The organism is Pseudomonas sp. NFX1 (genome assembly GCF_051123555.1).
GTDB lineage: Bacteria > Pseudomonadota > Gammaproteobacteria > Pseudomonadales > Pseudomonadaceae > Aquipseudomonas > Aquipseudomonas capeferrum.
In genome coordinates, this window is record NZ_CP169366.1 from 4270344 (window position 1) to 4328014 (window position 57671).

Sequence of the window (57671 nt, forward strand, 5' to 3'; positions counted from 1 at the left end):
CATCCTGGCCAAGACCATCAAGGGTTACGGCACCGGTGCAGGCGAAGCCAAGAACACCGCGCACAACACCAAGAAGGTCGACGTCGACAGCCTGCGTCACTTCCGTGACCGCTTCGACATCCCGGTCAAGGATGCCGACCTCGAGAACCTGCCGTTCTTCAAGCCAGAAGAAGGTTCAGCCGAAGCCAAGTACCTGGCCGAGCGCCGCGCTGCCCTGGGTGGCTTCGTGCCGCAACGTCGCGCCAAGAGCTTCAGCGTACCGACCCCATCCCTGGAAACGCTGAAAGCGATCCTGGACGGCTCGGGCGACCGTGAAATCTCCACCACCATGGCTTTCGTGCGCATCTTGGCGCAGCTGGTCAAGGACAAGGAAATCGGCCAGCGCATCGTCCCGATCATCCCGGACGAAGCCCGTACCTTCGGTATGGAAGGCATGTTCCGCCAGTTGGGCATCTACTCGTCGGTCGGCCAGCTCTACGAGCCAGTCGATAAAGACCAGGTGATGTTCTACCGCGAAGACAAGAAGGGCCAGATCCTCGAGGAAGGCATCAACGAAGCCGGCGCCATGTCGTCGTTCATCGCTGCCGGTACCTCTTACAGCTGCCACAACCAGCCGATGCTGCCGTTCTACATCTTCTACTCGATGTTCGGCTTCCAGCGTATCGGCGACCTGGCCTGGGCCGCTGGCGACAGCCGCACCCGTGGTTTCCTGATCGGCGGTACCGCCGGCCGTACCACCCTCAACGGTGAAGGCCTGCAGCACGAAGACGGTCACAGCCACATGATGGCGGGCACCATCCCGAACTGCCGCACCTATGATCCGACCTACGGCTACGAGCTGGCGGTGATCATCCAGGACGGCATGAAGAAGATGACCGAAGAGCAACAGGACATCTTCTACTACATCACCGTGATGAACGAATCCTACCAGCAGCCAGCCATGCCGGCCGGTGTCGAGGAAGGCATCATCAAGGGCATGTACCTGCTCGAAGAAGACACCCGCGAAGCCGCGCACCACGTTCAGCTGATGGGCTCCGGCACCATCCTGCGCGAAGTCCGCGAAGCGGCGAAGATCCTGCGTGAAGAGTTCAACGTCGGTGCCGACGTGTGGAGCGTCACCAGCTTCAACGAACTGCGTCGTGACGGCCTGGCCGTGGAACGCGCCAACCGCCTCAAGCCTGGCCAGAAGCCTCAGCTGACTTACGTCGAAGAGTGCCTGAACGGTCGCAAAGGCCCGGTCATCGCCTCCACCGACTACATGAAGCTGTTCGCCGAACAGATTCGCCAGTGGGTGCCGAGCAAAGAGTTCAAAGTCCTGGGTACCGATGGTTACGGTCGCAGCGACAGCCGCAAGAAGCTGCGTCACTTCTTCGAAGTCGACCGTCACTTCGTGGTGCTGGCTGCCCTGGAAGCCTTGGCTGACCGTGGCGAGATCGAACCGAAAGTGGTGGCTGACGCTATCGTCAAGTTCGGTATCGATCCGGACAAGCGCAACCCACTGGACTGCTGAGGAGTATTTTTAAGTGAGCGAACTCATTCGCGTACCTGACATCGGCAGCGGTGAAGGTGAAATCATCGAGCTGTTCGTCAAGGTCGGTGACCGTATCGAGGCTGACCAGAGCCTGCTGACCCTGGAGTCCGACAAGGCCTCCATGGAGATCCCGGCCCCCAAGGCCGGCATCGTCAAAGAGCTGAAGGTCAAGCTGGGCGATCGCCTGAAAGAGGGCGACGAGTTGCTGGTTCTGGAAGCCGAGGGCGCTGCTGCGTCCGAGGCCCCAGCCGCCGCACCTGCCCCTGCCGCTGCACCGGCTGCCGCTGAAAAGCCGGCTGCCGAAGCGGCCCCTGCGCCGGCTGCAGCCCCTGCTGCTGCCAGCGTGCAGGACATCCACGTGCCGGACATCGGCTCGTCGGGCAAGGCCAAGATCATCGAAGTGCTGGTCAAGGTCGGCGACACCGTCGAAGCCGACCAGTCGCTGATTACCCTAGAGTCCGACAAGGCCTCCATGGAAATCCCTTCGCCCGCCGCTGGCGTGGTCAAGGAAGTGATCGCCAAGCTGGACGACGAAGTCGGCACCGGTGACCTGATCATCAAACTGGAAGTCGCGGGCGCCGCCCCGGCTGCTGCGCCAGCGCCTGCCGCTGCTGCACCGGCCAAGGCTGAGGCGGCTCCGGCCGCCGCACCGGCTGCCGCTGCCCCCGCTGCTGCCCCTGCACCGGTCGCTACCGCACCGGCTGCCGGCAACAACGCCAAGGTTCACGCAGGCCCCGCTGTTCGCCAGCTGGCCCGTGAGTTCGGTGTCGAGCTGGGCGCGGTTGCCGCGACCGGCCCGCACGGCCGTATCCTGAAAGAAGACGTGCAGGTTTACGTCAAGGCGATGATGCAGAAGGCCAAAGAAGCACCGGCAGCTGCCGGCGCGACTGGCGGCGCTGGCATCCCGCCGATCCCTGCCGTGGACTTCAGCAAGTTCGGTGAAGTGGAAGAAGTGGCCCTGACCCGCCTGATGCAGGTCGGTGCCGCCAACCTGCACCGCAGCTGGCTGAACGTGCCGCACGTGACCCAGTTCGACTCTGCCGACATCACCGAGCTGGAAGCCTTCCGCGTTGCGCAGAAGGCCGTGGCCGAGAAGGCTGGCGTCAAGCTGACCGTGCTGCCGCTGCTGCTCAAGGCCTGCGCCTTCCTGCTCAAGGAACTGCCGGACTTCAACAGCTCGCTGGCACCAAGCGGCAAGGCCATCATCCGCAAGAAGTACGTGAACATCGGCTTTGCCGTGGACACCCCGGACGGCCTGCTGGTCCCTGTGATCAAGAACGTCGACCAGAAAAACCTGCTGCAACTGGCTGCCGAAGCCGCTGCACTGGCCGAGAAGGCGCGCACCAAAAAGCTGTCGGCCGACGACATGCAAGGCGCCTGCTTCACCATCTCCAGCCTCGGCCACATTGGCGGCACCGGCTTCACGCCGATCGTCAATGCGCCAGAGGTGGCGATCCTCGGTGTGTCCAAGGCAACCATGCAGCCGGTGTGGGATGGCAAAGCCTTCCAGCCGAAGCTGATGCTGCCGCTGTCGCTGTCCTACGATCACCGTGTGATCAACGGCGCTGCCGCCGCGCGCTTCACCAAGCGCCTGGGCGACGTGCTGGCGGATATCCGCACCCTGCTGCTGTAAGGCGGCAAGCTGCCCCTCGCAAGAGGGGCAGTACCCTTTTCGAGCTGCCACGCTCGTACCTCAACCCCGTCATTTGGCGGGGCTTTTTTTTGTCTGGATATCCTGGGAGGGCTTCGCCCTCCATCGCGACACAAGGCTCCTACAAGGCGATCGCGGTTCCCTGTAGGAGCGGCCTTGTGTCGCGATGGGCCGCAACGCGGCCCCAAAATCTCCAGCCAAACTACAGAATCGGCCACATCAGCCGATAACCCTTCCACAGCATCACGCATGGCCGCTTGCCAGCCCTCGGGACATGATGCAACCTTGCCAGATCCACCGTCGCCGCCAGGCTGCGTTCCCTCTTCAAGCGAGTCTTCGATGAAAAGCCAACCCGATGCCGCCAGCCGTGTGGCGGCCGAGGTCGTCACGCAGCTACCCGTGCCCTCGCGGCTCGGGATGCTGCGTTTCGAAAGGCTCAACGAAGCCACCTGGGCGATGCTCTACCTCGACCCTGCCTGCGAGCGCCAGTTCGGCCTTCAGGCCGGCGAACTCTGTGCCATGGTCGATGCGCCCTATGCCAGCCTGATGGAGCCCGAGGCCCGCTACAGATTGCACGATGAAATCCAGTCGCAGCTGGCCCGGCGCGGTTATTACCGGGTGCGCTACACCCTGCATGGCCCGGGTGCATCGCTGCGTCTGGTCGAGGCCGGGGAGGCCTACAGGCAGCACAATCGCCAACTGCTGCGCGGCTACCTGAGCGTGCTCGACGATCCGCCCGACGACGCCAACGACGCAGACCCCAGCGAGCTGGAGTCACGCAACACTCGCCTGCAACTGGCCCTGCAACTCAACCAGCGCGCCCAGCAAGAACAGCTCGAACACCTGGAGCGGGTGCGTGGTCAGCAAGACCTGATCCTGCGCCTGGCCCGCCAGCGCTACAGCGCCGAAAATTCGCTGCTCGAAGCCGCCGAGCTGATCACCCAGAGCGCCTGCGAAATCTACAAGGTCGACAGCGCCAGCATCTGGCACCTGGAAGACCAGCGCCTGGAGCCGATCAGCGCCTGGTATCGCCACGAGCAGCAACACCGCCTGCCCGAAGCCATCGATGCCAGCCGCTTTCCCGACTACCTCGACGCCCTGCACGCCAGCCGCGCCATCGATGCCCACAACGCCAGCCACGACCCGCGTACCCGCGCCCTGACGCAAAGCCTGCGCCCCGACAACAAAGCCATGCTCGATGCCAGCGTGCGCGTCGATGGCCAGGTCATCGGCGTGTTGTGCCTGGAGCAAAGCGGCCAGCCGCGGGCCTGGCAGTCGGACGAAATCGCCTTTGCCGGTGAGCTGGCCGACCAGTTCGCCCAGGTCATCACCAACCACAACCGGCGCACGGCAGCCAGTGCCCTGCACCTGTTCCAGCGCGCCGTAGAGCAAAGCGCCAGCGCCTTTTTGCTGGTCAACCGCGATGGCGTGGTGGAGTACGTCAACCCAAGCTTCACGGCGATCACCCAATACAGCACCGACGAAGTCCAGGGCCGCCAACTGGCCGAACTGCCCGCCCTGGAAAACCTCAGCGAGCTGCTGTTCGATTCGCCGTCGAGCCTGGCCATGGGCAACAGCTGGCAGGGCGAATTCAAGAGCCGACGCAAAAACCTCGAGCCCTACTGGGGCCAGCTGTCGATTTCCAAGGTGTATGGCGACAACCGCGAGCTGACCCACTACATCGGCATCTACGAAGATGTCACCCAGACCAAGCTGGCCCAGCAACGCATCGAACGCCTGGCCTACACCGACAACCTGACCAACCTGGGCAACCGCCCGGCCTTCATCCGCAGCCTCGACGAGCGCTTTGCCCGCAACGACGAGCATTCCATGTGCCTGCTGCTGGTGGACATCGACAACTTCAAGCGCATCAACGACAGCCTCGGCCACCAGACCGGCGACAAGCTGCTGGTCAGCCTCGCCCGACGGTTGCGCAACAGCCTCAGCGCCGGCGGCATCCTGGCGCGCTTTGCCAGCAACGAGTTTGCCGTGCTGCTCGACGACACCCACCTGGAAGATGGCCAGGGCGTCGCCCAGCAATTGCTACGCACCCTCGACAAACCGATGTTCGTCGACAACCAGCTGATCAACGTCACCGCCTCGGTGGGCCTGGCCTGCGCGCCGCTGCATGGCATCGACCCGGCGAGCCTGATGAAAAACGCAGGCCTGGCCCTGCACAAGGCCAAGGCCAACGGCAAGCACCAGGTGCAGGTGTTTACCGAAGTGCTCAATGCCGAGGCCAGTTACAAGCTGTTCGTCGAGAACAACCTGCGCCGCGCCCTGACCCAGAACGAGCTGGAGGTGTTCTACCAGCCCAAGCTGTGCCTGCGCAGCGGCCGCCTGCTGGGGCTGGAGGCACTGCTGCGCTGGAACCACCCCGAGCGGGGCATGATCCGCCCGGACCAGTTCATCAGCGTGGCCGAGGAAACCGGCCTGATCATCCCCATCGGCAAGTGGGTGGTGCGCCAGGCGTGCCGCATGAGCCAACAGCTGCGCGAGGCCGGCATGGGCAACCTGCACGTGGCCATCAACCTGTCGCCCAAGCAGTTTTCCGACCCTGACCTGGTGGCATCAATCAGCTCGATCATCAAGGAGGAGGCCCTGCCCCCGCACCTGCTGGAGCTGGAGCTGACCGAAGGCCTGCTGCTGGAAGCGACCGAAGACACCCACCGCCAGCTCGACGAGCTCAAGGCCCTGGGCCTGACTTTGGCCATGGACGACTTCGGCACGGGCTATTCGTCGTTGAGCTACCTGAAGAAGTTTCCGATCGACATCATCAAGATCGACCGCAGCTTCATCAACGAAATCCCCGACAACCAGGACGACATGGAGATCACCTCGGCGGTGGTGGCCATGGCCCATAACCTCAAGCTCAAGGTGGTGGCCGAGGGCATCGAGACCCCGGCGCAATTGGCGTTTCTGCGCCGGCACCGCTGCGATGTGGGCCAGGGCTATCTGTTCGATCGGCCGATTCCGGGGCGTGAGCTGGCCGAAAAACTCAAGCGTTATCCGCGCGGCCCGGTGGCCTGACAGCGGCGCCAACCTCGTGCACTATAGAGGCCATTCCGGCCCTTTCGCGGCCAACACTTATCTATCTGACAAACAGATATCTGAAAAAAGAGGAGCGGCCATGGTCCTGCGTTCGGAAATCCTGGTGAACAAAAACGTCATGCCAACTGCGGAGCAGGCGCTGCCTGGCCGCGAAACCCCAATGTCCCTGCCCGAGTTCCACTATGTGTTCGAGGGCACGCCCCTGCTCGGCCCGTTCTTCGAAGGCGACATCGACTTCGCCATCTTCGGCCTGGGCTGCTTCTGGGGCGCCGAGCGCCGCTTCTGGCAGCGTGAAGGCGTGGTCAGCACCGTGGTCGGCTATGCCGGCGGCTTCACCCCCAACCCCACCTACGAAGAGGTCTGCTCGGGCCTGACCGGCCACACCGAAGTGGTGCTGGTGGTGTTCGACAAGAACAAGCTCAGCTACCGCGAGCTGCTGGCGATGTTCTGGGAACTGCACAACCCGACCCAGGGCATGCGCCAGGGCAACGATGTCGGCACCCAGTACCGCTCGGCCATCTACTGCACCTCGCCGCAGCAGCTCGACGAAGCCAACGCCAGCCGCGACGCCTTCCAGGCCGAGCTGAACAAGGCCGGTTTCGGCGCGATTACCACCGAGATCGACCAAGCGCCAACCGTGTACTTCGCCGAGGCCTACCACCAGCAGTACCTGGCCAAGAACCCGGGCGGCTACTGCGGCATCGGCGGTACCGGCGTGTGCCTGCCGCCCAGCCTGCAAGGCAATTGAACCATGGCCACGATGACGCTGTTCCACTCGCCGCTGTCGCCCTTCGTGCGCAAGGTCATGGTGGTGCTGCACGAGACTGGCCAGCTTGACCGCGTCACCCTGCAACCGGTGAATATCAGCCCGGTAAGCGGCGACGCGCAGCTCAACCTGGGCAACCCGATCGGCAAGATCCCGGCCCTGCGCCTGGACGACGGCACGGTGCTGCACGACAGCCGGGTGATCTGCGAATACCTGGACCTGCAGCATGTCGGCCTGCCGTTGCTGCCGCGTGAAGGCTCGGCGCGCTGGCGGCGCATGACGCTGGTGTCGCAGGCCGATGCGATCATGGATGCGGCGGTGTCGTCGCGCTATGAGAGCTTCCTGCGGCCTGAAGGCAAGCGCTGGGACGGCTGGCTTGAGGCGCAGGGCGACAAGATCCGCCGTAGCCTGGCCAACCTGGAGCAGGAGCACCTCGCGGAACTGATCTCAGGCTTTGACCTGGCCGCGATTGGTGTGGCGTGTGCGCTGGGGTATCTGGACTTGCGTCAGCCTGAGTTTGGCTGGCGCGAGCGCCAGCCTGGGTTGGCGGCGTGGTATGCCGAGGTGGCCAAGCGGCCTTCGATGGTCGCCACAGCACCGACAGCCTGACAGGGCCATTCGCGGGGCTGCAAAGCAGCCCCAATCCTTACTTGGGTATCACAGGAAACAACTGCCCGATCCTGCGGGCCAACCAGCGCCCGATTTCTCTATCCTCCCTCATGCCGCCCTCCCCACCCGTGCCCAGTCCAACCGCCGGGTCAGCACCATGAACACACCCAGCAAGCCAAAGCACAGCAGCGAGCCCATCAGCAGCGCATAGTCCTCGGCGCTGAGCAGCCCATAAAGCATCGCGTACAGCGCTGCCAACCCTGCCGCAAACCCCACCCCACGCCCGAGGCTGTGCAGCACGTGGCTCAGGTAGAAGCCAATCAGCAACACACAGGCCGAAGCCGACAGCCCATACGCCGGGCCGAAGCCAATGTGCTCGGACAACGACAGCAATAGCAGGTAGAAGAACGCCAGCGCCACCCCCACCAGGATGTACTGCACCGGGTGCACGCTGAGGTTTTTCAACACCTCGAACAGGAAGAAGCCAGCAAAGGTCAGGGCGATGAACAACAGCGCATATTTGATCGCCCGCTCGCTCTTCAAGTACTGGTCCACCGGGTCGACGAAGCTCACGCCGAAGGTCCGCTCGCTGAAGTCCGTGCACTCCCCCACGCTGGCGCACTGGCGCAGGGCGTCTTCGAGGTTGGTGGCGAAGAACGACGTCTGCCAATGGGCACTAAAGCCCTGGGCATCGATGTCGCGACGGCTGGGCAGGTAGCTGCCGATGAAGCTTGGGTGCGGCCAGTTGGCGCGCAGGTCGACACTGCTGGTGCGGCCCACCGGCAATACCTGCAGCTGGCCAGTGCCCTGCAACGCCAGGTCGAAGCCATAGCTGAACTCGCGCGCCTGCAGGCCATCCAGCCCTGGCAGACTGGCATGCACGCCCGCGCGCATCCAGCTGAGCCCGGTGCCGGCTTCGAACGGCAACTTGCGTTCGTCGAAGGTCAGCTCCAGGCCGTTCTCGATGCCGCGGATGTCGCTGATGCCCACCACCAGGAAGGGTTTGTCGAACTGGTAGTCGTCAAAGTCCTTGTCGATGCCCCAGCGCTCGGGGAGTTTGAAGCGGCCACTGATACGGCCCTTGGCGTGAAACAGCCGTGCCTGGTAGATACCACGTGCGCGCAGCTCGGTCTCCACGCCCAGGTCGGCATCGAAGGTTTCCGGAAGGAAGTACAGGTGACCGGCGATGGTGCTGGTTTCCTGGGTACGCTCGCCGTCCTTGTCGATCCAGCGCCGTTGGTACTTGCGGTAGGGCACCACCAGCAGCGGGCCACTGAGCTGCTGGTCGAAACTGGCGCTCTGGGCGATGTCCCGCACCACACTGTCACGCAGGCTCTGGCGCTCGTCGATAAGGCCGTTGATCAGCAGCAGGGGGATCAGCAACAGCAACATCAGCAGGGCAATCATGCCGAGCTTGAAACTCAAGGTCTTGTTCATGGGGCCTCCTATGGCAGTGGGCGCAGTGTCTGCGCCTTGCATGGAGGCTTTGGGGAGACTGTATGGAGATTGCGTGTTTTTGCGCGTAGCCCCAGCAACCTCAGCTGATACGCCGCCCCGGCAGCCACAACCGCACCCGCACCCCGCCGTCAACGTTATCCACCGCCAACGTGCCGCCATGCAACTGCATCACCTCAGCCACAAAATTCAGCCCCAGCCCGGTACTCTTGCGCCCGCTGCCCGGCCGCGGCAACGAGTAGAACCGCTCGCTGACCCGCCCGATGGCATACGCCGGGATCGCCTGCCCCTGGTTGAACAGGCTCAATGCCACGCGCCCGCCCTCGCGCTCCAGCTCGAACAACAGCGCCCCGCCCGCCGGGGTAAAATCCAGCGCGTTATCGAGCAGGTTGGCCAGCGCCTGGCGCATCAGAAACGGATCACACAACAACCGCAGCCCCACCGGCACCCGCTGGCGCACCTGCAGGCCAGCCCCTTCGATACGTGCCGCATGGGCCAGCAGCAGTTCGTCGACCAGCGACGCCAACGCCACCTGCTGCTCGTCTTCCAGCGCCTGCATCTGCTCGACCCGTGCCAGGTTGAGCAGGCGCTCGATCATCTGCTGCAAGCGCTCGCTCTCGCGTTCGATGTTGCCGACAAAGCGCGCCCGCTGTTCGGCTGGCATATCGCCCTGCAGCAACTCCGAGGCACCGCGAATGGCCGCCAGCGGGCTTTTCAGTTCGTGGGTCAGGGTATGTACGTAGCGCTCGACATAGGCTTTGCCTTCCAGCTGCGTGCGCATGCGCTCCACCGCATTGGCCAGGTGCGCCAGCTCGCCGCCCTTGTAGTGCGGCAGCGCCGCCCGTTCGCCTTCGCTGACGGCCTGGGCGTAGCGGGCCAGCCTGCGCAGCGAGCGCGCCAGCCACCACGACAGCGCAGCACCGATCAACAGGCCCAGGCCGATCAAGCCCAGGCCCAACGTCAGCAAGCGCTGCTCGGAGCGGTCGATGTAGGGTTGCAGCGAGCTGTTGGGCTTGGCCACGGTCACCACGCCGATGATCCGGCCGTCATCGATGATCGGCGCGGCCACGTGCATCACCGAGGTGCTTTCGTCATCAGCCACGCTGCGCGTGGAGCGGGCGCCGTATTCGCCGCGCAGGGTGAGGTAGACATCGTTCCACTTCGAATAGTCCTTGCCCAGGCCTTCACCGCTGGAGTCGAGCAGGACGATGCCTTTGGCGTCAGTCACGTAGATGCGGTGGCTGACCTGATTCTTCGCCAACCCCCAGATCTGCGCGCCCGGGCTACGCGACCCGTAGGCCTTGAGCACTTCGGGCAGGCGGCTCTGGCCGAGGGTGCCGGCCTTGACGTCATCGTGCAGGATCTCCGCCAGCAGGTTGGCGGTGTCTACCAGGGTTTCCTCGGACGACTGGCGCACCACCGGGCGGATCTGCTCGCGCACTGTGTTGAGCAGAAAGTAGCCCGCCAGCCCGACGAACAGGAAGTACACCAGGAAGATCCGGATGCCCAGGCGCATCAGGCGTGATCCGGGCTGTAGCTGTAGCCCAGGCCGCGGTGGGTCTGGATCGGCTCTGCCGCGCTGGCCACCAGGCGCAACTTGGCGCGCAGGCTCTTGATATGGCTGTCGATGGTGCGCTCGTAGCCCACGTCGGAGGCCACCCCCAGGGCATCGAGCAATTGCTCGCGGCTGAATACCCGCTGGGGCTGCTCCAGCAGGCATTGCAGCAGGCGGAACTCATGGCGGGTCAGGGCCAGCGGCTGGTTGCGGTAGCTGATCTGCATGCGCAGGGTGTCGAGCTGGAACAGCGTTGCCGCAGCAGCAGGCTCGGCCCTTGGCGCCATGCGCTTGAGGATCGCCCGCACGCGCGCGGCCACCTCGCGCGGGCTGAAGGGTTTGACCACATAATCGTCGGCACCGATTTCCAGGCCCACGACTCGGTCGATTTCGCCATCGCGGGCGCTGAGGAACATCACCGGCACTTCGCTGAAGCGGCGCAGCTGGCGGCAGGTTTCGAAGCCACTGATATCGGGCAGGCCGATGTCGAGGATGATCAGGTCGGCCGGGCGCTGGCGTTGCTGGTCGAGGGCCGCGCTGCCCAGGGTCACCCATTCGGTGCTGTGGCCATCGGCCTGCAGGGCGTAGACCAGGGTGTCGGCGATGGCGGCTTCGTCTTCGACGATGAGGATATGGGGCATGGTGCGCGGCCTGTGCAAATGTCGATGGCGACGCACTATTGTGTAGGAGCGGCCTTGCGTCGCGATAGGGCTGCGTAGCGGCCCCAGGTTTTCTGTAGTGGCATAAATCGCCGGGGCCGCTACGCAGCCCTATCGCGACGCAAGGCCGCTCCTACAATGGGCCAGTCAGGTTCCAGGTCAGCAGTCCGGTTTGCCGGCGGTGAACTTCTTGGCCGGGTTGACCGCCGCCTTGAACTCACGCAACGCCTTCGACCCGATCAACAGCGGGTAGTTGAAGCTGCTGCGGTCTACCAGGTTCACCTCAACGGTGCGCTTCACATCACCCAGGCACAGCTCCAGGTCCACCACCGGGCGCTTGGAGATTTCCGGCGCATCGCCTTCTTCCTCTTCGTCGGCACGGCCCTTGATCTTGCTGATGCGCGAGACCTTGTGCTCGTAGACCTTGCCGTCGGACTCCTTGGTCGCCAGGCGGAAGCGCACCCACTCATCGCCATCGCGGGTGAACAGCTCGATGTCCTTGGCCGACAGCGATGCAGTGAAGGCGCCAGTGTCCATCTTGGCCTTCAGCGTTTCGCCGATTTCCGGCAGGGCAATGTTTTCGTAACGGCCATAAATCGTCGGCTCAGCGGCCATGACCGGCAAGGCAAACAACGACAACAGGGCAAGCAGTGATTTCACGGGTTACGCTTCCTTGATTGCAGACAGTGCTTAGACTGCACGCGTTGAATAGGTTCGTCGTTACAGGGTAATCAACACAATGTGAAACATTTGTACCCGCCGACGGGCACTGGAAATTTGGCGTGGGGCGCATCGCTGCTTATCATTGCCGACCGCGTTTATCTCACAACAAGAGTTTCTTTATGCGTCGCCTGCTGACCGGCATTCTCACAACCCTTCTGTTGCTGCTCAACACCGTGGTGTTGATCTGCCCGCTGCTGGTGTTTGCCCTGCTCAAACTGGTGCTGCCGGGCCGTGGCCGCGACTACGCATCCGCCGCGGTGATGTGGGTGGCCGAAACCTGGTCAGAGATCGACAAAGCGATCTTTGCCCTGTGCATCCCCACCCAGTGGGACATCCGCGGCGTCGAGCGCCTGCGCAAGGACACCTCGTACCTGGCCGTGAGCAACCACCAGACCTGGGTCGACATCCCCGCGCTGATCGAAAGCCTCAACCGCCGCACGCCGTTCTTCAAGTTCTTCCTCAAGAAGGAGCTGATCTGGGTCCCGCTGCTGGGCCTGGCGTGGTGGGGGCTGGATTACCCGTTCATGAAGCGCTACAGCAAGGCGTTTCTGGACAAGCACCCCGAGCTCAAGGGCAAGGACCTGGAAATCACCAAAGCCGCCTGCGAGCTGTTCAAGCGCCAGCCGGTGACCGTGGTCAACTACCTCGAAGGCACGCGTTTCACCGAGGCCAAGCGCCAGGAGCAGCAATCGCCTTACCGTTACCTGCTCAAGCCCAAGGCCGGGGGCGTGGCCTTTGTGCTGGCGGCGTTGGGCGAGCAGCTGGACGCGCTGCTGGACGTGACCATCGTTTACCCCGGCGACAAGGCGCCCGGCTTCTGGGACTTGCTCAATGGCAGCATTAGCCGGGTGATTATCGACATTCAAGTGCGTGAGCTGGACCCGGCATTGTGGGATGGGGATTATGAAAATGACCCGGCCTTCCGGCAGACCGTGCAGGCATGGGTGAACCAGCTGTGGCTGGAGAAGGATCAGCGGATCGAGCAGTTGCGTGGGGAATTGGCTAAGTAGTAAGCCTGGGCCGGCCTCTTCGCGGGGCAAGCCCGCTCCCACGGATAGTGGTGGGCCTGTGGGAGCGGGCTTGCCCCGCGAAGAGGCCGGCCCAGATAAACTCGATTAAAAGCCTGGCTAATAATCAGCATAAGGATTACTTCTTTGTCATCATCCCCATAAGTGGATAAAAATCGATCAAAGCACAATTACAAAAAATGCCTGGATCGATCAATGGCCAACCAACCTAGCTCCGCCCCCGCCCAGCTCCGCCGTGTCCTCGGCCTGCCCGCCCTGGTGTTTTTCGGCCTTGTCTACATGGTCCCGCTGACCATCTTCACCACCTACGGCATCGTCACCGAGCTCACCGGTGGCCGCACCGCTGGCGCCTACCTGGTCACGTTGCTGGCCATGTCGTTCACCGCCACGTCCTACAGCTTCATGGTCAAGCGCTTTCCGGTCGCGGGTTCGGCGTACTCCTACACCAACATGGCCTTTGGCCCTAATGTGGGCTTTCTCGCCGGCTGGTCGCTGCTCCTCGATTACCTGTTCATCCCGATGATCAACTACCTGCTCATCGGCCTGTTCCTCAATATCGCCTTCCCCGCCATCCCAGCCTGGTCCCTGATCCTTGCCTCGATCGCGCTGGTGACCGTGCTCAACGTGATCGGCATCCACTCGGTGGCCAAGGCCAGCAACCTGATCGTCGGCGCGCAGATCGTGTTCATCGGGGTGTTCGTGGCGCTGTCTTGCCAGACCCTGGCCGGCCAACCGGTGGACCTGCTCTCGCCGCTGATGGGTGACGGTACCCAGCCTGGTTTTGGCCCGTTGATGGCCGGTGCTGCGGTACTGTGCCTGTCGTTCCTCGGTTTCGATGCTGTCTCGACCCTGGCCGAAGAATGCCGCGACGCCCGCCGCGACGTGCCACGGGCGATCATCCTGACCACGCTGTTTGCCGGCGTGCTGTTCACCGTACTGGCCTACGTCAGCCAACTGGTGTTCCCCGGCAGCACCTTCGCCAATGCCGATGCGGCGGCGAACGAGGTGATGTTCAAGGCGGGCGGGCAGTTCCTGGCCAACTTCTTCACGGCTGCGTTCGTTGCCGGCAGCCTGGGTTCGGCGCTGGCCTCGCAGGCGGCGGTGTCGCGCATCCTGTTCACCATGGGGCGTGACAAAGTGCTGCCACAGCGCACATTCGGGTATCTGTCGCCACGCTTCGGCACGCCGGTGTTCGCCATCCTGCTGGTGTCGGCGTTTTCGCTGCTGGCGCTGGTGATCGACCTAGCCACGCTCGCCTCGTTGATCAGCTTTGGCGCGCTGGTGGCGTTTTCGGCGGTGAACCTGGCGGTGGTGAAGACGCACCTGATGAACGACAGCGCGCAGCGCAACCTCAAAGGCTTGCTGTGCTATGGCGCGGTGCCGTTGGTGGGGTTGAGCTTGACCTTGTGGCTGTGGACCAGCTTGTCGGCGCTGACGTTGGTGATTGGGCTGTGCTGGTTTGCGTTAGGGCTGGCGTATCTGGCGGTGCTGACGGCTGGCTTCCGCCGCCCGGTGCGGTTGGTGGATTTTTCAGAAGCAGGGGAATCAGAAAGAATGACCTGGTAATTCTGCCAGTTGCTCGATCGCCGACACGACCGCAGGCTATTAGCACCTCAGGAGTGCCAAAGGCCACGAGCATGAATACCGCCGCCTCGGATACCCGCGCCTACACCGTCTATGGATGGACGAACTGCGATCTCACGGAGGTGCTGCTGGGCTTCAACGGAGAGTACATCGATCCTCTTACTCACCATTACCTTTTGGGCAAGGGCCACCGTGCATTTTCTCCCCGGTTGATGCGGTTCCACTCACCGGACGTGCTTAGTCCCTTTGATAACGGCGGTCTTAATGCCTATGCCTATTGCGCAGGGGACCCAGCGAATCTTGTAGACCCTACAGGGGGGGCACCGATGCCATACAGGTTTCCGGGCATACACTCCGTCCCACCTCGTCAGCGTCCTCCGCTAACCGCAAAGATCACGGCTGGCCATAGACGACCCGCGCCAGGCATGGCTGAAAGAAGGCCGCCTGATTACACCTGGGCTACAGCAAAAAAAATTCAACTAGATGAGCTCCCTCCTCCCTACAGCAAGACACCTACGGAAAATCAGCGCACATTGAATCTGAACCTAGGACATCGTGATACGACTACGCCGCTCAGCACAGCTGAGGTCAAAGAACTTCGCCTCAAGCTTACGAAACAGGCGATGGTTGCTGATGAAGCACAGGCCGCTGGTCCGCGTGGTAATGATTACGCTGCATTCGGTGAAACTCTCGTAGCCGTTGAGGCTGTTATCAACCACGTGGAGTTGAGCCGAGTCGCACTAAACCATCGGCTGCACAATACAGCCTCACAGCTCCGATCCATCAGACGCTAAACGTTTAGGCTACATGAGGGCCACTCGGCGCCTTCTACTCATACCGACGGCTGGGCCAGGGGGGTTGGGTTAGTCCACAGGCTACCCAGATTCTGCAGCAGCGACCCGGCAATCCCCTGCTGCCCCAGGTACTGCAGAATCAACGGCGCAAACTGCCCGATCATGCCGGTATCCATCCCCAGCGCCTTGAACGCACTGTCCAGGTCGCTGCGGTTCTCGACGTTGTTACCCAACGCATTGCTCAGCGCCGAATGGCTTTCGCTGTTCTTGCCCAGCATTTCACCCAGCCCACTCAACCCGCCCAGCGCATTGGCGCCCGACAGCAGGTCAAGCCCAGGCACCGCTTTGGTCAATTGGCCGTAATCGTCCGCGCTGAGGTTATTGCGCGCCAGCCCCAGCATCGCCCCTGCCCCGCCCACGGCTTGCTCCGGGGTGATGTTCAGTTCGCTGCCCAAGGTGTTGAGCAAGTTGGCCTGGGCCTCGGGCGCCTGCACTTGGCCCTGCTGTTTCTGGCTCTGCATGGCCGACACGGCGTTGGCGGCGTCGCTGAGGTTGAAGGCGAACACCGGGCTTGCAGCCAGGGTCATCAGGGTTGCCAGGGTGAGAGCTTTCATCGGGAGGGACCTCGTAGGCCGGGATGGCCTGGGAAACGAGGCATTCGACTAAGCGATTGGAGGTTTGTTCCGGGCCGCAGATCGGGATGCTGTGGGAGCGGGCTTGCCCCGCGAAGGGCCGCACAGCGGCCCCCGCTAACAGACTGGCCCAGTCAGTGCCTTTTGTTCCGAGCAAGCTCGATGTCATCCATGATCGCCTTGGCAAACGCACTCAGGTAATCGGCAGCACCGAGCAGTTTATGGTCATCCTCCATATCCCCTTCGCGCACCAAATGCTTGATGTACCCCAGCAGTACCGAAACCTGCTCATAGGCATGCTCGAACGGCACACGAGGCATCACCCGGAACAGATGGCTGGGCTGTTCGCCAGCCTCGCAGAAGGTCTTGGCGCCAACCGTTACGTTTGCTTGTCTATCGTCGCTCATCGCCCTACACCCTCCTTCACATACGCGCCAGCGCGTGCTCGATCAACGCGTGTGCGGTATCGGCGGAATGGACCACATTGGCAAGCATGTGCAGGCCCGGCTCACCGGTATGGATGCGGCGGTACTCGTCGACGGTTTCCGAGATACCCAGCAGCATCTCGCTGGCGACAGACAAGGCGTCGAGCGGAATCAAATCGGGGTGGATTGAGGAATAGAGGGTGTTGAACAGTTTAAGGCGGGGTGGATCGGGGACGATTTTGTTCATGATTCAACTCGATAGTGATGGGAACGCCACCAACCTCGTTTCCACACGAATGGAGGCAGCTGAACGCGGGGTGGAAAACCGGTCATCGAGCAACCCGGTAGGCCAAACGGCCTCCCGCGCACAGCCGCCATAACGGCATGTCGATCGATGACTACCAGGGTTTCCACACCCCCATCGCTGAACCTTTCAGCGACCCAACGAAGCCTACGGACCGGGGTTCACAGGGGCAATCAGACGCGATTCGACAGACTGCGTAGGGTATTTCCTGCTGATTCAGGGAGTAAGTAGGAAGTGACCCATAGCCGCGTAGGCAATTTCCGCATACCTATCATTTTTGCCAGTAGCCGTCCGTGCCACTCTTGACCAATATTCCGTTGTCGAATCGATCATCAGTAGTGAGCGCCAAAAGGGAAGCCTCATGAATACTCAGGCGAACATCACTAAATTTTTCTATCAAAACGGCAAGCTCGTAACCCTGAACGTGCGCGAACAGTGCAGCACGGTTCTGCGTAACCGGAGTCAGCCGCTTGCAGTAATAAAAGGTGCTGATAACACGGGTCATGCAGACCTGCTGGTTACCGACGAGAAAAATACTGTATTCCATATCGTAAATACTGCCGGTGATGCCCCTCTCTCCTATCTACCCTACGGGTACACGTCACCCCTATCTTCACTACTCCCGCTCGTTGGTTTCAATGGCGAGCCGCTTGAAGTGCTCACGAAAAGCTATCCTCTGGGTAACGGTTATCGCATCTACAACCCTATCCTGATGCGCTTCTATGCGCCTGACGAACTCAGCCCCTTCGCTGCCGGGGGTTTAAACCCTTATATGTATTGTCAAGGTGACCCTGTAGGGAAAATTGATCCTTCTGGCCAGGTACCTATTGTTCTCAAACCGTTCAACAGTTTCTATAAAGGCATCAAAAATCTGTTCTTTGGGCGCGTTCCCAAATCGAAGCGTCCTCAGCCTACACCGCAGCAGTCACGAAAAAAATCGCTAACGGAAACAGCAAGAGATCAGCAGGGAAACTCGACAAATCCGTTAATACAAAATATAGCTCGCAACGAACGACGACAGCTGTTAGAACAGCAAGCAAGCGACCTCAATGACTTTAAAAATTACGATCTTAAATCCGTTCCCGCTGAGATATTCGAAAGCAGACTTAATATCTTCAATCGTCGAAAAGACCGGATCAAAGACTTGACGACAAAGTACGGGCTCGAACCCGTACGACGTCCTCCTTTGAATTCATACACTGACCGCTTATCGCCCACCCCGACGGCACGTGACATCCGTCATCAATGGTAATGAGTGCCGCCAACAAGTACCTGTTTAATCACACCTGCAACTGTTCTAAACGGCTGCCCTCATCAGAGCAACAGGTTAACCGGATTGATACGCGATTCAGACCGCCAGCAGCCCGTCCAGGACGGTAGCAAGACGCCTCGAGCGTGAACTGAGACAGGGGCGGCATTAGGCCGAGCGTTAGATAACGTATGCGCTAAAAAAGAAAGGGCCGCAAAGCGGCCCCCGATTACCTTGCCTAAGAAGGCTGAGTGGAGACTCAGGCCGCACTAAACGTCTTGTGCGGATCAATCACAAACTTCTTCGGCACACCCGCATCAAACTCGCCATACCCTTCCGGCGCCTGATCCAGGCTGATCACCTGCACGCCCACCACTTCAGCAATGTTGATGCGGTCCCACATGATCGCCTGCATCAGCTGGCGGTTGTACTTCATGGTCGGGGTCTGGCCGGTGTGGAAGCTGTGCGATTTCGCCCAGCCCAGGCCAAAGCGGATGCTCAGCGCGCCGATCTTGGCGGCGGCATCTACCGCGCCCGGGTCTTCGGTCACGTACAGCCCTGGGATACCGATGTTGCCGGCAACGCGGGTCACTTGCATCAGCGAGTTCAGCACAGTAGCCGGAGCTTCGTGCTTGGCACCTTCGTGGCCATGGCCGCGTGCCTCGAAGCCGACGGCGTCAACGGCGCAGTCCACTTCCGGCTCACCGAGGATGTCGACGATCTGCTCGTGCAGCGGGGTGTCCTTGGACAGGTCGACCACTTCGAAGCCCTGGGACTTGGCGTGTGCCAGGCGCAATGGGTTGAGGTCGCCGACGATGACGCAGGCAGCGCCCAGCAGGCGGGCCGAGGCAGCAGCAGCCAGGCCGACCGGGCCGGCACCGGCAACGTAAACGGTGCTGCCTGGGCCAACGCCGGCCGTCACGGCACCGTGGTAGCCAGTCGGCAGAATGTCAGAGAGGCAGGTCAGGTCACGGATCTTTTCCATGGCCTTGTCGCGATCCGGCAGTTTCAGCAGGTTGAAGTCAGCGTACGGCACCAGCACGTATTCAGCCTGCCCGCCGGTCCAGTCGCCCATGTCGACATAGCCGTAGGCGCCACCGGCGCGGGCCGGGTTGACGGTGAGGCAGACGCCGGTGTGCATCTCTTTGCACGAGCGGCAGCGGCCGCAGGCGACGTTGAACGGTACCGACACCAGGTCGCCCTTTTTCAGGCGTTCGACGTCACGGCCCAGCTCGACGATTTCACCGGTAATTTCGTGGCCCAGGACCAGGCCGACCTGGGCAGTGGTACGGCCGCGGACCATGTGCTGGTCGGAGCCGCAGATGTTGGTGGAGACCACCTTGAGGATCACCCCGTGCTCGATCTTCTTGCCACGCGGGTCCTGCATTTTCGGGTAGTCGATATTGCGTACTTCGACCTTGCCGGCGCCGAGATATACCACTCCACGATTGCCAGACATGCTCTTACCTCGCTTGGTTTTTATTTATGCAGCGTTGGTTGAAGCGCCGCCATCCATGGGCGGCATGTGTTACTGGAATGAGGGGAATTGTGGGCCTGATAGGGCGAGATGCACTGACTGAAAACGACAGGGGGATGCCTTTTTACGGCAGACCAAAAGCTGGGGCCGCTTTGCGGCCCTATCGCGACACAAGGCCGCTCCTACAGGGGAACGCGATCGCCTGTAGGAGCGGCCTTGTGTCGCGTTAGGGCTGCGCAGCAGCCCCAGCATTGTTCAGAGAACGACCGTCCTGTTGGCGTTCAGGAACACCCGCCGTTCAATGTGATACCCCACCGCCCGCGCCAGCGTCAGGCATTCGATATCCCGCCCCTTGGCAATCAGGTCCTCGGGGTAATGGCTGTGGTCCACCACTTCAACGCCCTGGGCAATGATCGGCCCTTCGTCGAGGTCGTTGTTGATGTAGTGCGCTGTGGCGCCGACCATCTTCACGCCTTTGTTGTACGCCTGGTGGTAAGGCTTGGCGCCCTTGAACCCTGGCAACAGCGAGTGGTGAATATTGATCGCCCAGCCATCCAGGCGTCGGCACAGCTCGGGCGACAGCACCTGCATGTAGCGGGCAAGGATGACCAGCTCAGCGCCAGACTCCTCGATCACCTGCAACACCTTGCGCTCTTGCCCAGCCTTGTCGTTGGGGTCGAGTGCAAAGTGGTAATAGGGGATCTTGTGCCAGTGCGCCAATGGCTCCAGGTCGGGGTGGTTGGACACCACCGCGACCACGTCCATGCTCAGTTGACCAATGCGCTGGCGATACAGCAAGTCGTTCAGGCAGTGGTCGGCCTTGGACACCATGATCACCACCTTGGGGCGGTGGTTGGGCGCGGTCAGCTCGAAGGCCATGCCGAACGCTTCACTGCGCTCGGCGAGGCCGGCACGAAAGCCGACCTCGTCAAAATCGTCCGGCTGGCGGAATTCGACGCGAATGAAGAAGCGCCCCGACTGCCGGTCATCGAAGGAGTGGTGCTCCGTCACGTAGCAGCGCTGCTCGAAGAGGTAACGCGTCACCACGTCGACGGTACCGAGCATGCTCGGGCAGTCGGCGGTGAGAATCCAGGTATCCGGTGCCCGACTCATGTCTTTCTCCTTAGGCTTCGATGCTCAGGCCGTATTCGGCCGAAGCGTCCTGCAGCCACAGCCACCAGTAATCGGCGAAGCTGCGGCGAATCACCAGTTCCCAGGTGTCTTCGGCGGTGCGGCGGATCACCAGTTGCGACTTGGCGAATACGGTGCCGACAGCCTTGCCCACCGGGAAGTTGTTCGGGTGCACATCATAGCTGGTGGACTTCATCAGCACTTCGCGCACATTCGGGCCGCGCAGTTCCAGCAGGCTCTGCCCGCCGCTGACGTTGACCACCTGGATGTGCAGGCCTTCGAGGGCCGCGCGCAGTGTTTGCTCGACGGCGAACTCCTGGCCGCCCGGGACGATCAGCAGCCACTCGTCGGGACCCATCCACTGCAGCGACATCTCGTTGTTGGCGACCACGGTCAGGGCCACCGGCAGCTCCAGGCCCAGGGCCTTGTGCACGCCTGCCGCAAAGGCCGGGTCATGGCCGTCGCCGCGCAGGGTCAGGTGGCCGAGGAATTTCTTTTCACGCAGGGTCACACCTGCGTTCTTGCGGCCCTTGCCAACCAGGCTGGCCAGGTCGGCGTGGTGCAGCGGCGACTGGGCCTTGGCTTCGGCGCCGGGGTTTTGCTGGAAGACGTTGATAGCGCTCATTTCTTACCTGCCTTGAATTCTGTTGTCCGTAAGACCAGAGGTCAGATGCAATGCCCGAATGCTAATGGGGGCCCAGTGGGAGCGGGCTTGTCCCGCGAAGAGGGCGGTGAGGCCCCCAGCGCATTCGCGGGGCAAGCCCGCTCCCACAAGGTTTGCATTCCAATTCAGATCTACCGGTGGGCCTTAAACGTTCTGCCGCTCACCCTTCGGATCGAAGAACACCGAAGACACGATTTCCGCCTCGATCACGCTGCCGTCGGCCTGCGGCGAGAACACGCGCTCGCCCATGCGCTTGAGGCCGCCCTTGACCACACCCATGGCGAACGAATAGCCCAGGGAGTTGGCTGCGTAGCTGGAAGTAACGTGGCCGACCATGTCCATCGGGATCGGTTGCTTGGGGTCGAACACCAGCTGAGCACCTTCCGGCAGCCACTGGGTCGGGTCCACAGGCTTGAGGCCGACCAGCTGCTTGCGGTTGTCGCGCAGGCAGTCTTCGCGGTTCATGCCACGCAGGCCGATCCACGAGAACGGCTTGTTGCGGCCCACGCACCAGCTCATGTTGAGGTCGTCCGGGTTCATCGAGCCATCCGTGTCCTGGCCAACGATGATGAAGCCCTTTTCGGCACGCAGTACGTGCATGGTCTCGGTGCCATACGGGGTCAGGTTGTATTGCTTGCCGGCCTCGATGATCTTTTCCAGTACGCCCATGGCGTAGTTGGCCTGCACGTTGACTTCGTACGACAGCTCGCCGGTGAACGAGATACGGAACACCCGGGCCGGTACGCCGCCGACAGTGCCTTCCTTCCAGGTCATGAACGGGAAGGCGTCCTTGTCCAGGTCGATGTCGTCGGTCAGCGCGCTCAGCAGCTTGCGGCTGTTGGGGCCGGACAGGGTCATGGTCGCCCAGTGGTCGGTGACCGAGGTGAAGTACACCTTCATCTCTGGCCATTCGGTCTGGTGGTACAGCTCCAGCCACTGCAGCACACGGGCGGCGCCGCCGGTGGTGGTGGTCATGTAGAAGTGGTTGTCGCCGACGCAGGCGGTGACGCCGTCGTCGAAGACCATACCGTCTTCCTTGCACATCAGGCCGTAACGGGCCTTGCCCACGTCGAGCTTGGTCCAGGCGTTGCTGTAGATGCGGTTGAGGAACTCGCGTGCATCCGGGCCCTGGATGTCGATCTTGCCCAGGGTCGAGGCGTCGAGCAGGCCCACGCTGTCGCGCACGGCCTTGCACTCGCGGGCCACGGCGGCATGGATGTCTTCACCGGCTTTGGGGAAGTACCACGGGCGCTTCCACTGGCCGACGTCCTCGAACTCGGCGCCGTTCTTCACGTGCCAGCCATGCAGGGCGGTGAAGCGCACAGGCTCGAACAGGTGGCCACAGTGCCGGCCCGCTACCGCACCGAAGGTCACCGGCGTGTAGTTGGGGCGGAACATGGTGGTGCCCATTTCCGGAATGGTGATGCCGATCGAACGGGCGGCGATGGCCAGGCCGTTGATGTTGCCCAGTTTGCCCTGGTCGGTGCCGAAGCCCAGCGCGGTGTAGCGCTTGACGTGCTCGACCGACTCGAAGCCTTCGCGGGTGGCCAGTTCGATACCGGCGGCAGTCACGTCGTTCTGCTGGTCGACGAACTGCTTCGGCCCCTTGGTGCCCTTGTCGTGCGGCACCTGGAACAGCGCCACGGTGGCCTCTTCCTTGCGTGCCACGGTTTTCGGCAGGGTGCCGGCAGTGGCCTTGAAGCCAGCTTCGGTGGCTGCGCGCACGCCGCCTTCGAAGCCGTCGGCAATCACGTCACCGAGGGCGTAGATGCCGTGAATACCACCGACGCAAACACGTTTCTGCGGTGCATCACCCGGCACGAAGCCGAGGATGTCTTCACGCCAAACCGGGCGACCGCCCAGGTGCGAAGCCAGGTGGACGATCGGGCTGTAGCCGCCGGAGGTAGCGATCAGGTCGCACTCAAGGGTTTCGCCAGGGCTGGTGACTTTATGTGCCTGCACGTCGATGGCGGCCACGCGGGCGCCGGTCACGTGCTTGCTGCCCTTGGCCTCGACCACGGCGCTGGAGGTGAGGATGCGGATGCCTTTCGCACGTGCTTCCTCGACCAGCGAACCGCGCGGGTTGTGGCGGGCGTCGGCGATGGCGACCACCTGCAGGCCAGCGTCGTGCCAGTCCAGCGCGGCGCGGTAGGCGTGGTCGTTGTTGGTCGACAGCACCAGCTTGCGGCCCGGGGCCACGCCGTAGCGGCGCACATAGGTAGAGACTGCACCGGCCAGCATGTTGCCCGGCACGTCGTTGTTGCCGTACACCAGCGGGCGCTCGTGGGCGCCAGCGGCCAGTACCACACGGCCGGCACGCACACGGTGCACGCGGTGACGCACCTGGCCGATCGGGGCGCGGTCACCGAGGTGGTCGGTGAGGCGCTCGTGGATGGTCAGGAAGTTGTGGTCGTGGTAGCCGTTGACCGTGGCGCGTGGCAGCAGGGTCACTTCCGGCAGGCTTTCCAGCTCTTTGACGATGCTGCTCACCCACTCGGCAGCAGGCTTGCCGTCGAGGGTCTCGCGGCTGTCGAGCAGGCTGCCACCGAACTCTTCCTGTTCGTCCGCGAGGATCACCCGCGCACCGCTGCGGGCAGCGGCCAGGGCGGCGGCCAGGCCAGCAGGGCCGGCACCGACGATCAGCACGTCGCAGTGCTGGTTCATGTAGTCGTAGCTGTCCGGGTCGTTCTGCAGCGGCGCACGGCCAAGGCCTGCCGCCTTGCGGATGTACTTCTCGTACGTCATCCAGAACGATTTCGGGTACATGAAGGTTTTGTAGTAGAAGCCCGGCGGCATCATGCTGCCGCCGACCTTGCCGAGGATGCCCATGACGTCGTTGTTGACGTTCGGCCAGCCGTTGGTGCTGGTGGCGACCAGGCCGGCGTACAGCGCCTGCTGGGTGGCACGCACGTTAGGGATCTGGGTGGCTTCGCTGGAGCCGATCTGCAGGATGGCGTTCGGCTCTTCGGTACCGGCGGCGATGATGCCGCGCGGGCGCGAGTACTTGAAGCTGCGGCCGACGATGTCGACGCCGTTGGCCAGCAGCGCGGCGGCCAGGCTGTCACCGGCATAACCCTGGTAGGTCTTGCCGTTGAAGGTGAAGTTCAGGACCTTGCTGCGGTCGATACGGCCGCCGCTGGCGAGGCGATAGGTCTGGCTCATACTTTTTCCCCTTGGCCTTTGACGGTCGACGGTGCGCTGTTCTGCTTGCCGTTGGCGGTCACCTGCGGCTTCTCGCCAATCTTGTAGGTTTCCAGAATCTCGTAGGTCACGGTGTCGCGGGTGACGTTGAAGTACTGACGGCAGCCGGCAACGTGGTCCCACAGTTCATGGTGGATACCGCGCGGGTTGTCGCGGAAGAACATGTAGGTGCCCCACTCTTCGTCGGAGCAGGCGGCAGGGTCCAGCGGGCGGGCGATGTGCGCCTGGCCAGAGGCATGGAACTCTTCTTCGGAGCGCAGCTCGCCGCAGTGGGGACAGAAAATATGCAACATGACGGTGTCTCCGGTTAGTGGGCGACGGCGGCGGCGCCGTGTTCGTCGATCAGTGCGCCGTTGTAGAAACGGTCCATGGAGAACGGCGCAGCCAGCGGGTGCATCTCGCCTTTGGCCAGGCTTGCGGCAAAGACGTTGCCCGAACCCGGGGTCGCCTTGAAGCCGCCGGTGCCCCAGCCGCAGTTGAAGAACATGTTCTTGACCGGGGTCTTGGAGATGATCGGGCAGGCGTCCGGCGAGGTGTCGACGATGCCGCCCCACTGGCGGTTCATGCGTACGCGCGAGAGGTTGGGGAACATCTCGACGATCGCCTGCAGGGTGTGCTCGATCACCGGGTACGAACCGCGCTGGCCGTAGCCGACCCAGCCGTCGATACCGGCGCCGATCACCAGGTCGCCCTTGTCGGACTGGCTGATGTAGCCGTGCACCGCGTTGGACATGATCACACTGTCGATAATCGGTTTGATCGGCTCGGACACCAGTGCTTGCAGCGGGTGCGATTCCAGCGGCAGGCGGAAGCCGGCCAGCTTGGCCATGTGCCCGGAGTTACCGGCAGTGACCACGCCGACGCGCTTGGCGCCGATGAAGCCTTTGTTGGTTTCCACGCCGATGACCGCGCCGTTTTCCTTGCGGAAACCGATCACTTCGGTCTGCTGGATCAGGTCGACGCCCAGGGCGTCGGCGGCACGGGCATAACCCCAGGCCACGGCATCGTGACGGGCGACGCCACCACGGCGCTGAACGGTAGCGCCGAGGATCGGGTAGCGGGTGTTCTTGGAGCAGTCCAGGTACGGGATTTCGGCTGCGACCTGGGCGGTGTTCAGCAGTTCGCCATCGACGCCATTGAGGCGGTTGGCGCTGACGCGGCGCTCGGAGTCACGAATGTCCTGCAGGGTGTGGCACAGGTTGTAGACGCCGCGCTGAGAGAACATCACGTTGTAGTTGATGTCCTGGGACAGGCCTTCCCACAGTTTCATGGCGTGCTCGTACAGCTGCGCCGACTCGTCCCACAGGTAGTTGGACCGCACGATGGTGGTGTTACGGGCGGTGTTGCCGCCGCCCAGGTAACCTTTCTCGATCACCGCGACGTTGGTGATGCCGTGTTCCTTGGCCAGGTAGTAGGCCGTGGCCAGGCCATGGCCGCCACCGCCGACGATGACCACGTCGTAGACCTTTTTAGGGGTCGGCGTGCGCCACATGCGCTGCCAGTTTTCGTGGTGGCTGAGGGAGTGCTTGAAGAGGCCGAAGCCCGAGTAGCGTTGCATGGTCGTTTACTCCACTCAGCGGTAAACAGGGAAGTCTGCGCACAGGGCGGCGACGTTCTTCGCCACATCGGCTTCAACGTCGGCATCACCGAGGTTGTCGAGGATGTCGCAGATCCAGCCAGCCAGGGCCACACACTGGGCGACTTTGAAGCCGCGGGTGGTGACAGCCGGGGTGCCGATGCGCAGGCCCGAGGTGACGAACGGTGACTGTGGGTCGTTGGGCACGGCGTTCTTGTTGACGGTGATGTGCGCGCGGCCCAGGGCGGCATCGGCATCTTTACCGGTGAGGCCCTGGCGGATCAGGCTGACCAGGAACAGGTGGTTGTCGGTACCGCCGGACACCACGTCGTAGCCGCGGTCGATGAACACCTGGGCCATGGCTTGGGCGTTTTCGATGACCTGCTGCTGGTAGCGCTTGAACTCAGGCTCCAGCGCTTCCTTGAAGCACACGGCCTTGGCGGCGATGACGTGCATCAGTGGGCCACCCTGGGCGCCTGGGAATACAGCAGCGTTGAGCTTTTTCTCGATCGCTTCGTTGGACTTGGCCAGGATCAGGCCGCCACGCGGACCGCGCAGGGTCTTGTGGGTGGTGGTGGTGACCACGTCGGCGTACGGCAGCGGGTTGGGGTACAGGCCAGCGGCAACCAGGCCGGCGACGTGGGCCATGTCGACGAACAGCAGCGCACCGACCTTGTCGGCGATAGCGCGAAAGCGTGGGAAGTCGAGGGTCTTGGAGTAGGCCGAGAAGCCGGCAACGATCATTTTCGGCTTGTGCTCGACCGCCAGGCGCTCGACTTCGTCGTAGTCGATCAGGCCGGTGTCGGTGTTGATGCCGTACTGCACAGCGTTATAGAGCTTGCCCGAAGACGACACCTTGGCGCCGTGGGTCAGGTGGCCGCCGTGGGCCAGGCTCATGCCCAGGATGGTGTCACCGGCCTGCAGCAGGGCCAGGTAGACCGCGCCGTTGGCGGAAGAGCCGGAGTGCGGCTGAACGTTGGCGAAGTCGGCACCGAACAGCTGCTTGGCGCGCTCGATGGCCAGCGCCTCGACCTTGTCGACGTGCTCGCAGCCGCCGTAGTAGCGCTTGCCTGGGTAGCCTTCGGCGTATTTGTTGGTCAGGCCGCTGCCCTGGGCCTGCATGACGCGCTTGCTGGTGTAGTTCTCCGAGGCGATCAGCTCGATGTGATCTTCCTGGCGCTGTTCTTCGGCATTCATCGCCGCCAGCAGTGCGTCGTCGTAACCCTGGATCTGGTCTTGCTTGCTGAACATCTTGTTGTCTCCCGGCAGCGATCGTTTCTTGTCTGTAAGGCACTGTGGCCCTTTGTGGCGATGGTATGACTGGCCGGGGTGGGTCAGATGCCTGCGCACGCCTTGCAATGGCGCGTTTACGACATTGGCTTTGTGTTGCTGTTGCCGGCCTCTTCGCGGGGCAAGCCCGCTCCCACAATGAATGGCGCGTGCAGGACCATTGGCCTGACCTGGCACAGGTTGTATAGGCAACTGCTGAATCGATGGTTTAGAGTGCAGTTCTGCGTCGTTCACAGGACCGTGTCATGACAGATAAGAGCCAACAATTCGCCAGCGACAACTATTCCGGCATCTGCCCCGAAGCCTGGGCCGCCATGGCCAAGGCCAACACGGGCCACGACCGCGCCTACGGCGACGACCAGTGGACCGAGCGGGCCGCCCAGTACTTTCGCGAGCTGTTCGAAACCGACTGCGAAGTGTTCTTCGCCTTCAACGGCACTGCCGCCAACTCCCTGGCCCTGGCGTCGCTGTGCCAGAGCTACCACAGCGTGATCTGCTCTGAAACCGCCCACGTCGAGACCGACGAATGCGGTGCGCCAGAGTTTTTCTCCAACGGCTCCAAGCTGCTGACGGCGGCCAGCGTCAACGGCAAGCTGACCCCGCAATCGATTCGTGAGGTCGCCCTCAAGCGCCAGGATATCCACTACCCCAAGCCACGCGTGGTGACCATCACCCAGGCCACCGAAGTGGGCACCGTATACCGCCCCGATGAGCTCAAGGCGATCAGCGCCACCTGCAAGGAGCTGGGCCTGAACCTGCACATGGATGGCGCGCGCTTTACCAATGCCTGCGCGTTCCTCGGTTGCAGCCCGGCAGAGCTGACCTGGAAGGCCGGCGTCGATGTGCTGTGCTTTGGCGGCACCAAGAACGGCATGGCGGTGGGTGAGGCGATCCTCTTCTTCAATCGCGACCTGGCCGAGGACTTCGACTACCGCTGCAAGCAGGCCGGGCAACTGGCCTCGAAGATGCGCTTCTTGTCAGCGCCCTGGGTCGGGCTGCTGGAAGACGGCGCCTGGCTGCGCCATGGCAACCACGCCAACCACTGCGCACAGTTGCTGGCCTCGCTGGTGAGTGGCTTGCCGGGGGTTGAGCTGATGTTCCCGGTGGAGGCCAACGGGGTGTTCCTGCAGATGCCAGAGCCTGCGATCGAGGCGTTGCGCGGCAAGGGCTGGCGCTTCTACACCTTTATTGGTAGCGGCGGGGCGCGGTTCATGTGCTCGTGGGACACCGAAGAGGAACGGGTGCGTGAGCTGGCGGCGGATATCCGCAGCATCATCACCGCCTGACAGGCCGCATTCGCGGGGCAAGCCCGCTCCCACAGCGCTGTACTTTGGGAGCGGGCTTGCCCCGCGAAGAAGCCAACACCGATCTAGAGCCTGAACCCACCCATCTGCCGCGCCAGGTCATCGGCCAAACCACGCAAAGCCTGGCACTCCTCGCGGCACCCTTGCACCTCAGCCGCCGTCTCCCGCGCCAGGTCGGAAATCCCCTGCACCGTGCGGTTGATCTCCTCAGTTACCGCCGACTGCTCTTCAGTCGCTGTGGCCACCTGATGGTTCATGTCACTGATATGTTCCACCTGATCGGTAATCGCCCCCAGTGACGCCCCGGTGCGCTGGCTCGACTCCACGCCACTGCCGGTCGCCTGCTGCCCCGCCTGCATCGAGCTCACCGCCGAACCCGCGCCCTGCTTCAGGCGTTGGATCATCTGCTGCACCTCATCGGTAGACAGCTGCGTGCGCCGCGCCAGCGTTCGCACTTCGTCGGCCACCACGGCAAAACCACGTCCCATTTCCCCTGCCCGCGCCGCCTCGATGGCAGCGTTCAGCGCCAACAGGTTGGTTTGCTCGGAAATACTGCGGATCACCGCCAATACCTCATCGATCGAGGCGACTTCGTCGGCCAACTGCGCCACCGCATCCGCCGCTTTGCCGATGTCGCCCGACATGCCCTCGATGCCCTGGATCGAGCGCCGCACCACTTCACGCGCCTGCAACGCTTCATCGCGCGCCGATTGTGAAGCCTCGGCTGCCTGGCCGGCATTGCGGGCAATGTCCTGCACCGTCAGCCCCATTTCGTGCACGGCGGTGGCAACCATCTCGGTCATTTCCTGCTGCCGCCCGGAACGCTCGGCGGTGTTGTCCACCACTTGGGTCACCTGCTCGACAGCCCGATGCAGCCGTTCGGAAGTCTGCAACACCTCGCCAATCAGGCTGCGCTGGCTGTCGAGAAAACGATTGAAGCCCCGCGCCAGGTCACCCAGCTCGTCCTGGCGCGCATCATCCAGGCGATGGCTGAGGTCACCGGCGCCACTGCCGATCTGTACCAGCGCGGCAGTGACCCGTCGGATAGGCCGCACCAGCCCACGCGCCAGCAACACCACCAGCAGCAAGGACAGCAGCGCCACACCGCCACCGATCAACGTGGTCAGCCATACCGCCTGACGCATCTGCGCGTAGATCTCGGCCTCCGGCACCTCGGCGACCAAGGTCCAGTTCAGGTCGCGCAGTGGCAGGCCCAACGCCAGATAATCTTCGCCATCGCGCTGGAAGCGGCTGGTGCGCAGGCCCGGCTCACCACTCATCACCGCCTTCGCGGCGTGCGCATCGAGCTGCTCGACAAGCTGGCGCTTGCCGCTGAAAGCGTTGTCCGGGTGCACCTGGATCAGCCCATCGTTGCGCACCAGAAACACCTTGCCGTGCTCGCCAAAGCTGAAGTCATGGATCAGTTTCGACAGCTCGGCCATGCGCAGGCCCATGCCGGCGACGCCAACCAGCTTGCCGTCTTTTTCCACGCGATAGTCGATGAACAGCGCCAGCTCACCGGTGGCACCGTCGATGTCGATATTGATCAGACGCTCGGCGCCACTGTCGATGTAGCCGTAGAACCACTTGTCCTTGGGGTTGGCCCGGCTGAGGGTGCGGTCCAGGCCATTCTCGTTGTAGTAATGGCCGGTTTCGGTGGCGGCGAACAGCGTGGTGAAGGCCTTGTTGCGCTGCTTGGCAGCGTCCAAGTATTCGATGAAGCGCGGTGCTTGCGCAGGGTCTTCGCCCGCGGCAAGCCAATCGCGCAGCAGGGTGTTGCCGGCAATGTCGGCCGCAGCCACCAGCGGCTGGCCGAGCATGCGCTCGATATCGTTGCGGATGGCTTCGACACTGGCCGGCAGCGCCGTGTCGACCAGGTAGCGTTCGGTCAGGCGGTTGAACGCCACCGTGAAGATGATCACCACTACCAGGATGCTCGCCAGCAGGGCCGCGCCCATGCTTGCGATCAATTGCCACTGGATGCTTCGCCGCCAGATACGCATGCCCTTGCTCCCCGCCAATTATTGTTTTGCGGGAAGTGTATACACTTACGTATCCAGTTATTCCAGTGATCTGGGACATTGCTTGGGGACCTTGGGGCCGCTGTGCGGCCCTAGGTGCCCATCAGGACTCGGCAATAGTCCGAACGATCGCGTCCACCGTGGCGTCGATCTGCGCCTGGGTGCGCGCAAGCGTCTGCTGATGCTCCTTCTGCAGCTCAACCTGCTTGGAGCACAGGTTCAGGGCAGCCAGCACCAGCAGTTTGTCGCCGATCAAGGTCGGGTACGAACGCTTGGTCTCGGCCAAGGCGGTGTTGAGCATTCGCACCGCCTGCGCCAAGGTTTCTTCCTGGCCTTCAGGCGCCTTGATCGAATAGTCGCTGCCAAGGATCGACACGACATTGACCGGCTGCGCATTCAGGCTCATGCGTTGACGACACCCGCACTGGCGCGATCAACCAGCGCCTGGATGCGCGCGGCAGTGGCGCCGTTCTTTTCTTCCTGCTCCATCAGCGACAGCTGCAGGGTTTCGTTTTCTTCCTTGGCCTGGGCCAGTTGCTGGCCGAGGGTGGTGTTCTGCTCGGTGAGTTGAGCGTTTTTATGCATCAGGTCGCTGACCAGTTGCTCGATTTGATTCAGGGAGGCTTCAAGCATGGGGTCTATCTCAGGTTGTTGCAGAGGGCGCACACGATAAAGAAAAGTGTCGGCCCTCGCCATTAAATATCGGATTCTTAAGGTTTCTGCTGCGCAGATTGACAGGGTATCGGGCCGCTTGTTCCGACCTGGGTCAACCGCCGGTCAGGAAAAAGTTAGCGCGCTCACAAATTTCACCGGTCTCGCTCAAGACTGACCAGTCACGACCGATAGCCAGGCAAGTCATATTTCGTCGTGCTGTGTGCGACCCTCCCCTGCCTGGATCCCCCCATGTCCCTACGCAACATGAACATCGCCCCGCGCGCGCTGCTCGGCTTCGCGCTGATCGGCCTGCTGATGCTCGGCCTCGGCATTTTCTCGCTCATGCAGATGGGCAACATCCGCCAGGCGGGCGTCGCCATCGAGAGCATCAGCGTGCCCAGCATCAAGATTCTCGACGAACTTACCGCGCTGAACCTGCGCATGCGCACCCTCTCCTATCGGCTGCTGATCAACCGCGAGCCAGAGACCCAGCGCGACACCCTCAACCTGCTGGACCAACGCAACGCCCAGATCGACCGCGCCCGCCAGGCCTACCAGCCGATGATCGGCGCACCCGACGAGCAAGCGGCCTTCGACCAGTACAGCCAGTTGCTCAGTCAATACCGCCAGCTGGAGGCGCGCATGCGCAGCATGAGCCAGGCGGGCCGCACCGACGAGTTGCGCGACCTGCTCAACCGCGACCTGCTGGCCAACTCCGAGCAGATCAACAAGGTCATGGACACCCTGGTGCGCATCAACACCGACCAGACCCGTGCCACCAACGAAACCGCAGCCAGCCAGTATGCTGCCGCCTTCGCCCTGGTCATCGGCCTGTTGATCGCCGCCACCGTGCTGACACTGCTGTGCGCGTTCCTGCTGACCCGCAGCATCGTCAAGCCGATCGAAGAGGCGCTGCAATGCGCCGAGCAGGTGGCCGACGGTGACCTGACTCATGTCATCCGTGCCGAAGGCACCGACGAAGCCGCCCGCCTGCTGCGCGCCATGGCCCGCATGCAAGACAAGCTGCGCGACACCCTGCAATTGATTGCCGGCTCCGCCACCCAGCTGGCGTCTGCGGCGGAAGAGCTCAATAGCGTCACCGACGAGAGCGCCCGTGGCCTGCAGCAACAGAACAACGAAATTGAACAGGCCGCCACTGCGGTCACCGAGATGACCAGCGCCGTGGAAGAAGTGGCGCGCAACGCGGTGAGCACCTCGCAGGCCTCGGGTGAAGCCAGCCGTTCGGCGGGCGATGGGCGCGACCTGGTGCTGGAAACCGTCGGCGCCATCGAGCGTATGAGCGGCGATGTACAGGCCACTGCCACGCTGATCACCCACCTGGCCGAGCAATCGCGCGACATCGGCAAGGTGCTGGATGTGATCCGCGGCTTGGCCGACCAGACCAACCTGCTGGCGCTCAATGCCGCGATCGAAGCAGCCCGTGCCGGTGAGGCCGGCCGTGGCTTTGCCGTGGTCGCGGATGAAGTACGTGCATTGGCCCATCGCACCCAGCAGTCGACCAGCGAAATCGAGCGGATGATCGGTACTATCCAGGGCGGTACGGAGGAGGCGGTGGCGTCGATGCGCACCAGCACCGAACGCGCCGAATCGACCCTGAACATCGCCCGTGGCGCGGGCATGGCGCTGGATACCATTGCCGGCGCGGTGGCGCAGATCAACGAGCGTAACCTGGTGATCGCCAGTGCGGCGGAAGAACAGGCACAGGTGGCGCGGGAGGTGGACCGCAACCTGGTTAACATCAATGACCTGTCGGTGCAGAGTGCTACCGGGGCGCATCAGACCAGCGCGGCGAGTGCCGAGCTGTCGCGCTTGGCGGTGGACTTGAACGGCCTGGTGGCTCGCTTTCGCACCTGATCGTACTGGGGCCGCTTTGCGGCCCATTCGCACTTTCATGGCCTGCGGATAACCTGTGAGAGCAACTGCCTTGCTCAAAATTCTAAAACAGCCAGCCCCGTGGGAGCGGGCTTGTCCCGCGAACACGGGCGAAGCCCGTGCCATGCTCTGCGGTGCCTGCTTCGCGGGACAAGCCCACTCCCACAGGGATCATGCTACGCCTTGAGCCTGTGCTGTACTTCGACGCTTTGGCAGCTGCTGTTCTCGCCAGAGCATGCCCGTCCGGATCATCGCGTTAAGCTGCACGCCATGTACAACGAAGATACAAGCGGCGGTGCGGCGATCCGACTTGCCCCGCGAAAGGGCCAACACTGCCACCCAACATCCAGCAAACATTCCCCCCGCACGCCACTGCCAGCTCACCTAATGTTCCTCTGAATCTTATTTCAGGGGGCATCACATGGAGCGTGCTCAATCCCATCTTCTGCGCCGTGGCCGTTTCTCTCAGCCTGGTGGGTTGTACTTGCTGACTACGGTAACCCATGAGCGCAAGCGGACCTTCACCCACCTTCATCTCGCCCGTGGCGTGATCCAGCAACTCAGACAGGCTGAGCTCGATGGGCATTGCCAATCCCTCGCGTGGGTGGTCATGCCGGACCATGTGCACTGGCTGATCGAGTTACGAAGCGGCACCTTGTCTCGCCTGATGCGCAGATTCAAGTCACGCAGCAGCCATGCGCTTTATCAGCGGGGCATGCGGCGCGAAAAGATATGGCAGCAGGGCTACCAGGACCGAGCCTTGCGCCGGGAAGAAAGTGTGCTGCAGGTAGCGAGGTACATCGTTGCCAACCCCATCAGAGCAGGATTGGTTGACCGTGCGGGTGATTATCCGCATTGGGATGCAGTCTGGGTCTGATGCCATTCGCGGGGCAAGCCCGCTCCCACAGGCCTATGGGAGCGGGTTTAGCTGTGAAGAATCCACACTCTTGAAGCTGGATCAGTAATCGATCCGCACATCCCCTTTAGGCACGCTGCAGCACGACAGGATGTAGCCCTCGGCCTCGTCTTCTTCGGTAATACCGCCGTTGTGCTCCATCTCCACTTCGCCGCCCAGCTTGAGCACCTTGCAGGTGCCGCAAATGCCCATGCCGCAGGCCTTGGGGATCATCAGCCCGACCTTCGCCGCTGCCGCATGCACGGTCTCGCCCGGGGCAACGCGGATGCTCTTCTCGCTGCCGATGAACTCCACCAGGTTGAGGTCGGAGACATCCACTTCCGGCGCGTCGGCGGCCTGCTCGGCGTGCTCAACCGCATCGGCCTTGGCCTCTGCCGGCGTCGCGCCGAACGACTCCTCATGGTAGTTCTTCATGTCGAAGCCGACGGCTTCAAGCATGCGCTTGACCGCGCTCATGTACGGCGTCGGGCCGCAGCAGAACACCGTGCGCTCCATGTAGTCGGGCGCGATCAGCTCCATCAGCCGCTGGTTCAGGTACCCGCGGTAACCCGCCCAGGGCTCGCCCAGCCCGTGCTTCTCGCAAATGATGTGCAAGCTGAAGTTGGGGATGCGCGAGGCCATCTGCTCCAGCTCGCGGTGGAAGATGATGTCTTTCGGCGAACGGGCGCTGTGCACGAAGACCATGTCGACATTGGCGTTGGTGTCGTAGAACCAGCGCGCCATGGACATCACCGGGGTGATACCAACACCGCCCGAGAGGTACAGCACCTTGCCCGACGGGAAGTCGATGGCGTTGAACAACCCCACCGGCCCGTGCACCGGTAGTTCGGCGCCTTCGTGCATGGTGTCGTGCAGGTGGTTGGAGACATGCCCGCCCGGCACCCGCTTGACCGTGATCGAGAAGCTGTACGGCACCGACGGCGAACTGGAGATAGTGTAGGAACGCATCACCGGCTTGCCTTCGATCTCAAGTTCCAGGGTGACGAACTGCCCTGGCTTGAAGAAGAACATGATCGGTTGGTCGGCCATGAAGCAGAACGTGCGCACGTCCCAGGTCTCCTGGATGACCTTGACGCAGCGCACGATGTGGCGGCCGTTGGCCCAGGTCTGGGTGGTGACCGGATTGAGGAAGGTATCGGACATGTTCATCTCCAGCAGCCGACTATTGGCCTTTTTATGGCTGCGATAATGCGCAAGCTGAAGGCGACGTACATTCCTGCCTGCGACATCGGCGTACTTATCGCGACCAGCCCCATGCTACAAGGGCTAGGGCGTCGTAATTCAAATCGGCCATGTCGCCCATGGATACGGTTCACGACGCCTTCGGACGCACACTCCACGGCAAAAGAACACGCTGTTTTTTTACGACAGCCTTGCGGCACCACAACAATGATTAGCCACCTTTTGCCGGCCGCACGCGGCCCCGAGGACCACACGATGGACGTCACCGCAACCCTGAGCCTGGGCGATCCACTGGAAGCAGCACGCAAGGCTACCGCCGAGATGCTGCAGACCCGCGAGCGAACCTACTCGCTGCCCCAGCCTTTCTACACCGACGAGCGTCTGTTCCAGATCGACATGCAGGAGATCTTCCACAAAGAGTGGCTGATCGCTGGCATGACTTGCGAGATTCCGGCCAAAGGCAACTTCATCACCCTGCAGATAGGCAAGAACCCGATCATCGTCATCCGTGGCGCCGAAGGTAAGGTGCATGCCTTCCACAACGTCTGCCGCCATCGCGGTTCGCGCCTGTGCACCAGCGACAAGGGCAAGGTGGCCAAGCTGGTCTGTCATTACCACCAGTGGACCTACGAGCTGGACGGTCGCCTGCTGTTCGCCGGCACCGAGATGGGCGCCGACTTCGACATGAAGGAATACGGCCTCAAGCCTGTGAACGTGAAGGTTGCGGGTGGTTACATCTTCATCAGCCTGGCGGAAAACCCGCCAGCCATCGACGAGTTCCTGGCCACTTTGGACCATTACATGGAACCGTACGACATGGAGAACACCAAGATCGCGGTGCAGACCCAGTTGCTGGAAAAGGCCAACTGGAAGCTGGTACTGGAAAACAACCGCGAGTGCTACCACTGCAGCGGTTCGCACCCAGAGCTGCTGCAAACCCTGCTGGAGTGGGACGACACCAACGACCCACGCGCCAGCCAGGAATTCAAGGACCACGTGGCCGCCTCTGCCGCCGCCTGGGAAGCCGAGAAGATCCCGTACCTGCACAAGAGCCACGGGCTGCGTAACCGCATCGTGCGCATGCCGCTGCTCAAGGGCACCGTGTCGATGACCATGGACGGCAAGCAGGCCTGCCAGAAGCTGATGGGCCGCATCAAGAACCCGGACCTGGGCTCGATGCGCATCCTGCACCTGCCGCACTCGTGGAACCACTGCATGGGCGACCACCTGATCGTCTTCACCGTGTGGCCGATCAGCGCCCAGGAAACCTTGGTCACCACCAAGTGGCTGGTGCACAAGGATGCCGTCGAAGGCGTCGATTACGACCCGGAGCGCATGCGCAAGGTGTGGGACGCCACCAACAACCAGGACCGCCGCCTGGCCGAAGAGAACCAGCGCGGGATCAACTCCACGGCGTACCAGCCAGGGCCTTATTCGAAGACCTATGAATTTGGTGTGGTGAACTTCATCGACTGGTACAGCCAGCGCGTGCTGGAGAACCTGGGGGCGGAGCCTGCGCCGTACCTGAAGGAAGTGCAGGCGCAGTAAACAATAGTGAACCAGGCAGGCAGAACATTGGCTGCCTGGTTATTGCCTTCATGCACGATTCACCGTTCCACCGGGTTTCCACGGATCCTCTCCACAACATCCCTGACAATGGTCTGCACCGGACCTATTCCTGTCTGGATTCGCACAAGGTCCACGAGCACGCCGGGTATCTCGCTTGGTGAACTCCGCAGATAGGGCACCACGACAGCCATGCTCTGCTGGATGTTCAGAGTACGCTCCGTTATACCAAGGCCCGTCGCTACCACCCCCGCAATTACACTGTCCGTTACGGACGGAATACTCGGAGCACCCTGCGCCTTCCAGGCATAGGCAGACGCTGCAATTTTCGCAATCCCCTTTTGGGTTTTGGCAACGACTTGAAGTTGTTGACTAAATGAAGGCGTTGGGCCCAATTGGCGCGACTGAACGATCAGCTTGAGCGTCGCCAATAATCCATCCACGACGTTAAGTGCACCTTCTGCCAAGGCGGCAAAATAAACTGAGCTGAGGAAGGAGAATGCGCCATTGCGATCGACCCGGTTAATCGGATCGTTTAAGCAATAGGCATAGGTATTTATCCCGCCCCTGCCGAACGGGCTGAGCGTATCGGGGCTGTTGAAGCGCATGAGCGCTGGGTTGTAGGCCCGTCGACCGTTACCGAGAAGATAATGCTCAGTCAATGGGTCGCGGCATTCGCCGCAAAATGCCAGGCGGGAGCCATACAACACCCCACACACAACCCCATAGGCGGTATAGCTACGTGAGTTGGCGTGGGGGATCACAGCCACGTCGTCTGAAAATTCTCAGGGGAACTCGCCCCCCCACCTCTGACCTGCGAGACCCTTTCAGTCATCTCAATGCTCACATGGTCCGAGCCCATATCGAATCTGAACTCCCTGACAGTATTGGAAACAGTGGGTACTGGCGACGACGGCGCTGTTCCAGTGTGAGGCAGACTTTGTATTTGCTCACGTGTTGTACTGAAAACACTGCGGATATTGTCTCCAATGGCCCTCCCAGCTTCTCTCAACCCATTTCCCAACGTTCGCCCGATCGTTATTACCGATTTAATGATCGAAGTTAAATTTCCAGCGGTCACCAAGCCCAACGCCACGGGCTCCAATCTAGGCGAGCCGGTAAACAACATACCCACGCCTGTCGTAACCAATGCAGTTTCGACCGCCAGTTGCCGCAGGCCCCAGACGCCCGCGCGGTTTGGGGCACGAGCAATCCAGGCAGCCACATTGAGGCCGGTATAGGCCGCAATGGTCGTAGCTCTGGCAGCTTCAATTGAAGTCAGTGCCGCCAGGAACCTGCCGCTTGGGTCGATGTGGTTCACAGGGTCCCCTGCACAATAGGCATATGCATTCAACCCGCCCCTGCCAAAGGGGCTCAGGCGATCTGGGCTCAAGTAACGCATCTGGCCAGGGCTATACAGCCTATGTCCGTTGCCAAGGTGATAGCACCCTGTCGATGGGTCATGACGCTGGCCCGCAAAAGCTGTGAGAGGGCCTGCCCCCGGTGGCGCGTACCCGTACGGGGTGAAGGCTCTCTCTATTGAGCTTGAGCTGCGCCCCGCCAACGCTGAACGCTGCATATCCGTCATCAGTAGTCGGGCACGCGTCATAGGTCCGCGCTCCTGTGGACAAGCGTGACGACGACGTTAATACCGATGAGCATTTTCGGATACTGACAAAAATGCCAGGTCAGTCTGTTCAATTATTGATCAATCACATGCCACACCAGGCGTCACCTGCCCTCCCACGTTGTGCCAACACTTTATCCACAAGGTCGCTAACAGCGATTGTGGGCAAAATCCTCGAGTTGACGTACTAACGAAACAAAAACGCCATAAAAAATCCTAGGTTCATTTTGATCATTTTTTGTACATATCGCTGCAAGCCCCGGTGCCATTGCGCTGCAGCGAAGCACGAACACTTTATCCACACCTTGGCGAACAGATTCCGGGGGTAAATCGCGGACCACCTGACATTTTTGCCAGTTTCCTCAAAACCCCGCTCATGATTGATTGAAAGCAATCATGATGGCAGCAGCACGAGGTCACTTATGCACAGTCGCCTTAACGGCACTGTGAAGTGGTTCCATGAGGTGAATGGAGTAGGTGTAATAACGGCTGAGGACGGCAGTGGGGACTATTTCGTAGCGCGGTGTGCAATTCTGATGGTGGGCAGGGCGCGGCTCCTGGAGGGGGAGCGGGTAAGCTTTGAACCCATAATCGATGGACTGGCCTTTTGGGCATTCAATGTTGCCGAGCTACAGCCTTGAAGGGCCTGTGGGCGCGCCACTCCCACAGGGTCCCTGCTGAATCAATGAGATTAAATGCACGTCAGCGTAGAACGCCTTCCTCAACCAGCAGCTTGAGGATCGCTTCGGCGCCTTCTTGCGGCGATACATCCTTGAGCACCTTGCCCCCGCCGCCACTGGCCTTGGCCGTGGCCGCCTTCATCCGGTCGGCGCCACTCTTGGCTTTGATCACCTTCAGCCGCTTGGGCCGTGGCCGGGCAGGTTGCAGCTCAGCCTCGCCCAGCAGTTCGTCTTCGACAATGGCCACGTCACGCGCCGCCAGCACACCCCGCCGTGCCGGGCCGAAGGCACTCTGGCGCGGCTTGGGCGCTGCGTTATCCACAGTCGCCAGCAATGGCAGGCGCACCTTCAGGCGACGCCGCTGGCCCCGTGGTAGCGCTTGCAGTACCTGGGCGGTGCCGTTTTCGATGGACTCCACCTCTGCCAGGCCGACGATCAACGGCCAGCCCAGCTTCTCGGCCAGCAGAAACGGCAGCATGCCCGACCCTTCACCGGTTTCCGCCTGGCTGCCAGTCAGTACCAGCTGCGCGCCAGCATCGCGTAAATAGTCGCCGAGCACGCCCAATACATCCGCACCCGCCGGCTGTTCCAGCACGTCCAGGTGCTCCAGGCCCATGCCAAGGTAGGCGCGCAACGCCTCTTCGCGAGGGTCGCCGGCATGTACCACCTGCAAGTTATCCCCAGCCAGCTGCAGACCCAGCTCCACTGCACGCGCGTCCTGCTCGGCGCGGCGGGCGCGCCCGGAGCTTGGGTGGGCACCGATCGAAACCAGGCTGATGACTTTCGTACTCATGCTCGTGCCCTTATGCCGCGTCGCGCTGGCCGCCGCTGCGGTAGTTGTCCACAGCCTCGACCAGTGCCTGGAGAATTGCCGAACTGTCGCCAATCACCGACAGGTCGGCCCGTTTGATCATGTCGCAGCCCGGGTCCATGTTGATCGCCACCACCTTGTCGCAGGCGCCGATACCCTGCAGGTGCTGGATGGCGCCAGAGATACCCACAGCCACATAAACCCGCGCCGTGACCCAGGTACCGGTAGCCCCCACCTGGCGGTTGCGCGGCATGAAGCCGTCGTCCACCGCCACCCGCGAGGCGCCTTCGGTGGCACCGAGTGCCGCCGTGGCCTTGTGGTACAGGTCCCAGTCCTTGACGCCGTTGCCGCCCGAAACGATGAACTCCGCTTCGGCCATGGCAATGGTGGCCGGGTCGACCGCCACCGAGCCCAGGTCCTCGATACGCGACAGGCTGCGCACCACGCCTGTGGACAACTCCACCGGCAGCGCTTCGTGACGGGTTTCGCTGACCGGCTCGGCGCATTCCGCCGCCGCCAGGATCAAGCGCGGCACTGCACGCTGCAGGTCTTGCTGGCCGGCACCGGCGCGGCCGATGCACTGGCCATCCTTGACCTGCCACACCCGCGTCGCCGGGCGCTCGCCCAAGGCCGCGCCCAGACGCCTGCCCAGCTCACCGCCACCGGTGCGGCTGTCGGGCAGCAGCCAGTGGCGCGGTGTGAACTGGTTATCCACAGCCCGCAAGCCTTGCACCAGTTGCTCTGGCGCGTAGCCTTCGAAAGCTTCGCCCTCGATGACCAGCAAGCGGTCGACACCGGCGTTGGCGAAGTTGCTTTCCTTGTGCTCGCCAAACACGATCGCCAGCACCGCGCCGTCGCTGCCTGCCAGGCTGTGGGCCAAGCCGAGCAAGTCGCGGTCGTGGCTGCCGAGGCGGCCGCCGACCATGTCCGGCACTACCGCGATGTAGTAAGCCGGCGCCGGCACCTGGTGCAGCGGCAGTTTCACTTCAGCCGCCGCCGTGCGCCGCCCGCCCACACCGGTGCCCTGCTGGGCGCCGCTGCGGTCGATACGCTTGATGCCAGCGGGGCCGATAAAGCCTGCGGCAATCGCGTGGGGGTTCTTGCGGATGACACCGTTTGGCCCCATCCAAGTGGTTTGTTGCGTCTGCATCGCCGCGTGCAGCGGATGCAGACGGTTACGGGCGATCCACTCGGCGCGTGGGTCGCGGCGGATGATGTCGCTCATCAGTGCACCTCCGCAGGTTCACGTTTGGCCGCTGGCGACTTGGCGTTCGCAGGGGCTTCGTCTTCGATCAGTACATCCGCTACCAACTCGGCCAGGTCCTTGATCTGTGGGCGCGGTTCGACCACACCTTCGAGCATCGCGGTGCACTGTGGGCAACCGACTGCCACCAGCTCGGCCTCGGTCTCACGGATGTCGTCCATGCGCATGTCGGGGATACGTTGCTTGCCCGGGATGTCGGTGATCGGCGCACCGCCGCCACCGCCGCAGCAACGGGAACGGAAGCCCGACCGCTGCATCTCGCGCACTTCGATGCCGAGTGCCTTGAGCACATCGCGCGGCGCCTCGTACTCGCCGTTGTAACGGCCCAGGTAGCACGGGTCGTGATAGGTCACGCTGCCGCCCTTGTGCTGGCCGAGGTTGAGCTTGTTGGCCGCGATCAGTTCGGCGATGTAGGTGCTGTGGTGCTGCACCTGGTACTCGCCGCCCAAGGCACCGTACTCGTTCTTCAGCACATGGAAGCTGTGCGGGTCGCAGGTGACGATGCGCTGGAAGCGGTACTTGGCAAGGGTCTGGATGTTGCGCTTGGCCAGTTGCTGGAAGGTCGCTTCATCGCCCAGGCGCCGCGCCACGTCACCGCTGTCGCGTTCTTCCAGACCGAGCACGGCAAAGTCCACGCCGGAGGCCTTGAGCACTTTGACGAAGGCGCGCAGGGTGCGCTGGTTGCGCATGTCGAAGGCACCATCACCAACCCAGAACAGCACCTCGGTGGTGTTCACCTCCGACAGCAGTTTCAGGTTGAGGTCGGCCGCCCAGTTCATCCGCCCGCCAGGGGCGAAGCCGCCAGGGTTGTCGGTGGCGATCAGGTTGTCCAGCACCTCGGCACCCTTGTTCGGGGTCGCGCCTTTTTCCAGGGTGAGGTGACGGCGCATGTCGACGATGGCATCGACGTGCTCGATCATCATCGGGCACTCCTCGACGCAGGCGCGGCAGGTGGTGCACGACCACAAGGTCTCGGCGTCGACCAGGCCGTTGACGATCGGCTGGTGCGGGTGGCCGCCATGCTCGCCAATAGGTTTGCCCGGGTAAGGGCTACCGGCAAACTTGGCGTCCGTGCCACCGGCCAGGCCGATGACCATGTCCTGGATGAGTTTTTTCGGGTTCAGCGGCTGGCCTGCGGCGTAGGCCGGGCACATGGCTTCACATTTACCGCACTGCACACAGGCATCGAAACCGAGCAGCTGGTTCCAGGTGAAGTCCACCGGTTTTTCCACGCCCAGCGGTGCGTTCGGGTCTTCCAGGTCCAGCGGCTTGAGGCCGGTGGAGCGGCCGCCGCCGAAGCGCTCGGCACGGCGGTGCCAGGCCAGGTGCAGGGCACCGGCGAAGGCGTGTTTCATCGGGCCGCCCCAGGTCATGCCGAAGAACAGCTCCGACACGCCCCACAGCACACCCAGGCCCAGTACGCCGACCATCACCCAGCCACCGGTGTTGGCGGGCAGGATGCCGGCCACCGGCAAGGTGGCGACGAAGAAGCTCGCGGCGAACACCAACAGGCTTTTCGGCAGGCGCATCCACGGGCCCTTGGACAGGCGCGAAGGCGGGTTGAGGCGGCGTTTGAAGACAAACAGCGCGCCTGTGAACATGATCACCGTGGCCACCAGCAAGGCGTAGCCGAGGATCTTGCTCTGCAGGCCGAAGCCGTGCACCAGGATCGCCAAGGCAGCCGACAGCACGAAGCCACCCGCCGTGGCCACGTGGGTCTTGGACATGTACTTGTCGCGCTCGACCACATGGTGCAGGTCCACCAGGTAGCGTCGCGGCATGGCCAGCAGGCCGCCGAGCAAGTTGACCTTGGACGGTCGGCCACGCCGCCACATGCGCACACGGCGCAGGGCGCCGAGCACCGCCAGGCCAAGGGCAGCGAACAGCAGAATGGGTAGAAGGGTGTTCAACATGGGAGGCTCCCACAAACAGCTGAATTCTTGCGCCCCTCTCAAAGGTGAGCGCGGACCCCTGTAGGAGCGGCCTTGCGTCGCGAAAGGGCTGCGCAGCGGCCCCGGCAATGTGTAGCACTGCTAAATGCCGGGGCCGCTACGCGACCCTTTCGCGACGCAAGGCCGCTCCTACAGGGGGGCCAGTCCCGCCCCTACAGAGGCGGTGCGATCAGAAGTCCTTGCACAGGCGCAAGGCGTCGTAGATCGCCGCATGCACGTTGCGCTGGGCCACGCAGTCGCCAATGCGGTACAGCAGGTAGCCCTCGCCCGGCTGGCTGAGGATCGGCTGCGGCTTGATGGCGAACAGCGCCTCCACATCGATCTGGCCCTTGTTGCGCGAGCCTTCCTTCAGCGCGTAATACAGTTCTTCATCAGGCCGCACGCCGTTCTCGATCACTACCTGGTCGACCACGCGCTCTTCCTTGGCGCCGGTGTATTCGTTCTCCAGCACCGCCACCAGCTTGTCGCCTTCGCGGTAGACCTTTTCCAGCATCATGTCGCCGGTCATGATCACTTCTTTCGGGTACATGCTGCGGTAGTAGGTCGGGAAGGTCGTCCCCCCCATTGCCACACCCGGCTTGATGTCGTCGGTGACGATCTCGACCTGGCTGCCCTTGTCGGCAATGTAGTCCGCCGCCGACATGCCGGTGAACTCACAGATGGTGTCGTACACCAGCACGTTCTTGCCCGGCGCAACCTTGCCGTCGAGCACGTCCCAGCTGCTGACCACCAGCCCTTCGGCAGCGCCCCAGTGCTCGTTCTGCTCGACGAACGGGTGGCCGCCCACCGCCAGCACGATGACGTCCGGGCGCAGGTCCTGGATGGCGTCCACGCTGGCCGCGGTACCCAGGCGCAGGTCAACTTTCAGCCGCGCCAGCTCCAGTTGGTACCAGCGGGTGATACCGGCGATCTGGTCACGTTGCGGTGCCTTGGCAGCAATGGTGATCTGCCCGCCGATCTGGTCTTTCTTCTCGAACAGGGTCACATCATGGCCACGCTCGGCAGCCACGCGGGCGGCTTCCATGCCGGCCGGGCCGGCGCCAACCACCACCACCTTGCGTTTGACGCCGGTGGTCTTCTCGATGATGTGCGGCACACCCATGTACTCACGGGAGGTCGCGGCGTTCTGGATGCACAGTACATCCAGGCCCTGGTACTGGCGGTCGATGCAGTAGTTGGCACCGACGCACTGCTTGATCTGGTCGATCTGGCCCATCTTGATCTTGGCGATCAGGTGCGGGTCGGCCATGTGCGCACGGGTCATGCCGACCATGTCCACGTAGCCGCCTTCGAGGATGCGTGTGGCCTGGTTCGGGTCCTTGATGTTCTGCGCGTGCAGCACCGGGACCTTGACCACTTCCTTGATGCCGGCCGCCAGGTGCAGGAACGGCTCCGACGGGTAGCTCATGTTGGGGATGACGTTGGCCAGGGTGTTGTGGGTGTCGCAACCCGAGCCGACCACGCCGATGAAGTCGAGCATGCCGGTGCCATCGTAGTAGGCGGCGATCTGCTTCATGTCCTCGTGGCTGAGGCCATCGGGGTGGAACTCGTCACCACACAGGCGCATGCCCACGCAGAAGTCGTCACCGACCTCGGCGCGCACGGCCTTGAGCACTTCAAGGCCGAACTTCATGCGGCCTTCGAAGGTGCCGCCCCATTCGTCGGTACGCTTGTTGACCCGCGGGCTCCAGAACTGGTCGATCATGTGCTGGTGCACGGCCGACAGTTCGACGCCGTCCAGGCCGCCCTCTTTGGCACGCCGCGCAGCCTGCGCGTAGTTGCCGATGACGCGCCAGATCTCTTCCACCTCGATGGTCTTGCAGGTGGCGCGGTGCACCGGTTCACGGATACCCGACGGCGACATCAGGGTGGGCCAGTTGAAGCCGTCCCAGCGCGAGCGACGGCCCATGTGGGTAATCTGGATCATGATCTTGGCGCCATGCTTGTGCATGGCGTCGGCCAGGTTCTGGAAGTGCGGGATGATGCGGTCGGTCGACAGGTTGACCGACGCCCACCACTCCTGCGGGCTGTCGATGGCGACCACGGACGAGCCGCCGCAGATCGCCAGGCCGATGCCGCCCTTGGCCTTCTCTTCGTAATACTTCACATAGCGGTCGGTCGTCATGCCGCCGTCAGTGGCGTAGACCTCGGCGTGCGCGGTGCTGAGCACGCGGTTGCGGATGGTCAGTTTGCCGATCTGGATCGGCTGGAACATTGCTTCGAATGCCATGACGCTATCTCCGGCTTACAACGGCTTTGTAACGAACAGGCCATCTTCGTGGCCTTCTTCCGATCCGCCGTAGACCTGTTCGGCCACGGTGCGGATCTTGCTGCCGCGGGCAGCGAGAATCTGGTCCATTGCGCCGGCGAACCAGCCGGTGAACATGTAGTCGACCTTGCGGCCAACCTTGCCGTACACGTACACGAACGCCGAGTGCTTGAGCTTGACGCTGCAGGTGCCTTTGTCCAGGTCGATGTCCTGGATCTCGAACAGGCCCCAGCCACGCTGGGACAGGCGCTTCATGTAGTGTTCGAACACCGCCACGCCTTCCAGGCCATGGCATTCGGCTTCTTTCTCGCACCAGTGCCAGGCGGACTTGTAGCCGGCCTTGTAGAGGATCTCGGCATAGGCGTCAGCGCCCAGCACTTCCTCGATGCCGATGTGGTTGTTGACGAAGAAATGGCGTGGCACGTACAGCATCGGCAAGGCGTCGCTGGTCCAGACACCGGTCTCGGTGTCGACTTCGATTGGCAATTGCGGGGCGATCTTGGCCATGGAAACTCAACTCCATAAAATTTTTATTGGGATGCCCCGGCGTTGCTGGCAGGGGCTTTCAGGCTTGGAGAGCGGCTTACTCGCCCCAGACATCCTTGAGGACGTTTACCCAGTTCTCGCCCATGATCTTGCGCACCACACGCTCGGAGTGGCCGCGCTTGAGCAAGGTCTCGGTGAGGTTGGGGAACTCGCCGACGGTGCGAATGCCCAGCGGGTTGATGATCTTGCCGAAGTTGGTCAGGCGACGGGCGTAGCCCTTGTCGTGGGTCAGGTACTCGAAGAAGTCCTGGCCGTGGCCCTGGGTGAAGTCGGTGCCGATGCCGATGGCGTCTTCACCGACGATGTTCATGGTGTATTCGATGGCTTCGGCGTAGTCGTCGATGGTCGAATCGATGCCCTTGGCCAGGAATGGCGCGAACATGGTCACGCCGACGAAACCGCCGTGGTCGGCGATGAACTTCAGCTCTTCGTCCGACTTGTTGCGCGGGTGTTCTTTCAGGCCCGACGGCAGGCAGTGGGAGTAGCAGACCGGCTTCTTCGATTCGAGGATGACCTCTTCGGAGGTCTTGGAGCCGACGTGGGACAGGTCGCACATGATGCCGACGCGGTTCATCTCGGCGACGATCTCGCGGCCGAAGCCCGACAGGCCACCGTCACGCTCGTAGCAGCCGGTACCCACCAGGTTCTGGGTGTTGTAGCACATCTGCACGATGCCCACGCCCAGCTGCTTGAACACGTCCACGTAGGCGATCTGGTCTTCGAACGCGTGGGCGTTCTGGAAGCCGAAGAGGATGCCGGTCTTGCCCAGCTCTTTAGCCTTGCGGATGTCGGCGGTGGTGCGCACCGGCATGACCAGGTCACCGTTGTCGCGGATCAGCTTCTGGCTGGCGGCGATCTGGTCGACAGTGGCCTTGAAGCCTTCCCAGACCGACACCGTGCAGTTGGCCGCAGTCAGCCCGCCTTTGCGCATGTCCTCGAACAGTTCGCGGTTCCATTTGGCAATGATCAGACCGTCGATGACGATGCTGTCGGCGTGAAGTTCTGCTGGGCTCATCAGGCTGTCCCCTTTTATTGACTGGGTTCTTGAGTGGTCCGCGCCTGAAGCATGTGCCGGCGCTTTGGGGCCAGCATATGCCTGCGGCCCGAGGCGCCCCGATGCAAAAACGACAGGGGGTTTGCCGAAAGCGTCAATGCGCGACAACAGGCGCTCTGCGGCGCTGTCTGGCGATGAGAGACAGTCTCGATAACGACATTTCAGGGCTTTCATGAACATTTCGTCAGGGAGCTACCACGTCGCCTTCGGCTGAGCGAGAATCCCTGCGATTCGTCAGCCTGTTGAGGAGAAAAGGATGAAATCAATGGCATGGCTGGTACTGCTGGCCGTCGTTTCGGGCGCCCAGGCCGGTGAGGAAGAGAGCACCCCCTGCGACAACGTCGAGACCGACCAGCAGAGCTACGCGTGTGCGGCGTTCAACAAGCAGACCGCCGAGCGTGAGCTGAAGTCGGCTTACGATGACCTGACCCAGCGCATTCGCGACCAGTATGCCGACGAAGCCGACCAGGCCACTGCCTTGGTCGGGCGCATGGATGCAGCCGAGAAGCTGTGGACGCAGTTGCGCGACGCTGATTGCAAGGTCGAGACGTATGCCGAAAAGGCCGGCAGCAAGGCGTTCGAGGCAGCGTGGAATACCTGCGTGGCGCAGCGCAGTGATGACCGGTCAGAGTATTTGCAGTCCATTGGCCAGCAGTAATGGCTGACTGCAACGCTATCCCCTGTAGGAGCGGCCTTGTGTCGCGATAGGGGCGCGAAGCGGCCCCACATTTTTAAGCTTCGCTGCGGAAATAGCCGGGGCCGCTTTGCGGCCCTATCGCGACACAAGGCCGCTCCTACAAAGGTCAGCGATCGGCTGCAAGAACCTCATACAACTCTGACCAGGCGGTCCTCCCGCGGGCAGCGCTGGTACCGCGCGCGGTAACAGCGGGTAAAGTACGACGCCGACTCGAACCCGCACGCCACCCCCACCTCCAGCACACTCATGTCGGTCTGGCGTAACAGCTGCCGCGCCTTGTCCAGCCGCAAGCGCAGGTAAAAGCCACTGGGCGTGTCATCCAGGTGCAGGCGAAACAGCCGCTCCAACTGGCGCCGCGTCACCTGCACGGCATCGGCCAGCAGTTGGGTATTGAGCGGCTGCTCGGTGTTGCGCTCCATCTCGCCGATCACCTTCACCAGCTTCTTGTTGCTGATGCCATAACGGCTGGCGATCTGCATGCGCTGGTGATCCTGTCGCGGGCGGATACGCCCGAGCACGAACTGCTCCGACACCTGCACCGCCAACTCACTGCCGTGTGCCTGCGCAATCAGGTCGAGCATCAGGTCGATCGAGGCAGTGCCGCCGGCACAGGTGATACGCCGCCGGTCGATCTCGAACAGTTCCTGGGTCGCCTGCAGGCTCGGGTAGTTTTCCTTGAACGCTTCCAGCGCCTCCCAGTGCACCGTGGCGCGGTGGCCGTCGAGCAGGCCGGCCTCGGCCAGCACCACCGCGCCGGTATCGATACCGCCAAGAATCACCCCCTCGTGATCCAGACGGCGTAGCGCCTGTTGCAGTGGCGGGCCGAAGCAGGCCAACGGCTCGAAACCGGCGACAATCAGCATAATGGCGCCCGCCTCAGCGGCGCCCAGCGCCGCATCGGCGTTCACCGACATCCCATTGCTGGCCTGCACCGCCCCGCCGTCCAGGCTGAGCACGCACCAGCGATACAACGGGCCGCGAAAGCGGTTGGCCACGCGCAGCGGCTCCAGGGCACTGATGAAGCCCATCGCCGAGAACCCCGGCAGCAGCAGGAAGTGAATGGTATCCGCCATCGAATGCTCCACAAGAGAGGTGGTCGCCAGGGTGCAAGTGTTGGTCGCCAGGGTGCGATTTTCCACCCCGCCAGCGGCGTAGTTTAAGCAAACGGTCCGCAGAGGCCGCCCACCATAACAATATGCACTGCCGATGGAGAGCCACCATGCACAGCTTGATCCGCCGCAGCCTGTTGACCCTTGCCGTGAGCAGCATCGCCTCTACCCCGCTTTTTGCCGCCGAGCCCGCCGCCTGCCAGAACGTGCGCCTGGGCGTGGTCAACTGGACCGACGTCATCGCCACCAGCGCCATGGCCCAGGTGCTGCTCGACGGCCTGGGTTACCAGACCAAGCAGACCAGCGCTTCGCAGCAGATCATCTTTGCCGGTATCCGCGACAAACGCCTGGACATGTTCCTGGGTTACTGGAACCCGATCATGACCCAGACCATCACCCCGTTCATCGACGCCAAGCAGGTGAAGGTGCTCGACAAGCCGAGCCTGGAAGATGCCCGGGCAACCCTGGCAGTGCCCAAATACCTGGCCGACAAGGGTTTGAAGACCTTCGCCGACATCCACAAGTTCGAAAAGGAGCTGGGTGGAAAAATCTACGGCATCGAGCCGGGCTCGGGCGCCAATACCCAGATCAAGGCGATGATCGCCAAGAACCAGTTCGGCCTGGGCAAGTTCCAGCTGGTCGAGTCCAGCGAAGCCGGCATGCTCGCTGCGGTCGACCGTGCCGTGCGGCGCAAGGAGGCGGTGGTGTTCTTCGGCTGGGCGCCGCATCCGATGAACGTGAATATCGACATGGCCTACCTGGGTGAGAGCCAAGGCGCCCTCGGCCCTGACGAAGGCCGGGCCACGGTGTGGACGGTGACCGCACCGGACTACGCCGAGCGCTGCCCCAACGCCCACCGTTTGCTGGCCAACCTGAAGTTCAGCGCCGAGGACGAGAGCCGCATGATGCAGCCGCTGCTCGACCACAAGGATGCGCTGGCGTCGGCCCGCCAGTGGCTCAAGGACCACCCTGAAGACAAGGCCCGCTGGCTTGAGGGCGTGACCACCTTCGACGGCAAGCCGGCTGCGGACAACCTCAAGCTTACTGCCAACTGATCCGGCCCTTTCTCGCCGATAGCCCGCACTGACAGGTCAAACCGGTCGGTGTAGGAGCGGCCTTGTGTCGCGAAAGGGCCGCAAAGCGGCCCCAGGATTCTGCAGCGCCGCATAGACCCTGGGGCTGCTACGCAGCCCTTTCGCGACACAAGGCCGCTCCTACAGAGATCCTGTTACCCAGATATAACAAGGAACCGCCATGAACCACGACGTCATCATCACCTGCGCCCTCACTGGCGCCGGCGACACCGCCTCGAAAAGCCACCTGGTCCCGGTCACCCCCAAGCAGATCGCCGAGTCCGCCGTAGAAGCCGCCAAAGCCGGCGCCACCGTGGTCCACTGCCACGTCCGCGACCCGCAAACCGGCCGCTTCAGCCGCGACGTGAACCTCTACCGCGAAGTCATGGAACGCATTCGCGAAGCCGACGTGGACATCATCGTCAACCTCACCGCCGGCATGGGCGGCGACCTGGAAATCGGCCCGGGCGAGTCGCCCATGGAATTTGGCCCCGGCACCGATCTGATCGGCCCGCTGGAACGCCTGGCCCATGTCGAAGCCCTGCTGCCGGAAATCTGCACCCTTGACTGCGGCACGCTCAACTTCGGCGACGGCAACTCAATCTACGTCTCCACCCCGGCGCAACTGCGCGCAGGCGCCAAACGCATCACCGAACTGGGCGTGAAGGCCGAACTGGAAATCTTCGACACCGGCCACCTGTGGTTCGCCAAGCAGATGATCAAGGAAGGTCTGCTCGAAGACCCGTTGTTCCAGCTGTGCCTGGGCATCCCGTGGGGCGCACCGGCCGACACCACGACCATGAAGGCCATGGTCGACAACCTGCCCGCCAACGTCACCTGGGCCGGCTTCGGCATCGGCCGCATGCAGATGCCAATGGCCGCGCAAGCCGTGCTGCTTGGCGGCAACGTGCGGGTAGGGCTGGAAGACAACCTGTACCTGGACCGTGGCGTGCTGGCCAGCAACGGCCAGTTGGTGGAGCGCGCGAGCGAGATCATCACCCGCATGGGTGGCCGTGTACTCACTCCGGCAGAAGGCCGGGAAAAAATGAACCTCAAGCGCCCCTGATCCTTTCCGGAGACCGATATGCCCTTCATCACCGAGATCAAGACCTTCGCCGCTTTGGGTAGCGGCGTAATCGGCAGCGGCTGGGTTGCCCGCGCCCTCGCCCATGGCCTGGACGTGGTCGCCTGGGACCCAGCGCCCGGTGCTGAGCATGCCCTGCGCAAGCGCATCGCCAACGCTTGGCCAGCTTTGGAAAAACAGGGTCTTGCTCCAGGCGCGGCGCAGGACCGCCTGAAGTTCGTTGCCACCATCGAGGAATGCGTGCGCGACGCCGATTTTATCCAGGAAAGCGCACCGGAGCGCCTGGACCTCAAGCTCGAACTGCACGCGAAAATCAGTGCCGCCGCCAAGCCCCGGGCCATCATCGGTTCAAGCACTTCAGGCCTGCTGCCCAGCGAATTTTACGAATCGTCCACCCACCCGGAGCGCTGCGTGGTCGGCCACCCGTTCAACCCGGTGTACCTGCTGCCGCTGGTCGAGATCGTCGGCGGCAACCGCACCGCGCCTGAAGCCATCGAGGCGGCAAAAACCATCTACACCGCACTGGGCATGCGCCCGCTGCATGTGCGCAAGGAGGTGCCCGGTTTCATTGCCGACCGCCTGCTCGAAGCGCTCTGGCGTGAGGCCCTGCACCTGGTCAACGACGGTGTGGCGACCACCGGCGAAATCGACGACGCCATCCGCTTCGGCGCCGGCCTGCGCTGGTCGTTCATGGGTACGTTCCTCACCTACACCCTGGCCGGTGGCGATGCCGGCATGCGCCACTTCATGTCGCAGTTCGGCCCGGCCCTGAAGCTGCCCTGGACCTACCTGCCGGCACCGGAGCTGACCGACAAGCTGATCGACGATGTAGTGGACGGCACCTCGGCGCAACTGGGCGAACGTAGCATCGCCGCGCTGGAGCGCTATCGTGATGACACCCTGCTGGCCGTACTCGAAGCGGTCAAAACCAGCAAGGCCCGCCACGGCATGTCATTCAGCGACTGAGGAGAGCACGATGCCCGCACTGATCACCTACCGCACCCCGGTCCAGGCGGACTGGGTCGACTACAACGGGCATTTGCGCGATGCCTTTTACCTGCTGATTTTCAGCTACGCGACCGATGCGCTGATGGAGCGCATCGGCCTGGATGCGGACAGCCGTGGGCAGAGCGGCAATTCGCTGTTCACCCTGGAAGCCCATATCAACTATCTGCACGAAGTGAAGCTGGGTACTGAAGTGTGGGTGCAGACGCAGATCATCGGATTCGACCGCAAGCGCCTGCATGTGTACCACAGCCTGCACCGGGCGGGGTTCGGCGACGCCTTGGCGGCCAGCGAGCAGATGTTGCTGCATGTCGACCTGGCCGGGCCTAAGTCGGCACCGTTCAGCGAACGCAGCGTCGAGCTGCTGCAAGGGCTGGTGGACGAACAGCAAGATCTGCAACCCCCTACACTCACTGGCCGCGTGATTGGTCTTACTCCGCAGTGCTGATGATCGACTCACTGGCAGGCCCGCTCCTAATAGGTAATACAGCACTCTCGAGCACGGCATTATCCCTGGAGAAGCGGGCATGCCCGCGTGATACCCCGCCGAGGTTTGGCGGGCCCTGCTCAACGGAAGATATATACCCTGTCGACCAACTTCGTCAGATTTTGGCTATGCGGCGTCATGGTCATGCCATCAGGCATCTCCAATTCAACCCTGCTCAACGTTGGAACATCGAAGTCGCCAGGGTACCACTCACTGGTATATGTGTGCCACGCAAAGCGATTACCCAAACGTAAGGTCGTCTTGGGGTTGATACCCTCCACGCGCGCGGACCAAATCTTTGACTTCCAACGAGGGCAAAAATCTTCGATCATCACAATAGCTTGTACATTTGGCACGTCGAAGGTGCAACTCGCGCCTTTCATTGCCACATTGTCATAGACCGTTACCTTGGTGTTTAGGATCGGCAACGGAGAATAGAAATTTTCCACCGTTTCTCTACGCTCGTTGAAGCGGCGAGCTACGTCGTGGTTTCTGACCGTGCCCAAAGGCACCCCTTCATAGGTAAGCCTGGGATTCGAATGATAAGGGACTCTCGGACAGGTCCCTCCCGAGCAATCGTAGGACATCTGGGTACGGAATCGCGGGGTGCCTGTGTAACGATATCCAAACATATAGGTCGGGTTTCCCTCTTGATTTCCAGGCTCCCAGTTATGAGTCGCACCCAGGTTGTGCCCCAATTCATGACTCATCGAAGATAAGCAGGGAACCACGGAGGTGGCAGTCGCACGGTTAGATGTTACATAGGCCATGCCGCAATACGCTTTGGTTGTCGAATACATGGTGACCAAGTCAGCCTTGAGCGCTTCGCGCACTGGTACAACGGAGGCTGCGAGAGGTCGTGCAGTATCCGTTAAATCGCCAAGTTGGCTTGACTTGCCGGTCTCCGCGTAGTCAGCATCGAAATAGCCAGCCAATTCATATGTGATATCCACAAAGCTGTTTGCCATGTAGGCATTGGCATCCTGCAACGCCTGGGCCATCGCCGGTCTGTAGTTCGGATTCGCGGCACGGGCCTCAATGGTCGATACCATCAGCACTCGAATCGTACTATGCGAAGAGCTTTGACTCGCTGAGCGCGGCGCCTTGTTTTTCTCTTTTGGACCCTCTAGTGGCTCTGCTTCGGGTGGCAACTTTGTCTCGTCGACTTTGATAAAGGCATACTTCCCGGGCTCCAAAGTTTCAAGGCGATAGCGCTGTCCGTCCACAATCACACTGCCCACCACCTTGTCGCCCTCTCGCACCAGCGACAGATAATAAATAGGATCGATATCAATTTCTGATGGCGTTGAGCTGTGCTGCAACTTCCAGGCAGAGGGTTTGTAACCCACCCACCCATCGATTCCCGGGATCATGGTGTTGTAATCACGCAAGTGAAACTGCGCCGCCTGGCCATTCGGCAGGGTCACCGCGAGGTCTTGAGTTTTATTACTGACCACCGCCGGATCTACCTTCACCAAGGTAATTTCCTGGTTCGCCGGGTCCGCCAGTAGCGTAGCCAGATACCCAGTAGCCGTTTTTTGAAGTGTGCTGCGATCAGGGGTTGGTTCAAGCGTGAACAGTTGCGTCACCGCGCTTGAAGTGCCGCTGTCCGACGGTGTCGATGACGAACACGCCGAGGCCATGGTCAAAGTCGCCCCCAGCACTAAGGCCTTACAGATATTCTTATTCACCTTTTCCGCTCCTGTGGAAATCCATCACCCACAGAAGATCAAGAAATGCTGTAGCCCGTCATCTGGCAAAAATGCTAGGTGTATGGGTGTACAGGTGGAACCAGCAGAATAAAAATAACCCCGCAAAGCCGTGAGCCAGCGGGGCCAAGAGCGAGCAACATCCACTGTGCATGAGTGAGGGTGACCAAACCCCCGGGTACCGTGAATGGCTTCAGTGTGCGGGCTTGCCGGGCGGGGGATTTAGCCGTAAACGACCTGTTCTTAGCCAAAGCAGTCATGCCGGTATTCTGTTGTTGCGGGTATGTCGCGGGCGTCACAGAATCAGTCGTAAATCACAGCAGCACTCTCTTAGCGATAAAAGGGACAACAGCCATGATGCATGCGGATTTGATTGATCAGGACGACCTCGCCGGCCACTTGCGCGCGCGCGGTTTCGAGATTCCCGCCGGGGCCAGTGCCGAGCAGGCGTGCGAGGCGGTGGTGCGCGGTTTGACCGAGCCAAATGCGCGGGCGCTGAAGGGCATGGTCGAGCAGATGTATACCGGGAGCGCGACGATCCTGCCGGCGGTGCGCCAGGCGATCGATAAACAGCTATTGCCTGCCTTGGCGAGCTTCAACAACCGGGGCTGAAACATCACTTTGCAGGGTCTCTACCGGCCCCTTCGCGGCGATTCGACGCGAAGGGGCCGGTGCCGTATCAGAGCCTTACACTGGCAAACGTCGACTCGTTGCGCGCCTGGCTCAAAGCCGCCAACGGGCCGCTATGCGGTGCCAAGGTCAAGGCCTGCGGGATCGGCATCATCGCTACCTGCTGGGCCGTGTTGGAGCCCACGCGCTCATCACGCGGCGGGATGCCAAAGTACTCGCGGTAGCACTTGGAGAAGTGCGGCGTTGAGACAAAGCCGCACACCGAAGCCACTTCGATGATCGACATCGGCGTCTGCTTGAGCAACTGCCGTGCGCGGATCAGGCGCAGCTTCAGGTAGTAGCGCGATGGCGAGCAGTGCAGGTACTTCTGGAACAACCGCTCGAGCTGGCGCCGCGACACCGCCACATACACCGCCAATTCGTCAAGGTCGATCGGCTCTTCGAGGTTGGCCTCCATCAGCGCGACGATTTCCTGCAGCTTCGGCTGGTTGGTGCCGAGCATGTGCTTGAGCGGCACACGCTGGTGATCCTGCTCGTTGCGAATGCGCTCGTAGACGAACATCTCGGAAATCGCCGCCGACAGCTCACGGCCGTGATCGCGGCTGATCAGGTGCAGCATCATGTCCAGCGGCGCGGTGCCGCCAGAGCTGGTGAAGCGGTTACGGTCGAGAGTGAACAGGCGGGTGCTCATGTTCACCCGCGGGTAGGCCTCCTGCATGGCCGCCAGGCATTCCCAGTGCACGCTGCAATCGAAACCGTCGAGCAGCCCGGCGCAGGCCAGTGCCCAACTGCCGGTGCACACGGCGCCCAGGCGGCGCGACTGACGGGCCTGCGCCTGCAGCCAAGTGACGTGTTCACGGGTGACGGTGCGCTGAATGCCGACGCCACCGCAGACGATCACCGTGTCGATTGGCGGTGCGCTGTGCATGGCCGCATCGGGGGTGATCTGCAGGCCATCACTGGCCCAGACCTGCCCGCCATCGACGGTCAGGGTGTGCCAGCGGTAAAGCTCACGGCCAGAAAGCTGGTTGGCCATGCGCAGCGGCTCGACGGCTGATGCCAGGGAAATGAGGGTGAAGTTGTCCAGTAGAAGAAACCCGATGGACTGGGGGGCTGTGCGGTTCTGGGTTGGGGTCCCGGAGGTGTACGACGTCATCGCGATTTCTCCTCACACAAATGCAGGGTGTGCCTCAGGCGGGCACTGATTTCTTGTTATGGCCCCTGTTTCGTGTTGCAGGGGCTTGTAACCAAACACAACGCAAACGCCGTGCCGGAACTTGAACGGCTATCCGAAAAAACCTGAAAACGACGCCTTCATCAGACAAATCAGGCCCTTCGATTACGCCGGTCAAACTTCCAGAACCGGCGTACTAGGCGTGCTACGTGTAACTGCTGAGCACTTTGGTGACAGATGCCCCGGGGGTTGCCCAGAAACGACACTCTTAAGTGTCACCGACAATGCCCACACTCATCGCGACATCTGACGGCCGGTCATACACAAACGCCCCATAACGGGGCGTCGTGCTGCCATCAGAGCGAGATTAGCGCATCAGCATTCGATCGCGCTGACGGCCAGGCCGCCACGCGAAGTCTCTTTGTACTTGTCGTGCATGTCGGCGCCGGTATCGCGCATGGTGCGGATCACCTGGTCGAGCGAAATGAAGTGTTCGCCGTCGCCGCGCAGGGCCATCTGCACCGCGTTGATTGCCTTCACCGCAGCAATCGCGTTGCGCTCGATGCACGGCACCTGCACCAGGCCACCGACCGGGTCGCAGGTAAGCCCAAGGTTGTGTTCCAGGGCGATTTCGGCGGCGTTTTCCAGTTGTGCCGGCGTTGCCCCCAACACTTGGGCAAGGCCCGCGGCAGCCATGGCGCACGCCGAACCGACCTCGCCCTGGCAGCCGACTTCGGCACCGGAGATCGAAGCGTTCTTCTTGCACAGGATGCCCACCGCTGCAGCCCCGAGGAAGAAGTCGGTCACACTCGACTCATCCACCGCATCACTGAAGCGCATGTAGTAGTGCAGCACTGCCGGGATGATACCGGCCGCCCCATTGGTGGGCGCGGTGACCATGCGCCCGCCGGCGGCGTTCTCTTCGTTGACCGCCAGGGCGAACAGGTTGACCCACTCCATGGCGCTCAGGGTCGAGCCGATCACATTAGGTTTGCCGACCTCCTGCAAACTGCGGTGCAGCTTGGCGGCGCGGCGGCGTACGTTGAGGCCGCCGGGCAGCGTGCCTTCGTATTTCAGGCCATTGCTGACGCAGTCCTGCATGGCTTGCCAGAGCGTGCGCAGGCCGGCGTGGATCTCTGCCTCGGTGCGCCAGACCTTCTCGTTGGCCATCATCAATTGCGACACGCTGAGGTCGTTTTGCTTGCACAGCCGCAGCAGCTCGGCGGCGCTGTTGAAATCGTAAGGCAATACCGTCTGGTCGGCGTCCAGCACCCCGCTGGCGGCCTGGGCGGCATCCACCACGAAACCGCCACCTACCGAGTAGTAGGTGTCACGGTGCAGCTCACCCTGCGCGCCCTCGGCGACCAGGGTCATGGCATTGGGGTGGTACGGCAAGTTCTCGTCCAGCAGCAGCATGTCGCGGGCCCAGACGAACTCGATGGGCAGGCGGCCGTCCAGCAGCAGGGTGTTGGTTTCGCGCAGGTCGGCGATGCGTGGGACGATCTGGGTCGGGTCGATGGCGTCAGGCCAGTCGCCCATCAGGCCCATGATGGTGGCGTTGTCGGTGCCGTGGCCGATGCCGGTGGCCGAGAGTGAACCGTAGAGCCGC

General features: G+C 62.4%; 49 protein-coding genes and 3 pseudogenes (2 of these 52 cut by a window edge). 21 read left to right on the forward strand and 31 right to left on the reverse strand.

The genetic code is table 11. From position 1 onward, the window contains the following. The 5 genes from aceE to DJ563_RS19285 form a co-directional block, all read left to right on the forward strand. Positions 1-1510, forward strand: the 3' portion of a protein-coding gene (aceE, locus tag DJ563_RS19265) for a pyruvate dehydrogenase (acetyl-transferring), homodimeric type (protein WP_274100117.1). 1136 nt of this gene lie to the left of the window's left edge; only the last 1510 of its 2646 coding nucleotides appear in the window; the start codon falls outside the window, past its left edge; it ends in the stop codon at positions 1508-1510. Positions 1511-1523: 13 nt separating this feature from the next. Then, a complete protein-coding gene (gene aceF / locus DJ563_RS19270) occupies positions 1524-3164 on the forward strand; it encodes a dihydrolipoyllysine-residue acetyltransferase (RefSeq protein WP_162525116.1) in 1641 nt (546 codons plus the stop codon). 357 nt (positions 3165-3521) lie between these two features. Then, complete coding sequence (locus DJ563_RS19275) at positions 3522-6212, forward strand: sensor domain-containing protein (protein ID WP_274100118.1); 2691 nt, start codon at positions 3522-3524, stop codon at positions 6210-6212. Positions 6213-6312: 100 nt separating this feature from the next. Then, the gene (gene msrA, locus DJ563_RS19280) at positions 6313-6981 is read left to right on the forward strand and encodes a peptide-methionine (S)-S-oxide reductase MsrA (RefSeq protein ID WP_434518183.1); all 669 of its coding nucleotides are present in this window, start codon (positions 6313-6315) and stop codon (positions 6979-6981) included. 3 nt (positions 6982-6984) lie between these two features. Further along, positions 6985-7608 (forward strand): glutathione S-transferase, encoded by a 624-nt coding sequence (locus tag DJ563_RS19285; RefSeq protein WP_274100120.1) that lies wholly within the window; start codon positions 6985-6987, stop codon positions 7606-7608. A 108-nt stretch (positions 7609-7716) separates the two neighbouring features. Here DJ563_RS19285 and creD read toward each other — a convergent pair whose 3' ends face one another. The 4 genes from creD to DJ563_RS19305 form a co-directional block, all read right to left on the reverse strand. Next, the gene (creD, locus tag DJ563_RS19290) at positions 7717-9045 is read right to left on the reverse strand and encodes a cell envelope integrity protein CreD (protein ID WP_434518184.1); all 1329 of its coding nucleotides are present in this window, start codon (positions 9043-9045) and stop codon (positions 7717-7719) included. Between the two features lie 100 nt (positions 9046-9145). After that, entirely contained in the window at positions 9146-10579 is a 1434-nt protein-coding gene (gene creC, locus DJ563_RS19295; RefSeq protein WP_274100122.1) for a two-component system sensor histidine kinase CreC, read from the reverse strand. Next, a complete protein-coding gene (gene creB / locus DJ563_RS19300) occupies positions 10579-11259 on the reverse strand; it encodes a two-component system response regulator CreB (RefSeq protein WP_434518185.1) in 681 nt (226 codons plus the stop codon). The genes creC and creB overlap by 1 nt, the downstream gene beginning before the upstream one ends. A gap of 177 nt (positions 11260-11436) precedes the next feature. Further along, a complete protein-coding gene (locus DJ563_RS19305; protein WP_099428126.1) occupies positions 11437-11937 on the reverse strand; it encodes an ATP-dependent zinc protease family protein in 501 nt (166 codons plus the stop codon). A gap of 182 nt (positions 11938-12119) precedes the next feature. Here DJ563_RS19305 and DJ563_RS19310 point away from each other — a divergent pair, with 182 nt between their 5' ends. From DJ563_RS19310 to DJ563_RS19320, 3 genes are all read left to right on the forward strand, one after another. Further along, positions 12120-13010: an acyltransferase gene (locus DJ563_RS19310; protein ID WP_434518186.1), complete on the forward strand. Its 891-nt coding sequence runs from the start codon at positions 12120-12122 to the stop codon at positions 13008-13010. Positions 13011-13223: 213 nt separating this feature from the next. Next, positions 13224-14594: an APC family permease gene (locus tag DJ563_RS19315; protein WP_434518187.1), complete on the forward strand. Its 1371-nt coding sequence runs from the start codon at positions 13224-13226 to the stop codon at positions 14592-14594. A gap of 71 nt (positions 14595-14665) precedes the next feature. Continuing rightward, entirely contained in the window at positions 14666-15406 is a 741-nt protein-coding gene (locus tag DJ563_RS19320; RefSeq protein ID WP_434518188.1) for an RHS repeat-associated core domain-containing protein, read from the forward strand. A gap of 38 nt (positions 15407-15444) precedes the next feature. Here the strand turns inward: DJ563_RS19320 and DJ563_RS19325 are convergent, their stop codons facing one another. The 3 genes from DJ563_RS19325 to DJ563_RS19335 all read right to left on the reverse strand — a co-directional run bounded on the left by DJ563_RS19325 (position 15445) and on the right by DJ563_RS19335 (position 16710). Beyond that, a complete protein-coding gene (locus DJ563_RS19325; RefSeq protein ID WP_434518189.1) occupies positions 15445-16020 on the reverse strand; it encodes a DUF2780 domain-containing protein in 576 nt (191 codons plus the stop codon). Positions 16021-16172: 152 nt separating this feature from the next. Beyond that, entirely contained in the window at positions 16173-16445 is a 273-nt protein-coding gene (locus DJ563_RS19330) for a DUF3077 domain-containing protein (RefSeq protein WP_434518190.1), read from the reverse strand. 16 nt (positions 16446-16461) lie between these two features. Further along, positions 16462-16710, reverse strand: a complete 249-nt coding sequence (locus DJ563_RS19335) for a hypothetical protein (protein ID WP_434518191.1) — start codon at positions 16708-16710, stop codon at positions 16462-16464. A 418-nt stretch (positions 16711-17128) separates the two neighbouring features. Between DJ563_RS19335 and DJ563_RS19340 the strand changes: the two genes are divergently transcribed. Continuing rightward, positions 17129-18019, forward strand: a complete 891-nt coding sequence (locus tag DJ563_RS19340; protein WP_274121912.1) for an RHS repeat-associated core domain-containing protein — start codon at positions 17129-17131, stop codon at positions 18017-18019. 256 nt (positions 18020-18275) lie between these two features. Here DJ563_RS19340 and fdhA read toward each other — a convergent pair whose 3' ends face one another. From fdhA to DJ563_RS19375, 7 genes are all read right to left on the reverse strand, one after another. Continuing rightward, positions 18276-19475, reverse strand: a complete 1200-nt coding sequence (gene fdhA / locus DJ563_RS19345; protein ID WP_033703138.1) for a formaldehyde dehydrogenase, glutathione-independent — start codon at positions 19473-19475, stop codon at positions 18276-18278. 273 nt (positions 19476-19748) lie between these two features. After that, entirely contained in the window at positions 19749-20606 is an 858-nt protein-coding gene (gene purU, locus DJ563_RS19350) for a formyltetrahydrofolate deformylase (RefSeq protein ID WP_186658525.1), read from the reverse strand. Positions 20607-20616: 10 nt separating this feature from the next. Next, entirely contained in the window at positions 20617-21249 is a 633-nt protein-coding gene (locus tag DJ563_RS19355; RefSeq protein ID WP_274100463.1) for a sarcosine oxidase subunit gamma, read from the reverse strand. A gap of 183 nt (positions 21250-21432) precedes the next feature. Further along, the gene (locus DJ563_RS19360) at positions 21433-24450 is read right to left on the reverse strand and encodes a sarcosine oxidase subunit alpha (RefSeq protein ID WP_033703143.1); all 3018 of its coding nucleotides are present in this window, start codon (positions 24448-24450) and stop codon (positions 21433-21435) included. Beyond that, positions 24447-24782, reverse strand: a complete 336-nt coding sequence (locus DJ563_RS19365) for a sarcosine oxidase subunit delta (RefSeq protein ID WP_027594307.1) — start codon at positions 24780-24782, stop codon at positions 24447-24449. Before DJ563_RS19365 ends, DJ563_RS19360 begins: the two co-directional genes overlap by 4 nt. 14 nt (positions 24783-24796) lie before the next feature. Further along, entirely contained in the window at positions 24797-26047 is a 1251-nt protein-coding gene (locus DJ563_RS19370) for a sarcosine oxidase subunit beta family protein (protein ID WP_008089646.1), read from the reverse strand. A 15-nt stretch (positions 26048-26062) separates the two neighbouring features. Then, the gene (locus DJ563_RS19375) at positions 26063-27316 is read right to left on the reverse strand and encodes a serine hydroxymethyltransferase (RefSeq protein WP_047582966.1); all 1254 of its coding nucleotides are present in this window, start codon (positions 27314-27316) and stop codon (positions 26063-26065) included. Positions 27317-27600: 284 nt separating this feature from the next. On the opposite strand from DJ563_RS19375, the gene DJ563_RS19380 reads away from it, so the two are divergent. Next, positions 27601-28641, forward strand: coding sequence for a low specificity L-threonine aldolase (locus DJ563_RS19380; protein WP_434518192.1), 1041 nt, complete (start codon positions 27601-27603; stop codon positions 28639-28641). Between the two features lie 83 nt (positions 28642-28724). Here DJ563_RS19380 and DJ563_RS19385 read toward each other — a convergent pair whose 3' ends face one another. From DJ563_RS19385 to DJ563_RS19400, 4 genes and pseudogenes are all read right to left on the reverse strand, one after another. Beyond that, the gene (locus DJ563_RS19385) at positions 28725-29462 is read right to left on the reverse strand and encodes a methyl-accepting chemotaxis protein (RefSeq protein WP_434519735.1); all 738 of its coding nucleotides are present in this window, start codon (positions 29460-29462) and stop codon (positions 28725-28727) included. Between the two features lie 126 nt (positions 29463-29588). Next, positions 29589-30662: pseudogene (locus tag DJ563_RS19390) on the reverse strand (HAMP domain-containing protein); the annotation flags it as partial. A gap of 121 nt (positions 30663-30783) precedes the next feature. Further along, a complete protein-coding gene (locus DJ563_RS19395; RefSeq protein ID WP_033703147.1) occupies positions 30784-31086 on the reverse strand; it encodes a cell division protein ZapA in 303 nt (100 codons plus the stop codon). Then, positions 31083-31313 carry a hypothetical protein gene (locus DJ563_RS19400; protein ID WP_033703149.1) on the reverse strand — a complete coding sequence of 77 codons (231 nt, stop codon included), beginning with the start codon at positions 31311-31313 and terminating at the stop codon, positions 31083-31085. The genes DJ563_RS19395 and DJ563_RS19400 overlap by 4 nt, the downstream gene beginning before the upstream one ends. Positions 31314-31598: 285 nt before the next feature. Here DJ563_RS19400 and DJ563_RS19405 point away from each other — a divergent pair. The 3 genes and pseudogenes from DJ563_RS19405 to DJ563_RS19415 all read left to right on the forward strand — a co-directional run. Then, positions 31599-32354: pseudogene (locus tag DJ563_RS19405) on the forward strand (MCP four helix bundle domain-containing protein); the annotation flags it as partial. Continuing rightward, positions 32346-33209 carry a methyl-accepting chemotaxis protein gene (locus DJ563_RS19410; protein WP_434519736.1) on the forward strand — a complete coding sequence of 288 codons (864 nt, stop codon included), beginning with the start codon at positions 32346-32348 and terminating at the stop codon, positions 33207-33209. The pseudogene DJ563_RS19405 and the gene DJ563_RS19410, both read left to right, overlap by 9 nt. 439 nt (positions 33210-33648) lie before the next feature. Next, positions 33649-34104: an REP-associated tyrosine transposase gene (locus DJ563_RS19415; RefSeq protein WP_274098589.1), complete on the forward strand. Its 456-nt coding sequence runs from the start codon at positions 33649-33651 to the stop codon at positions 34102-34104. Between the two features lie 81 nt (positions 34105-34185). Here DJ563_RS19415 and gbcB read toward each other — a convergent pair whose 3' ends face one another. After that, a complete protein-coding gene (gene gbcB, locus DJ563_RS19420) occupies positions 34186-35286 on the reverse strand; it encodes a glycine-betaine demethylase subunit GbcB (protein ID WP_033703152.1) in 1101 nt (366 codons plus the stop codon). Positions 35287-35580: 294 nt separating this feature from the next. On the opposite strand from gbcB, the gene gbcA reads away from it, so the two are divergent. Further along, positions 35581-36873 (forward strand): glycine-betaine demethylase subunit GbcA, encoded by a 1293-nt coding sequence (gene gbcA, locus DJ563_RS19425; RefSeq protein WP_274098588.1) that lies wholly within the window; start codon positions 35581-35583, stop codon positions 36871-36873. Positions 36874-37394: 521 nt separating this feature from the next. Here the strand turns inward: gbcA and DJ563_RS19430 are convergent. Both DJ563_RS19430 and DJ563_RS19435 read right to left on the reverse strand, forming a co-directional pair. Next, positions 37395-37655: pseudogene (locus DJ563_RS19430) on the reverse strand (RHS repeat-associated core domain-containing protein); the annotation flags it as partial. Next, positions 37652-38500, reverse strand: coding sequence for an RHS repeat-associated core domain-containing protein (locus DJ563_RS19435; protein WP_434518193.1), 849 nt, complete (start codon positions 38498-38500; stop codon positions 37652-37654). The pseudogene DJ563_RS19430 and the gene DJ563_RS19435, both read right to left, overlap by 4 nt. A gap of 440 nt (positions 38501-38940) precedes the next feature. On the opposite strand from DJ563_RS19435, the gene DJ563_RS19440 reads away from it, so the two are divergent. Beyond that, a complete protein-coding gene (locus tag DJ563_RS19440; protein ID WP_434518194.1) occupies positions 38941-39159 on the forward strand; it encodes a cold shock domain-containing protein in 219 nt (72 codons plus the stop codon). A gap of 61 nt (positions 39160-39220) precedes the next feature. Here DJ563_RS19440 and DJ563_RS19445 read toward each other — a convergent pair whose 3' ends face one another. The 6 genes from DJ563_RS19445 to DJ563_RS19470 form a co-directional block, all read right to left on the reverse strand. After that, the gene (locus tag DJ563_RS19445; protein ID WP_186661444.1) at positions 39221-39991 is read right to left on the reverse strand and encodes an electron transfer flavoprotein subunit beta; all 771 of its coding nucleotides are present in this window, start codon (positions 39989-39991) and stop codon (positions 39221-39223) included. A 10-nt stretch (positions 39992-40001) separates the two neighbouring features. Further along, complete coding sequence (locus DJ563_RS19450) at positions 40002-41234, reverse strand: electron transfer flavoprotein subunit alpha/FixB family protein (protein WP_033703157.1); 1233 nt, start codon at positions 41232-41234, stop codon at positions 40002-40004. Then, positions 41234-43186: a dimethylglycine demethylation protein DgcB gene (gene dgcB / locus DJ563_RS19455; RefSeq protein ID WP_274098584.1), complete on the reverse strand. Its 1953-nt coding sequence runs from the start codon at positions 43184-43186 to the stop codon at positions 41234-41236. The genes DJ563_RS19450 and dgcB overlap by 1 nt, the downstream gene beginning before the upstream one ends. A gap of 208 nt (positions 43187-43394) precedes the next feature. Beyond that, positions 43395-45455: a dimethylglycine demethylation protein DgcA gene (gene dgcA / locus DJ563_RS19460; RefSeq protein WP_434518195.1), complete on the reverse strand. Its 2061-nt coding sequence runs from the start codon at positions 45453-45455 to the stop codon at positions 43395-43397. Between the two features lie 15 nt (positions 45456-45470). Further along, positions 45471-46001, reverse strand: coding sequence for a DUF5943 domain-containing protein (locus DJ563_RS19465; RefSeq protein ID WP_033703161.1), 531 nt, complete (start codon positions 45999-46001; stop codon positions 45471-45473). A 76-nt stretch (positions 46002-46077) separates the two neighbouring features. Beyond that, positions 46078-47055, reverse strand: a complete 978-nt coding sequence (locus tag DJ563_RS19470; protein ID WP_033703163.1) for a dipeptidase — start codon at positions 47053-47055, stop codon at positions 46078-46080. Between the two features lie 295 nt (positions 47056-47350). On the opposite strand from DJ563_RS19470, the gene DJ563_RS19475 reads away from it, so the two are divergent. After that, entirely contained in the window at positions 47351-47752 is a 402-nt protein-coding gene (locus DJ563_RS19475; RefSeq protein WP_274098583.1) for a lysozyme inhibitor LprI family protein, read from the forward strand. Between the two features lie 167 nt (positions 47753-47919). On the opposite strand, the gene DJ563_RS19480 is transcribed toward DJ563_RS19475, so the two are convergent. Further along, positions 47920-48864: a GlxA family transcriptional regulator gene (locus DJ563_RS19480; RefSeq protein WP_434518196.1), complete on the reverse strand. Its 945-nt coding sequence runs from the start codon at positions 48862-48864 to the stop codon at positions 47920-47922. A 146-nt stretch (positions 48865-49010) separates the two neighbouring features. On the opposite strand from DJ563_RS19480, the gene choX reads away from it, so the two are divergent. The 4 genes from choX to DJ563_RS19500 all read left to right on the forward strand — a co-directional run bounded on the left by choX (position 49011) and on the right by DJ563_RS19500 (position 52510). Further along, on the forward strand, positions 49011-49955 hold the full coding sequence (gene choX / locus DJ563_RS19485) for a choline ABC transporter substrate-binding protein (RefSeq protein WP_274098581.1): 945 nt from the start codon (positions 49011-49013) through the stop codon (positions 49953-49955). A 199-nt stretch (positions 49956-50154) separates the two neighbouring features. Next, complete coding sequence (locus DJ563_RS19490; protein WP_434518197.1) at positions 50155-51039, forward strand: 3-keto-5-aminohexanoate cleavage protein; 885 nt, start codon at positions 50155-50157, stop codon at positions 51037-51039. Between the two features lie 18 nt (positions 51040-51057). Next, the gene (locus DJ563_RS19495; protein WP_434518198.1) at positions 51058-52023 is read left to right on the forward strand and encodes an L-carnitine dehydrogenase; all 966 of its coding nucleotides are present in this window, start codon (positions 51058-51060) and stop codon (positions 52021-52023) included. A gap of 10 nt (positions 52024-52033) precedes the next feature. After that, positions 52034-52510, forward strand: a complete 477-nt coding sequence (locus tag DJ563_RS19500; RefSeq protein ID WP_274098578.1) for a thioesterase family protein — start codon at positions 52034-52036, stop codon at positions 52508-52510. A 119-nt stretch (positions 52511-52629) separates the two neighbouring features. Here DJ563_RS19500 and DJ563_RS19505 read toward each other — a convergent pair whose 3' ends face one another. Continuing rightward, positions 52630-54240, reverse strand: a complete 1611-nt coding sequence (locus tag DJ563_RS19505) for a M12 family metallo-peptidase (protein WP_434518199.1) — start codon at positions 54238-54240, stop codon at positions 52630-52632. Positions 54241-54612: 372 nt separating this feature from the next. Between DJ563_RS19505 and DJ563_RS19510 the strand changes: the two genes are divergently transcribed. Next, a complete protein-coding gene (locus DJ563_RS19510) occupies positions 54613-54870 on the forward strand; it encodes a hypothetical protein (RefSeq protein WP_033703173.1) in 258 nt (85 codons plus the stop codon). A gap of 67 nt (positions 54871-54937) precedes the next feature. Here DJ563_RS19510 and DJ563_RS19515 read toward each other — a convergent pair whose 3' ends face one another. Together DJ563_RS19515 and DJ563_RS19520 are read right to left on the reverse strand one after the other, a co-directional pair. Further along, the gene (locus tag DJ563_RS19515; RefSeq protein WP_033703174.1) at positions 54938-56044 is read right to left on the reverse strand and encodes a GlxA family transcriptional regulator; all 1107 of its coding nucleotides are present in this window, start codon (positions 56042-56044) and stop codon (positions 54938-54940) included. A 393-nt stretch (positions 56045-56437) separates the two neighbouring features. Beyond that, positions 56438-57671, reverse strand: partial view of an L-serine ammonia-lyase gene (locus DJ563_RS19520; protein WP_186661418.1) — the 3' portion only. 143 nt of this gene lie beyond the right edge of the window; only the last 1234 of its 1377 coding nucleotides appear in the window; its start codon lies beyond the right edge, outside the window; its stop codon occupies positions 56438-56440.

Coding starts and splice junctions, on each gene's coding strand:
- DJ563_RS19385 (WP_434519735.1), bottom strand. CDS start 29,462: ATGACCGAGATGGTTGCCACCGCCGTGCACGAAATGGGGCTGACGGTG.
- DJ563_RS19395 (WP_033703147.1), bottom strand. CDS start 31,086: ATGAGCCTGAATGCGCAGCCGGTCAATGTCGTGTCGATCCTTGGCAGC.
- DJ563_RS19480 (WP_434518196.1), bottom strand. CDS start 48,864: ATGGCGGATACCATTCACTTCCTGCTGCTGCCGGGGTTCTCGGCGATG.
- DJ563_RS19310 (WP_434518186.1), top strand. CDS start 12,120: ATGCGTCGCCTGCTGACCGGCATTCTCACAACCCTTCTGTTGCTGCTC.
- DJ563_RS19320 (WP_434518188.1), top strand. CDS start 14,666: ATGAATACCGCCGCCTCGGATACCCGCGCCTACACCGTCTATGGATGG.
- DJ563_RS19360 (WP_033703143.1), bottom strand. CDS start 24,450: ATGAGCCAGACCTATCGCCTCGCCAGCGGCGGCCGTATCGACCGCAGC.
- fdhA (WP_033703138.1), bottom strand. CDS start 19,475: ATGTCTGGCAATCGTGGAGTGGTATATCTCGGCGCCGGCAAGGTCGAA.
- DJ563_RS19285 (WP_274100120.1), top strand. CDS start 6,985: ATGGCCACGATGACGCTGTTCCACTCGCCGCTGTCGCCCTTCGTGCGC.
- DJ563_RS19435 (WP_434518193.1), bottom strand. CDS start 38,500: ATGACGCGTGCCCGACTACTGATGACGGATATGCAGCGTTCAGCGTTG.
- DJ563_RS19410 (WP_434519736.1), top strand. CDS start 32,346: ATGCAAGACAAGCTGCGCGACACCCTGCAATTGATTGCCGGCTCCGCC.
- DJ563_RS19355 (WP_274100463.1), bottom strand. CDS start 21,249: ATGAGCGCTATCAACGTCTTCCAGCAAAACCCCGGCGCCGAAGCCAAG.
- DJ563_RS19330 (WP_434518190.1), bottom strand. CDS start 16,445: ATGAGCGACGATAGACAAGCAAACGTAACGGTTGGCGCCAAGACCTTC.
- DJ563_RS19495 (WP_434518198.1), top strand. CDS start 51,058: ATGCCCTTCATCACCGAGATCAAGACCTTCGCCGCTTTGGGTAGCGGC.
- choX (WP_274098581.1), top strand. CDS start 49,011: ATGCACAGCTTGATCCGCCGCAGCCTGTTGACCCTTGCCGTGAGCAGC.
- DJ563_RS19450 (WP_033703157.1), bottom strand. CDS start 41,234: ATGAGCGACATCATCCGCCGCGACCCACGCGCCGAGTGGATCGCCCGT.
- gbcA (WP_274098588.1), top strand. CDS start 35,581: ATGGACGTCACCGCAACCCTGAGCCTGGGCGATCCACTGGAAGCAGCA.
- DJ563_RS19415 (WP_274098589.1), top strand. CDS start 33,649: ATGGAGCGTGCTCAATCCCATCTTCTGCGCCGTGGCCGTTTCTCTCAG.
- DJ563_RS19325 (WP_434518189.1), bottom strand. CDS start 16,020: ATGAAAGCTCTCACCCTGGCAACCCTGATGACCCTGGCTGCAAGCCCG.
- DJ563_RS19440 (WP_434518194.1), top strand. CDS start 38,941: ATGCACAGTCGCCTTAACGGCACTGTGAAGTGGTTCCATGAGGTGAAT.
- DJ563_RS19375 (WP_047582966.1), bottom strand. CDS start 27,316: ATGTTCAGCAAGCAAGACCAGATCCAGGGTTACGACGACGCACTGCTG.
- DJ563_RS19515 (WP_033703174.1), bottom strand. CDS start 56,044: ATGACGTCGTACACCTCCGGGACCCCAACCCAGAACCGCACAGCCCCC.
- DJ563_RS19510 (WP_033703173.1), top strand. CDS start 54,613: ATGATGCATGCGGATTTGATTGATCAGGACGACCTCGCCGGCCACTTG.
- DJ563_RS19315 (WP_434518187.1), top strand. CDS start 13,224: ATGGCCAACCAACCTAGCTCCGCCCCCGCCCAGCTCCGCCGTGTCCTC.
- dgcA (WP_434518195.1), bottom strand. CDS start 45,455: ATGGCATTCGAAGCAATGTTCCAGCCGATCCAGATCGGCAAACTGACC.
- gbcB (WP_033703152.1), bottom strand. CDS start 35,286: ATGTCCGATACCTTCCTCAATCCGGTCACCACCCAGACCTGGGCCAAC.
- DJ563_RS19445 (WP_186661444.1), bottom strand. CDS start 39,991: ATGAGTACGAAAGTCATCAGCCTGGTTTCGATCGGTGCCCACCCAAGC.
- purU (WP_186658525.1), bottom strand. CDS start 20,606: ATGAGTCGGGCACCGGATACCTGGATTCTCACCGCCGACTGCCCGAGC.
- creD (WP_434518184.1), bottom strand. CDS start 9,045: ATGAACAAGACCTTGAGTTTCAAGCTCGGCATGATTGCCCTGCTGATG.
- creC (WP_274100122.1), bottom strand. CDS start 10,579: ATGCGCCTGGGCATCCGGATCTTCCTGGTGTACTTCCTGTTCGTCGGG.
- dgcB (WP_274098584.1), bottom strand. CDS start 43,186: ATGTTGAACACCCTTCTACCCATTCTGCTGTTCGCTGCCCTTGGCCTG.
- DJ563_RS19465 (WP_033703161.1), bottom strand. CDS start 46,001: ATGGCCAAGATCGCCCCGCAATTGCCAATCGAAGTCGACACCGAGACC.
- creB (WP_434518185.1), bottom strand. CDS start 11,259: ATGCCCCATATCCTCATCGTCGAAGACGAAGCCGCCATCGCCGACACC.
- DJ563_RS19400 (WP_033703149.1), bottom strand. CDS start 31,313: ATGCTTGAAGCCTCCCTGAATCAAATCGAGCAACTGGTCAGCGACCTG.
- DJ563_RS19380 (WP_434518192.1), top strand. CDS start 27,601: ATGACAGATAAGAGCCAACAATTCGCCAGCGACAACTATTCCGGCATC.
- DJ563_RS19470 (WP_033703163.1), bottom strand. CDS start 47,055: ATGAGCCCAGCAGAACTTCACGCCGACAGCATCGTCATCGACGGTCTG.
- DJ563_RS19365 (WP_027594307.1), bottom strand. CDS start 24,782: ATGTTGCATATTTTCTGTCCCCACTGCGGCGAGCTGCGCTCCGAAGAA.
- DJ563_RS19500 (WP_274098578.1), top strand. CDS start 52,034: ATGCCCGCACTGATCACCTACCGCACCCCGGTCCAGGCGGACTGGGTC.
- DJ563_RS19335 (WP_434518191.1), bottom strand. CDS start 16,710: ATGAACAAAATCGTCCCCGATCCACCCCGCCTTAAACTGTTCAACACC.
- DJ563_RS19475 (WP_274098583.1), top strand. CDS start 47,351: ATGAAATCAATGGCATGGCTGGTACTGCTGGCCGTCGTTTCGGGCGCC.
- msrA (WP_434518183.1), top strand. CDS start 6,313: ATGGTCCTGCGTTCGGAAATCCTGGTGAACAAAAACGTCATGCCAACT.
- DJ563_RS19490 (WP_434518197.1), top strand. CDS start 50,155: ATGAACCACGACGTCATCATCACCTGCGCCCTCACTGGCGCCGGCGAC.
- DJ563_RS19370 (WP_008089646.1), bottom strand. CDS start 26,047: ATGCAACGCTACTCGGGCTTCGGCCTCTTCAAGCACTCCCTCAGCCAC.
- DJ563_RS19340 (WP_274121912.1), top strand. CDS start 17,129: ATGAATACTCAGGCGAACATCACTAAATTTTTCTATCAAAACGGCAAG.
- DJ563_RS19275 (WP_274100118.1), top strand. CDS start 3,522: ATGAAAAGCCAACCCGATGCCGCCAGCCGTGTGGCGGCCGAGGTCGTC.